This window comes from Roseateles sp. P5_E4 (assembly GCF_054049255.1).
In genome coordinates, this window is record NZ_JBFUMS010000001.1 from 1 (window position 1) to 55,720 (window position 55,720).

Annotated in this window: 48 protein-coding genes, 1 tRNA gene and 1 pseudogene (1 of these 50 cut by a window edge); 23 read left to right on the top strand and 27 right to left on the bottom strand. The window is 67.7% G+C overall.

Going from position 1 to position 55,720, the window contains the following annotated elements:
- The 4 genes from ACXJLH_RS00005 to ACXJLH_RS00020 form a co-directional block, all read right to left on the bottom strand.
- Positions 1-1,014 (bottom strand): methyl-accepting chemotaxis protein (locus ACXJLH_RS00005; protein WP_457442088.1); only part of this gene is annotated, 1,014 nt, incomplete at its 3' end.
- Between the two features lie 144 nt (positions 1,015-1,158).
- The gene (gene mnmC, locus ACXJLH_RS00010; protein ID WP_457442089.1) at positions 1,159-3,021 is read right to left on the bottom strand and encodes an FAD-dependent 5-carboxymethylaminomethyl-2-thiouridine(34) oxidoreductase MnmC; all 1,863 of its coding nucleotides are present in this window, start codon (positions 3,019-3,021) and stop codon (positions 1,159-1,161) included.
- Positions 3,018-3,641 carry a hypothetical protein gene (locus tag ACXJLH_RS00015; RefSeq protein ID WP_457442090.1) on the bottom strand — a complete coding sequence of 208 codons (624 nt, stop codon included), beginning with the start codon at positions 3,639-3,641 and terminating at the stop codon, positions 3,018-3,020. The genes mnmC and ACXJLH_RS00015 overlap by 4 nt, the downstream gene beginning before the upstream one ends.
- Entirely contained in the window at positions 3,642-7,877 is a 4,236-nt protein-coding gene (locus ACXJLH_RS00020) for an SNF2-related protein (RefSeq protein ID WP_457442091.1), read from the bottom strand.
- Positions 7,878-8,078: 201 nt separating this feature from the next.
- On the opposite strand from ACXJLH_RS00020, the gene ACXJLH_RS00025 reads away from it, so the two are divergent.
- Complete coding sequence (locus tag ACXJLH_RS00025) at positions 8,079-8,690, top strand: hypothetical protein (protein WP_056196196.1); 612 nt, start codon at positions 8,079-8,081, stop codon at positions 8,688-8,690.
- A gap of 110 nt (positions 8,691-8,800) precedes the next feature.
- On the opposite strand, the gene ACXJLH_RS00030 is transcribed toward ACXJLH_RS00025, so the two are convergent.
- On the bottom strand, positions 8,801-10,327 hold the full coding sequence (locus tag ACXJLH_RS00030; RefSeq protein ID WP_457442092.1) for a DEAD/DEAH box helicase: 1,527 nt from the start codon (positions 10,325-10,327) through the stop codon (positions 8,801-8,803).
- Positions 10,328-10,481: 154 nt separating this feature from the next.
- On the bottom strand, positions 10,482-12,050 hold the full coding sequence (locus tag ACXJLH_RS00035) for an ABC transporter substrate-binding protein (RefSeq protein ID WP_457442093.1): 1,569 nt from the start codon (positions 12,048-12,050) through the stop codon (positions 10,482-10,484).
- Between the two features lie 94 nt (positions 12,051-12,144).
- On the opposite strand from ACXJLH_RS00035, the gene ettA reads away from it, so the two are divergent.
- The 4 genes from ettA (at position 12,145) to ACXJLH_RS00055 (ending at position 16,794) form a co-directional block, all read left to right on the top strand.
- Positions 12,145-13,809, top strand: coding sequence for an energy-dependent translational throttle protein EttA (gene ettA / locus ACXJLH_RS00040; RefSeq protein WP_457355162.1), 1,665 nt, complete (start codon positions 12,145-12,147; stop codon positions 13,807-13,809).
- A gap of 140 nt (positions 13,810-13,949) precedes the next feature.
- Complete coding sequence (locus ACXJLH_RS00045; RefSeq protein ID WP_457442094.1) at positions 13,950-14,438, top strand: Spy/CpxP family protein refolding chaperone; 489 nt, start codon at positions 13,950-13,952, stop codon at positions 14,436-14,438.
- Between the two features lie 91 nt (positions 14,439-14,529).
- Entirely contained in the window at positions 14,530-15,249 is a 720-nt protein-coding gene (locus ACXJLH_RS00050) for a response regulator (RefSeq protein WP_457355167.1), read from the top strand.
- Positions 15,250-15,414: 165 nt separating this feature from the next.
- Positions 15,415-16,794, top strand: coding sequence for an ATP-binding protein (locus ACXJLH_RS00055; protein ID WP_457355160.1), 1,380 nt, complete (start codon positions 15,415-15,417; stop codon positions 16,792-16,794).
- Here ACXJLH_RS00055 and ACXJLH_RS00060 read toward each other — a convergent pair whose 3' ends face one another.
- The 3 genes from ACXJLH_RS00060 to trpS all read right to left on the bottom strand — a co-directional run bounded on the left by ACXJLH_RS00060 (position 16,795) and on the right by trpS (position 19,624).
- Complete coding sequence (locus tag ACXJLH_RS00060) at positions 16,795-18,138, bottom strand: MATE family efflux transporter (protein ID WP_056196215.1); 1,344 nt, start codon at positions 18,136-18,138, stop codon at positions 16,795-16,797.
- On the bottom strand, positions 18,135-18,530 hold the full coding sequence (locus tag ACXJLH_RS00065; RefSeq protein WP_394326319.1) for a DUF3717 domain-containing protein: 396 nt from the start codon (positions 18,528-18,530) through the stop codon (positions 18,135-18,137). The genes ACXJLH_RS00060 and ACXJLH_RS00065 overlap by 4 nt, the downstream gene beginning before the upstream one ends.
- Before the next feature lie 92 nt (positions 18,531-18,622).
- Entirely contained in the window at positions 18,623-19,624 is a 1,002-nt protein-coding gene (trpS, locus tag ACXJLH_RS00070; RefSeq protein WP_457442095.1) for a tryptophan--tRNA ligase, read from the bottom strand.
- Between the two features lie 57 nt (positions 19,625-19,681).
- On the opposite strand from trpS, the gene purN reads away from it, so the two are divergent.
- Positions 19,682-20,314: a phosphoribosylglycinamide formyltransferase gene (gene purN / locus ACXJLH_RS00075; protein ID WP_457442096.1), complete on the top strand. Its 633-nt coding sequence runs from the start codon at positions 19,682-19,684 to the stop codon at positions 20,312-20,314.
- On the opposite strand, the gene ACXJLH_RS00080 is transcribed toward purN, so the two are convergent.
- A complete protein-coding gene (locus ACXJLH_RS00080; protein WP_457442097.1) occupies positions 20,307-20,960 on the bottom strand; it encodes a DUF1345 domain-containing protein in 654 nt (217 codons plus the stop codon). The genes purN and ACXJLH_RS00080 overlap by 8 nt on opposite strands.
- A gap of 35 nt (positions 20,961-20,995) precedes the next feature.
- Between ACXJLH_RS00080 and ACXJLH_RS00085 the strand changes: the two genes are divergently transcribed.
- The 3 genes from ACXJLH_RS00085 (at position 20,996) to ACXJLH_RS00095 (ending at position 24,188) form a co-directional block, all read left to right on the top strand.
- A complete protein-coding gene (locus tag ACXJLH_RS00085; RefSeq protein ID WP_457442098.1) occupies positions 20,996-22,258 on the top strand; it encodes an RsmB/NOP family class I SAM-dependent RNA methyltransferase in 1,263 nt (420 codons plus the stop codon).
- A gap of 130 nt (positions 22,259-22,388) precedes the next feature.
- Positions 22,389-23,600 carry a DesA family fatty acid desaturase gene (locus ACXJLH_RS00090; protein WP_457355157.1) on the top strand — a complete coding sequence of 404 codons (1,212 nt, stop codon included), beginning with the start codon at positions 22,389-22,391 and terminating at the stop codon, positions 23,598-23,600.
- Between the two features lie 102 nt (positions 23,601-23,702).
- Positions 23,703-24,188 (top strand): DUF3016 domain-containing protein, encoded by a 486-nt coding sequence (locus ACXJLH_RS00095; RefSeq protein ID WP_056196232.1) that lies wholly within the window; start codon positions 23,703-23,705, stop codon positions 24,186-24,188.
- A 93-nt stretch (positions 24,189-24,281) separates the two neighbouring features.
- Here the strand turns inward: ACXJLH_RS00095 and rpmG are convergent, their stop codons facing one another.
- The 3 genes from rpmG to trxB form a co-directional block, all read right to left on the bottom strand.
- Positions 24,282-24,452 carry a 50S ribosomal protein L33 gene (rpmG, locus tag ACXJLH_RS00100; protein ID WP_025564431.1) on the bottom strand — a complete coding sequence of 57 codons (171 nt, stop codon included), beginning with the start codon at positions 24,450-24,452 and terminating at the stop codon, positions 24,282-24,284.
- 34 nt (positions 24,453-24,486) lie between these two features.
- A complete protein-coding gene (rpmB, locus tag ACXJLH_RS00105; RefSeq protein WP_056196235.1) occupies positions 24,487-24,720 on the bottom strand; it encodes a 50S ribosomal protein L28 in 234 nt (77 codons plus the stop codon).
- A 322-nt stretch (positions 24,721-25,042) separates the two neighbouring features.
- Complete coding sequence (trxB, locus tag ACXJLH_RS00110) at positions 25,043-26,002, bottom strand: thioredoxin-disulfide reductase (RefSeq protein ID WP_056196236.1); 960 nt, start codon at positions 26,000-26,002, stop codon at positions 25,043-25,045.
- A 164-nt stretch (positions 26,003-26,166) separates the two neighbouring features.
- On the opposite strand from trxB, the gene ACXJLH_RS00115 reads away from it, so the two are divergent.
- From ACXJLH_RS00115 to ACXJLH_RS00135, 5 genes are read left to right on the top strand one after another with little or no spacing between them, the layout of a single operon-like run.
- A complete protein-coding gene (locus ACXJLH_RS00115; protein ID WP_056196243.1) occupies positions 26,167-26,835 on the top strand; it encodes a Crp/Fnr family transcriptional regulator in 669 nt (222 codons plus the stop codon).
- A gap of 16 nt (positions 26,836-26,851) precedes the next feature.
- Positions 26,852-29,239: a DNA translocase FtsK gene (locus tag ACXJLH_RS00120; RefSeq protein ID WP_457442099.1), complete on the top strand. Its 2,388-nt coding sequence runs from the start codon at positions 26,852-26,854 to the stop codon at positions 29,237-29,239.
- Positions 29,236-29,841, top strand: a complete 606-nt coding sequence (lolA, locus tag ACXJLH_RS00125) for an outer membrane lipoprotein chaperone LolA (protein WP_056196247.1) — start codon at positions 29,236-29,238, stop codon at positions 29,839-29,841. Before ACXJLH_RS00120 ends, lolA begins: the two co-directional genes overlap by 4 nt.
- Before the next feature lie 2 nt (positions 29,842-29,843).
- A complete protein-coding gene (locus ACXJLH_RS00130) occupies positions 29,844-31,133 on the top strand; it encodes a replication-associated recombination protein A (protein WP_457442418.1) in 1,290 nt (429 codons plus the stop codon).
- Entirely contained in the window at positions 31,117-32,016 is a 900-nt protein-coding gene (locus ACXJLH_RS00135; protein ID WP_457394713.1) for an amino acid ABC transporter substrate-binding protein, read from the top strand. Before ACXJLH_RS00130 ends, ACXJLH_RS00135 begins: the two co-directional genes overlap by 17 nt.
- Here ACXJLH_RS00135 and ACXJLH_RS00140 read toward each other — a convergent pair.
- Positions 32,013-33,353 carry a sigma-54-dependent transcriptional regulator gene (locus ACXJLH_RS00140; RefSeq protein ID WP_457355155.1) on the bottom strand — a complete coding sequence of 447 codons (1,341 nt, stop codon included), beginning with the start codon at positions 33,351-33,353 and terminating at the stop codon, positions 32,013-32,015. The two genes, ACXJLH_RS00135 and ACXJLH_RS00140, sit on opposite strands and share 4 nt — an antisense overlap.
- A complete protein-coding gene (locus tag ACXJLH_RS00145) occupies positions 33,346-35,232 on the bottom strand; it encodes a sensor histidine kinase (RefSeq protein ID WP_457442100.1) in 1,887 nt (628 codons plus the stop codon). Before ACXJLH_RS00145 ends, ACXJLH_RS00140 begins: the two co-directional genes overlap by 8 nt.
- A gap of 297 nt (positions 35,233-35,529) precedes the next feature.
- Between ACXJLH_RS00145 and ACXJLH_RS00150 the strand changes: the two genes are divergently transcribed.
- The 4 genes from ACXJLH_RS00150 (at position 35,530) to ACXJLH_RS00165 (ending at position 39,178) form a co-directional block, all read left to right on the top strand.
- On the top strand, positions 35,530-36,453 hold the full coding sequence (locus ACXJLH_RS00150; protein ID WP_056196256.1) for a branched-chain amino acid ABC transporter permease: 924 nt from the start codon (positions 35,530-35,532) through the stop codon (positions 36,451-36,453).
- Between the two features lie 13 nt (positions 36,454-36,466).
- Positions 36,467-37,549 (top strand): branched-chain amino acid ABC transporter permease, encoded by a 1,083-nt coding sequence (locus tag ACXJLH_RS00155; protein ID WP_056196259.1) that lies wholly within the window; start codon positions 36,467-36,469, stop codon positions 37,547-37,549.
- Positions 37,550-37,563: 14 nt separating this feature from the next.
- Positions 37,564-38,349, top strand: coding sequence for an ABC transporter ATP-binding protein (locus ACXJLH_RS00160; protein WP_056196261.1), 786 nt, complete (start codon positions 37,564-37,566; stop codon positions 38,347-38,349).
- Positions 38,350-38,464: 115 nt separating this feature from the next.
- Positions 38,465-39,178, top strand: coding sequence for an ABC transporter ATP-binding protein (locus ACXJLH_RS00165; protein ID WP_457323587.1), 714 nt, complete (start codon positions 38,465-38,467; stop codon positions 39,176-39,178).
- Between the two features lie 50 nt (positions 39,179-39,228).
- On the opposite strand, the gene ACXJLH_RS00170 is transcribed toward ACXJLH_RS00165, so the two are convergent.
- The 8 genes and pseudogenes from ACXJLH_RS00170 to ACXJLH_RS00205 form a co-directional block, all read right to left on the bottom strand.
- Positions 39,229-39,618, bottom strand: a complete 390-nt coding sequence (locus ACXJLH_RS00170) for a thiol-disulfide oxidoreductase DCC family protein (protein ID WP_457442101.1) — start codon at positions 39,616-39,618, stop codon at positions 39,229-39,231.
- Complete coding sequence (locus ACXJLH_RS00175; protein WP_457442419.1) at positions 39,615-40,181, bottom strand: DUF4166 domain-containing protein; 567 nt, start codon at positions 40,179-40,181, stop codon at positions 39,615-39,617. Before ACXJLH_RS00175 ends, ACXJLH_RS00170 begins: the two co-directional genes overlap by 4 nt.
- Positions 40,170-41,276, bottom strand: a pseudogene (locus ACXJLH_RS00180) (saccharopine dehydrogenase NADP-binding domain-containing protein); the annotation flags it as partial. The pseudogene ACXJLH_RS00180 and the gene ACXJLH_RS00175, both read right to left, overlap by 12 nt.
- Positions 41,277-41,375: 99 nt before the next feature.
- Positions 41,376-43,712 (bottom strand): alkaline phosphatase D family protein, encoded by a 2,337-nt coding sequence (locus ACXJLH_RS00185; RefSeq protein WP_457442102.1) that lies wholly within the window; start codon positions 43,710-43,712, stop codon positions 41,376-41,378.
- A 14-nt stretch (positions 43,713-43,726) separates the two neighbouring features.
- Positions 43,727-45,202 (bottom strand): OmpP1/FadL family transporter, encoded by a 1,476-nt coding sequence (locus tag ACXJLH_RS00190; protein WP_457442103.1) that lies wholly within the window; start codon positions 45,200-45,202, stop codon positions 43,727-43,729.
- 153 nt (positions 45,203-45,355) lie between these two features.
- Positions 45,356-46,411 (bottom strand): Leu/Phe/Val dehydrogenase, encoded by a 1,056-nt coding sequence (locus tag ACXJLH_RS00195; protein WP_457355148.1) that lies wholly within the window; start codon positions 46,409-46,411, stop codon positions 45,356-45,358.
- A 70-nt stretch (positions 46,412-46,481) separates the two neighbouring features.
- On the bottom strand, positions 46,482-47,210 hold the full coding sequence (locus tag ACXJLH_RS00200) for a 2OG-Fe dioxygenase family protein (protein WP_457392294.1): 729 nt from the start codon (positions 47,208-47,210) through the stop codon (positions 46,482-46,484).
- A gap of 1 nt (position 47,211) precedes the next feature.
- On the bottom strand, positions 47,212-48,231 hold the full coding sequence (locus ACXJLH_RS00205; protein WP_457442104.1) for a CDP-6-deoxy-delta-3,4-glucoseen reductase: 1,020 nt from the start codon (positions 48,229-48,231) through the stop codon (positions 47,212-47,214).
- On the opposite strand from ACXJLH_RS00205, the gene ACXJLH_RS00210 reads away from it, so the two are divergent.
- On the top strand, positions 48,230-49,165 hold the full coding sequence (locus tag ACXJLH_RS00210; protein ID WP_457442105.1) for an NAD-dependent epimerase/dehydratase family protein: 936 nt from the start codon (positions 48,230-48,232) through the stop codon (positions 49,163-49,165). The two genes, ACXJLH_RS00205 and ACXJLH_RS00210, sit on opposite strands and share 2 nt — an antisense overlap.
- On the opposite strand, the gene ACXJLH_RS00215 is transcribed toward ACXJLH_RS00210, so the two are convergent.
- Positions 49,162-49,743: a rhomboid family intramembrane serine protease gene (locus ACXJLH_RS00215; RefSeq protein WP_457355146.1), complete on the bottom strand. Its 582-nt coding sequence runs from the start codon at positions 49,741-49,743 to the stop codon at positions 49,162-49,164. The two genes, ACXJLH_RS00210 and ACXJLH_RS00215, sit on opposite strands and share 4 nt — an antisense overlap.
- Before the next feature lie 96 nt (positions 49,744-49,839).
- Positions 49,840-49,924: transfer RNA gene (locus tag ACXJLH_RS00220), tRNA-Leu, on the bottom strand.
- A gap of 91 nt (positions 49,925-50,015) precedes the next feature.
- Between ACXJLH_RS00220 and cysM the strand changes: the two genes are divergently transcribed.
- The 3 genes from cysM to ACXJLH_RS00235 are packed head-to-tail and all read left to right on the top strand — an operon-like array spanning position 50,016 to position 51,674.
- The gene (cysM, locus tag ACXJLH_RS00225; RefSeq protein WP_056196288.1) at positions 50,016-50,912 is read left to right on the top strand and encodes a cysteine synthase CysM; all 897 of its coding nucleotides are present in this window, start codon (positions 50,016-50,018) and stop codon (positions 50,910-50,912) included.
- Complete coding sequence (locus tag ACXJLH_RS00230; protein WP_457355144.1) at positions 50,909-51,442, top strand: NUDIX domain-containing protein; 534 nt, start codon at positions 50,909-50,911, stop codon at positions 51,440-51,442. Before cysM ends, ACXJLH_RS00230 begins: the two co-directional genes overlap by 4 nt.
- Positions 51,443-51,446: 4 nt before the next feature.
- Positions 51,447-51,674 (top strand): sulfurtransferase TusA family protein, encoded by a 228-nt coding sequence (locus tag ACXJLH_RS00235; RefSeq protein WP_056196293.1) that lies wholly within the window; start codon positions 51,447-51,449, stop codon positions 51,672-51,674.
- Between the two features lie 126 nt (positions 51,675-51,800).
- Here ACXJLH_RS00235 and galU read toward each other — a convergent pair whose 3' ends face one another.
- Positions 51,801-52,691 (bottom strand): UTP--glucose-1-phosphate uridylyltransferase GalU, encoded by an 891-nt coding sequence (gene galU / locus ACXJLH_RS00240; protein ID WP_457355142.1) that lies wholly within the window; start codon positions 52,689-52,691, stop codon positions 51,801-51,803.
- A gap of 79 nt (positions 52,692-52,770) precedes the next feature.
- Between galU and ACXJLH_RS00245 the strand changes: the two genes are divergently transcribed.
- On the top strand, positions 52,771-53,721 hold the full coding sequence (locus tag ACXJLH_RS00245) for an NAD(P)-dependent oxidoreductase (RefSeq protein WP_082532597.1): 951 nt from the start codon (positions 52,771-52,773) through the stop codon (positions 53,719-53,721).
- Here the strand turns inward: ACXJLH_RS00245 and ACXJLH_RS00250 are convergent.
- A protein-coding gene (locus tag ACXJLH_RS00250) for a valine--tRNA ligase (protein WP_457442106.1) crosses the window boundary here: on the bottom strand, positions 53,715-55,720 show its 3' portion. 811 nt of this gene lie beyond the right edge of the window; the window shows 2,006 of its 2,817 coding nt (coding positions 812-2,817); the start codon falls outside the window, past its right edge; it ends in the stop codon at positions 53,715-53,717. The genes ACXJLH_RS00245 and ACXJLH_RS00250 overlap by 7 nt on opposite strands.

The window sequence follows — 55,720 nt, forward strand, 5'->3', positions numbered from 1 at the left end:
TCCACCAGGGTCCACCAGGGCGGCGTTCTGCTGCGTCATCTGGTCGAGCTGCACGACGGAGCCGTTGACGACGCCGATGCCCTCGCTCTGCTCACGCGCCGCGGCGCTGATCTCGCCAATGATGTCGGTCACGCGCTGCACGCTGGCGACGATCTCGGTCATCGTCGCGCCGGCGTCCTGCACCTGCTGGGTACCGGAGTCCACACGCTCGACGCTGGCACTGATGAGGCTCTTGATCTCCTTCGCGGCCTCGGCGCTGCGCTGGGCCAGCAGCCGCACCTCGCCGGCCACGACGGCGAAGCCACGGCCCTGCTCGCCGGCGCGGGCCGCTTCCACGGCGGCGTTCAGCGCCAGGATGTTGGTCTGGAAGGCGATGCCGTCGATGGTGCCGATGATCTCGTTGATCTTGCGCGAGCTGTGGCTGATCTGATCCATGGTCGCGACGACCTGCGACACGGCCTCGCCGCCGCGCCGGGCGACGCTGGCGGCGGAGCTGGCAAGCTGGTTGGCCGTCATGGCTGCGTCGGCCGTCTGCTTGACGGTGCCGGTCAACTCGGACATGGACGACGCGGTGTTCTGCAGATTGCTCGCCGTCTGCTCGGTGCGCTGGCTGAGGTCCAGGTTGCCGGTGGCGATTTCGGCGCTGGCCGTGCCAATGCTGTCGGCGGCTTCGCGCACCTTGGCGATGAGTTTTTGGAGCCCTTGCTGGGTGTCGTCCAGCGCGCCGAGCAGGCGTCCGACGTCACCACTGCCGCCGCGCGGAATGGGGTGGGTCAGGTCAAAGCGAGCCAGCGCCTCGGCGGCCTCGGTGGCCGCATGCAGGCTGCCGCCCGAGCCGCCACTGGTCAGCAGGCCGAACAGGCCGGCCACCCAGGTGAGCGCCAGAACGGCATACAACCAACCCTTGGCGGCGCCGGCGGTGTCGCCCAGGCCGGACAGCGCCATGCCGGCGCCCACGGTGACCACGCCGAGCACAACGCCCAGAGCCAACTTCAACCGCTGCGAACCGCTCATGCCGTCGTCTCCATCAGATAAGGAAAAGGACACTGGCCAGGCCGGTGTCAACAGCGCAGTGTGCCGCCGGCTCTGGTGGGGCGGAAGAGCGATATGGGGGAGGAAGCGGCAATAGTTGCCCGAACCAGGGCCAAACAGGCCGGCTCAGCCGCCCGGCCTGCGTCGCTGGCGCAACGCGAAGCGCAGCGGGTCGACAGCGTCCAGCAGCTCGGCCTCGAGCGGCCGTGGCGAGCCCAGGGCCAGCGCCGCGACCAGGCGCCCGGCCAGGGCCGCCCAGGTGATGCCTCGCGAGGCAAAACCGGTGCAGGCGATGAGCCCCGGCTGGCGTGGCTGCAGGCGCAGTTGCTCGGCCGCCTCACCGGGAGCCGCCAGACCGCCGATCAGCGGCAGGCGGTCCGGCGCGATGAGGCGCCAGGCCACGCGGCCGGAGAGCGGCGCCTGCGGCGGGGTGGCCAGGCCGGCCAAGCGCGCGTAGCGGGCGAGGTTGTCGGCCTGATCAACCTCGCGCAGCGCCGGGTCGAGATCACCGTCCTGGGTCGTCGCACCGCACCACAGGCCGCCGCGGCCATCGGCGATGGCGTAGCCGTCGCCGGCGATGGGGACGGTGGGGCACCAGGGTGCTTCCGGCAAGTGGGTCAACTGGCCGCGCTGCACGGTCAAGCCGGCAGCCAGTTCGCCGAGCAGCGACAGTTGGCCATGGCCGCCGGCCAACACGACAAGGGGCGCCTCGGCGATGCGATGACCCTGGGCATCCCGCAGGCGCCAGCCGTCGGTGGCTGCTTCCAGGGCGGCGACGGGGCTGCCCAGTTTCAGGGCGACCCCACTGGCGGCCAGCATGGCGCGGATGTAGGCGGCCGGGTCCAGCGCGCCACCACCGGGATAGAACCAGGCCGGGTGGGCGAGGGCGGTGCCGGCCAGGATCGAGGCGCCTTCGGCGGACAGGGCCTCGACATAGCCCGGCGCGCCGCGCATGGCGGCCAGCGGCAGTCGCGTCTCCATCCTCAGCAGGCCGCGCTGATGAGGCAGGGCGAGCTCCGTCAGCAAAGCCTGCGTGGCCAGCGCCGCGGCGCGGTTGAAGCGCGCGTGCGGGCCGTCGTCCGGGTTGAGGGTGCCGTGGAAGAGGCCGGCCGGGTTGCCCGAGCTGGCCTGGGCCGGGCCTGGCAACGCATCGACGACGGTGCAGGCCACGCCCGCCCGCGAGAGCGCCAGCGCGCAGGCCGCACCCGCAAGGCCGGCGCCGACGATGACGGCCTGCTTCGCGCCGGGCGCCAGCGGCTCGCGGCCGGCCGGCCGCTGCGTGTGCCGAGGCGCGAACCGGGCGACGGTCATCTCGGGCTTGTTGGCAAAACCTGGCGCCAGGCGCACCTCGAAGCCCAGTGCGGTGAGCGCCCTGCGCATGGGCCGCGAGATGCTCCACGTGGCCGCCGTCGTGCCGGGCACGGCGTGCCGGGACAGGCTCTTCAGCAGCCATTCGTCCCACAGCTCCGGGTTGCGCTGTGGCGCGAAGCCGTCGAGGTAGAGAGCATCGGCGTTCAGCACCAGTTCGCGCAGCAACTCGCGCGCATCGCCCAGGCCCAGCAGCAGTTCGACGCGACCGTCCTCGAAGCTCAGCGTGTGCAGGCCGGTGGTCAGTGGTGGCCAGCGTTCGACCAGTTGGGCCGCCAGGTCGGGCAAGGGGCTGGCCGCATGGACGCGGGCCAGATCGTCGCGCTTCAGCGGGTGCTTCTCCACGCTGACGAAGATGAGGCGCTCGCAGCGTGCCGGGTCTTGCTGCCAGGCGTTCCAGGTGGCGAGGAAGTTGTTGCCCAGACCAAAGCCGGTCTCCAGCACGACGAAGCGCTCGCGGCCCTGCCAGCGGCCGGGCAGGCCGTTGCCGGCGACGAACACGTGGCGGGCCTGGGGCAGGGCGCCGGCGCGCGAGTGATAGACGTCTCCGAAGGTGGGGGAGGCCGGTGCGTCGGGGTCGGAAAAGTCGACCTCGGCCGGCTCGATCGCCGGGGACTTCATTGGCCCATGCGTTGCATTTCGCCGGACTCGATGATGCGCACGGCCGGGCCGGGGGCTTCGAGGGCCAGGCGCATGGCCCGTGCAATGCGCTGCGGCGAGATGGGGCGCCAAGTGCCGGGAATCAGCCCGGCCAGCGGCCGTACCAGCCTCAGCGTCCAGGCCTCCGCCGTGCGGCGCGGTTGGTCGAGCTGCTCACGCTCGCCGTCCAGCAGGGAAGGCCGAGCGATGACGAGGCGCTCGAAGCCGAGTGCGATCAGCGCGTCCTCGGCCTCGCCCTTGACCTGGTTGTAGAAGACCGGCGAACGCGCGTTCGCACCGAGCGCCGACACCAGGCCGCAATGCGTGGCGCCCGCCTCGCGCGCCGCGCGGGCGACGGTGACGGCGGCATCGAAGTCCGCCGCGCGAAAGGCCTCGCGCGAGCCAGCCTGGGCCATCGTCGTGCCGAGCGCAATCAGCACGCAGCCGGGGACGGGCAATGCGGCGAACGAGCCGGGCTGGGTGTAGCCCACCGCCGTCATGCCCGGCCGCGGCTTGCGCGCCAGCGCGATGGCGTCGGGCCATTCGGCGCACAGTGCGCGGCCGACGAGACCGGTCGCGCCGGCAATCCAGGTGCTTGTCATCTAGTCCTCGAGCAGAGCGGCCAGCGCCTGCGCGTCCAGCGGCGAAGCCTGTTCATGGCCCTCGAGCATGCCCTCGGCCAGGCCGCGCTTGTCGCGGTGCAGCTCGATGATGCGCTCCTCCACCGAGCCGGCCGTCACCAGCCGGTAGACGGTGACCGGGCGCTGCTGGCCCATGCGGTGGGCACGGCCGCTGGCCTGATCTTCGGCGGCGGGGTTCCACCAGGGGTCGACGATGAGGACGTAGTCGGCCATCGTCAGGTTCAAACCGAACCCGCCGGCCTTCAGGCTGATGAGGAACACATCGCCCTCGCCACGCTGGAAGGCCGCCACGCGCTTGGTGCGCTCGGCTTGCGGCGTGCTGCCGTCCAGGCGCTGGAAGGGCAGGCCCATCTGCGTGAGGCGCTCGCCCAGCAGGTCGAGGTAGTCGGTGAACTGGCTGAAGACGAGGGCCTTGTGGCCGCCCGCCACCAGCTCGCGCACGATGTGCTCGAACTCGGCCATCTTGGCTCCCACCAGGCCCAGCTCGGGTGACACGAGGCGCGGGTCGCAGGCGGCGCGGCGCAGGCGCATCAGCTCGGCCAGCACCTGCATGGGTGCGGCGCGCTCGCCGCTGGCCGCTGCCGCGGCCACCGCCGCTTGCGCGTCGCGGCGCAGGGCTTCGAGGAAGTGGCGTTCCTGCTCGCTGGGCTCCACGCGGTGGACGATCTCGGTGCGCGGGGGCAGGTCTTGCAGCACTTGCGCCTTGGTCCGGCGCAGCAGGAAGGGCGCGACGATGCGGCGCAGCCGGGCGCGGGCCGGCGCGTCCTGCTGGCGCTCGATGGGGCCGGCAAAGCGCTCATTGAACTGCTGCGGTGTGCCCAGCAGGCCGGGGTTGATGAGGTTCATGATGGACCACAGGTCCGCCAGCCGGTTCTCGACCGGCGTGCCGGACAGGGCCAGGCGGAAGTCGGCATCGAACTCGGCGACCGACTTGGCGCGCTTGGTGGCGGCGTTCTTCAGCGCCTGGGCTTCGTCCAGCACCAGCGTGGCCCAGCGGCGCGCGGCAAAGCCTTCGGCGTCGATCTGCGCCAGCGCGTAGCTGGCGACGATGACGTCACCCGGGCCGGCGGCTTGCAGCAGCGCGTTGCGGTCGGCGGCTTCGGCGTAGACCTGCACATTCAGCCCCGGCGAAAACGCGGCGCACTCGGCCGCCCAATTGCCGCAGACCGACGTGGGCGCCAGCACCAGGGCCGGGCCCAGCGCGCTGCGCTCGATCAGCAGCGCCAGCGTCTGCACGGTCTTGCCCAGGCCCATGTCGTCGGCCAGGCAGGCGCCAAAGCCGGCGGCGGCCAGGCGGCTCATCCACGCAAAGCCCTCGACCTGGTAGGCACGCAGCTCGGCGCGCAGGGATTTGGGCGGCTGGGGCTGCAGCGCGGCGGCGGCCGTGAGTTGCTCCACCCGCGCCCGCCAGGCTTTGTCGCCGCCCAAGCGCACGCCGGCCAGGCCCTGGTCCAGCCAGGCGGCGCTGGCATTGGGCAGTTGCAGCTCGCCCTTCTTGGTCTGGGCCAGTGAATCGAGGTCGCGCAGCTGCTGGCGCAGTTGCTCGGACAGCGCCAGGTAGTGCCCCTCGGCCATGCGCACGAAGCGGCTCTTGCTGGCGCGGCTCAGGGACAGCAGCTCCTGCAGGCCGACGACGCGGCCTTCCTCGACCTGCACCTCGCCGGTCACGCCCAGCCAATCGCGCCCGCTGCTGACCTCGATCTGCACCGCGGCGCCGTCCACCGGCAGCACGCGCACCGGCTTGCCCTTGGGCCAGGCCAGCGCGGCGATTGCCGCCAGGCCGGGCAGGCGTTCCACGGCGGCCAGCGCCTCCTCGGCATCGGCCAGCAGCCAGGGCTGGTCGGGCGGCTGCTCGGGGTCGAGAAAGGGCAGGGCTTCGATGACGGCGGCGCGGTGGCCGGCCTCGGCACCCAGGTCACGCTCGGTGGCCAGGCTCAGGCCCTCGTGCAGGCACATCAGTCGCGCGCGGCCCAGGCCCGGCGTGACGGCGGGGCCGAAGTCGCCAAAGGGTTGGGCCACGAGCAGCAGCGACAGGCCCTCGCCCTGTGGCGTGAGGCGGGCATGCAGGCGGCTGTCGCCGGCCACCCGCTGGCCGGCGTCGGCGTCGGAATGGAGCTGGAAATGGCCGGTCAACACCTGCAGCGCAGCGCCGAGTTCGGCCGTGGCATTGGCCGGTACCTTCCAGCCCTGGGCGACCAGCTCAGCCACGCGGCGCTGGGTGGGCGTGATGCGAATCAGCCGCGCCCGGCTCGGGCCCTCGCGCAGCACGCGCTGGGTGTTGCGGCGCTCGCGTTCGGCCTCGGCCTGGGCGCCGTGCAGCATGCCGGCATGCGGCGACTCGGCGGCGACCAACGGCGGATGGAGGTGGAACTCGAAGGCGGCATTGGCGTCCTGGCCAACCCGCCGAATCTCCAGCTCCGGCAGCCCCTCGCTGAGCTCCACCCACTGCCCCGGCGCGTCGGCAAACATCAGGTGCGGATGGCCGATCAGTGCGACCAGGGCTTGGCTCACGTCCAGACGCAGATCATGCACACCGGCCCAGGCGTCGCGCTCGATGTGGCGCAGCACCAGGTTGTCGCGGCTGCGCTGGGCGCCTTGCTTCTTGAGCTTGGCCAGCGTCACGGCCTTGAACTTGAGGCCGCCGCGTGCGCCGTGGTTCATCTCCAGCGGCTCCAGCGTGTGCACGCGGCCGGCGTTGTCGAGCTTGAGCTGCCAGGCCAGCTCAGGCTTGGTGGCGCTGCCGGCGGGCTTGCCATCGTCACTGAGGGCGGCGATGGCCGCGAGGGCGTCCTGCCAGGCCTGGCGCGGCTGGCCGAGGAAGTTGGCAACGCGGGCCGGCCCGGCGCCGCCCAGTTCCAGGCGCTGCAGGGCTGCGCTCAGATAGTCGGCCAGCAAGGCTTCTTCTGGGCCGAGGCCGGCGAGCACGGCCTGTGCGAGCTGGGGCGTCCAGCCGGGTGCTGGCTTGCCCAGCCAGGCGGTGAGCAGCAGGCGGTCCACCGGCGCGGCATCGCCCGGCGTGCGGGGCGTGAAGGCGGCTTCCAGAAAACTGTCCTCGCCCAGCCGCACGCCGATGCCGTGGGCCCACAGGCCCCAGGCCTCGTAGGCGGTGGGGCTGCGGCTGCCGGATTCGGCGATGGCGTATTTGCGCGCCTGCGCCCAGGCCTTGGGGTCGTCCTGGGCCAGCAGGCTGAGCAGGTACAGGCGCGCGGTGTCCAGCGACAGCGCGTTGCGACGGCTGCGGCTGGCGGTGTGGATGGCCTTGATGGCGGCCTCGAAGCCGGCGCTGGCCTCGGCCCAGCGGCCATCGACGAGGGCCCGGGTGGCGGCCAGCAGCGTGACGCCCGGGCCGGCCAGGCCGCGCAGATGCTGCTCGGCGCTGTCCAGTTGCAGGGCCAGCATGTCGGCCTCGGCCAGGCGGGCGTGCATGGGAATGCTGAGCGTGCCGGTACCGGCCTGCAGCCAGGTGCGCAGCTCGGCACGCACCGGGTGGCCGGCGGGCAGGACGTCCAGCAACTGGCCCAGCAAGGTATCTCGAAGATCCGGGTCGATCTGCGCCAGCAGCCCGGGGCACCAGGGCTCGATCAGGGCCTGTAGGGCCAGCATCGGCGGGCTCAGTTCCGGCAATCGGGTGGCGAGCAGTTCATGGAACTCGGCGGCGGGCATGCCCGAGAAGATCATTAGCCGCAGCACCGTGCGCATGTCCTCGGGGCTGCGGAAGTTGACCCAGGCGATGGGGTCCTGCCAGTCGCCCCGGCCCGAGCCCAGCAGCCACAGGCGCTGGCGCCAGTAGCGCTCGTGGCCGGGGGCGGCAAGCAAGGTCTGCAGACGCTCGACGTGATCGATCAATGAGACGCGCGTGCCCTTGCCGTACAGCCCCTCGGCACGGCGCTGGGCGACCAGGGCCTGCAGGCCATCGCGCGTGGCGTAGTGGTCGAAGGTCTCGCCGTTGGCGCGCTCGCGGCCGGTCAGCGACAGCCATTGCATGACGGCGTTGATGCTGGCGGTGCCGCCCAGCAGCAGCAGGGCGTCGAGCAAGGTCTGCAGGTCGGCCTCGGGCAGGGCGCCGGGGGCGGCGAGTTGCTCGGTCCGCTGGGCCGCTTTGGCTTCCTGGATCTTGCGCAGCATCTCCTGGGCGGTGACGACCGTGCCATCGGGCAGGTTGAACTTGAGCGAGTTGTCGAGCGGGGGGCGTGCCATGGGTGGAATTAGATCAGCCCCTCATGGGAATCCGGGGTCGGCGGCGCCTGTGTTTCAACGGGTTCGGCAAGCGGCACCCGCCTGTAGCAATTGAAACCATTGCACGCCTGCGGGAAGCGGCATTGATACCGCCGATCCAGACACTGATTTGCATCGCGACACGTCGTCGTGAACCTTTTCAAACCCCACAGGGAGATCACCATGTCTTTGCGTCACATCCTCATCGGCGCGGTCGCGCTGGCCTGCAGCGCCGCGGCTCAGGCGGGCCTCGTCAACTACAGCTTCGTGGCCAAAGGCCTGGACGCGGCGACCGGCGGAACGCTGTCGGGCAGCTTGGTGGTGGACATGGATGCCGTCGACTCGGATGCGGGGCCCACGCGCGGCCTCTATGACAGCGGCGCCAAGATGTCGGGCGGTGTTTCAGGTGGCGTGCAGGACGGCATGGCATACACGAATGAGAGCAAGCGGATCTTCGTCGACGCGGATATGGACAGCTTCTTCAGCTTCATTGACCTGAACGATCCGTGGCCCGTCTTCCAGCTGTTCTTGGAGGGGACAACGGGCGTGGATGCGCTGACGACCGGCGCCATGCCCTACCTGTATCTGGAGGACTTCCAGTCCCGTCATGAAATCCGCTTCCAGATGCCCAACGAGAAGCAGTACCGCTACGAGATCACCGCGTTGACCAGTACGGACGTGCCACCCCGCGATGGCGCGCATGAGCTGCCGCTGCCCGGTACGGCGCCGCTGGTCCTGGCGGCTCTACTGGGCCTCGGCTGGGCCAGGCGCCGGGCCGCCACGCAGCTGCCTTGAGGGGCCAGCTGCCGATGCACGAGCCGTGAGCCGCAGAGGTTGCAGCAGCGGTCGCCCAGCAAAAACGGCCTGCCCCGTGAGGGACAGGCCGCGCAGGCGATGCCTTGGACTCAGCGCTTGGACTGCGTCAGGCGCGGGCCGTTGTTGTGGCGCGGGGCGCCGCCGGCGTTGCCGCGGGCTGGTTGGGCGCCGGCTGCGCGAGGGGCGTGCTCGGCATGGGGCTTAGGCGCGGTCTTGGCGCCGCCCACGCCGGTGTGGCCGGCGGGCTTGCCGCCACGACCACCACCGCCACCGCCGCCTGCGCTGGGCCGGCCGCCGTCACGCGAGCCGCCGCGGCTGTCGCCGCCACGGCCACCGCCGCCGCCACCAGGTCGGCCACCGCGGCCATTGGCGCCAGCCGGCGGGTTGGGGTTGCGGCCCCGGCTGCCGTTGGGGTTCAGCACGGTGCGGCCCAGCACGATGGGCTCGGCGCGCTCGTTGGGGTCGGGCGCGAAGCCCGGCACGATTTCGCGGGGGATCTCGCGCTTGATGAGGCGCTCGATTTCCTTCAGGAAACCGTTCTCGTCGACACAGACCAGGCTGACCGCCTCGCCCGTGGCGCCGGCGCGGCCGGTGCGGCCGATGCGGTGCACATAGTCTTCGGCCACGTTGGGCAGCTCGAAGTTGACGACGTGGGGCAACTGGTCGATGTCGATGCCGCGGGCGGCGATGTCGGTCGCCACCAGGCAGGTCAGGTCGCCAGTCTTGAAGTCAGCCAGCGCCTTGGTGCGCGCACCCTGGCTCTTGTTGCCGTGAATGGCCATGGCGCTGATGCCCTGGTCGTTCAGGTAGTCGGTCAGGCGGTTGGCGCCGTGCTTCATGCGCGTGAAGATCAGCACCTGCTGCCAGGGCTCACCGCTCACGCCGCCCTTGATCAGGTGAACCAGCAGCTCCTTCTTGCGCTCGCGGCCGACCGGATGGACCTTCTGCACGATGGCTTCGGCGGTCTGGTTGCGGCGGGCCACCTCGATCAGCGCCGGGGCGTTGAGCAGGCGGTCGGCGAGGTTCTTGATCTCGTCGCTGAAGGTCGCGCTGAACAGCAGCGACTGCTTCTTGGCCGGCAGCAGGGCCAGCACCTTCTTGATGTCGTGCACGAAGCCCATGTCGAGCATGCGGTCGGCTTCGTCCAGCACCAGGATCTGCACCTGCGACAGGTCCAGCGTGCCTTGCTGCGCGTGGTCGAGCAGGCGGCCGGGCGTGGCGACAAGGATGTCGACGCCGTCGCGCAGCTTGTTGATCTGCGGTTGCATGCCGACGCCGCCGAACATGACCATGCTCTTCAGCGGCAGGTATTTGCCGTAGGTCTGAACGCTTTCCTCGACCTGGGCGGCGAGTTCGCGGGTGGGGGTCAGCACCAGGGCGCGGATGGCGATCTTGCCGCGCTTGTTGAGCAGCTTCTCGCCGGTGGACAGGCGGTGCAGCAACGGCAGCGTGAAGCCGGCGGTCTTGCCGGTGCCGGTCTGGGCGCCTGCCAGCAGGTCGCCACCGTTCAAGACGGCGGGAATGGCCTGGGCCTGGATGGGGGTGGGGGTGGTGTAGCCAGCGTCAGCAATGGCCTTGAGCAGCGGCGCTGCCAGGCCGAGAGAATCGAAACTCATTCGGTAGGGGAGTGAGCACGCCTGGTCGCATCGCCTGCCGCGCCGCGGAGAGCGGCGCCAGTCTTCGGGCAGGGCGGGCGGCGTGCAGGGGCTGAAAAGAGAACGCCGCGCAAGACTGAGAAGCGCGGCGGTTGGGGCCATTCTAGCGGCTGAACTATTTACGGACCGTGACCCAATCCATGCTGGCCCAGTTATTCGGCGAATGCGGGATGCTGACCTCCTTGCGCATGGCCCAGGGGATGACCTGGCGGTGCAGCGGAATGATGTTGACCTGGTCGCGGTAGGACTGCAGCGCGGACTTCACCAACGCTTCGCGCTTCTTCGGGTCGGTCTCGATGGTGGACGAGGCGGCCAGCGCGTCGGCCTCGTTGTTGACGATGCCGCCGTAGTTGGCCACACCGACGCCCTGCTCGCCCCGGTTGCGCAGCACCGGGGTCAGCATGATGTCGGCATCGGTCGAGCCCCCGCCCCAGCCGGTCAGGAAGAGGCTGGTGTTGAATTTCTCGACCTTGGGAAAGTACATCGTGCGCGGCATGGCGTTGACCTTGACCCTGACCTTGACCTGGGCCCACATGCTGGCCAGCGCGACACAGATGCGCTCGTCGTTGACGTAGCGGTTGTTGGGACAGTCCAGCGTGATGTCGAAGCCGTCCGGATAACCGGCCTCGGCCAGCAGCTTCTTTGCGGTCGCGACGTCATAGGGCAGGCGGGTTTCCAGCCTGGCGTCGCCATAGGCGCCGCGCGGCGATGAGGTCAGGCCACCGGTGGGCGTCGAATAGCCGCTCATCAGCTTGGTCTTGATGGCCTCGATGTCGATGGCGTRATACAGGGCCCTTCTCACGCGCAAATCCTTCAACGGGTTCTTGTCGCCAGGGGCCTGACCGTAGAGCAGCTTGTCGCGAGTCTGGTCCATGCCGACATAGACGATGCGGTTCTCCTGGCCGTCCACGACCTTGAGTTCGGGCACGGTGCGCAGCCGGGCGACGTCGCGCGGCGGCGGATCGAGCACGAAATCGATCTCGCCGGTGATCAGGGCCGCCGTGCGTGTCGCGTCGTTGCTGATGGGCACATAGATGAATTCCTGCAGATTGCCCTCGAACCTGTTCCACCAGTTGGGGTTGCGCTTGAAGACCGTCTTTACGCCTGGCTGTCGGCTGACCAGCATGAAGGGGCCGGTGCCGTTGGCGTTCTGGCTGGCATAGGACTCCTCCTGCTGCTTGAAGTTCAGCGGTTTCGTCACGCGGTGCTGCTCGCACCAGCGCTGGCTCATGATGAACAGGTTGGCTATCAGCTCCGGCACGATGGGATTGGGCTTGTCCAGCGCGAAGACGACGGTCAGCGGGTCCACCGCCTTCGGGATGCCGACGGCATTCGCATAGACGCGCTGCGGCGCATTCGGGTCGCGCAGGCGCTGCATCGAGAACACGACGTCGTCGGCGGTGAAGGGCGTGCCATCATGGAACTTGACGCCCGGGCGCAGCTTGAAGCGCCAGATCAGCGGCGTGACCTGGGTCCACTCGGTCGCCAGCGCCGGGCCGATGCTCATGTCCTTGCCGCGCCGGGTCAGGCCCTCGTAGACCTGGTTGTTCAGGCTGTTGGTCATGACCTCGTTCTGCGAATGCGGATCGGTGGTCTGCATGTCGCCCTGGCTGGACCAGCGCAGGGTCTGGGCTTGGACGAGGCCGGTTGCGAGAACGATCAGGGCGGCGGCAAGACGGAGCATCTGACTTCCTGGAAACGCGGGCTCGGCGACAATACCAGGCAATGCAGGCCCTCTTCCGGGGCCTGCCGCTGTTTCAGCCTCACAGGATTTGCCCATGGCCCAGTACGTCTTTTCCATGAACCGCGTCAACAAGACGGTTCCTCCCAAGCGCCACATCCTGAAGGACATCTCGCTGTCCTTCTTCCCCGGCGCCAAGATCGGCGTGCTGGGCGTGAACGGTTCGGGCAAGTCGACCATCCTGAAGATCATGGCGGGCGTCGACAAGGAGTACGAGGGCGAAGCCACGCCGATGCCTGGCATCAAGATCGGCTACCTGGAGCAGGAGCCGCGCCTGAACCCCGACCAGACCGTGCGTGAGGCCGTGGAAGAGGGCATCGGCGGCGTGCTTGCCGCGAAGAAGCGTCTGGACGAGGTCTATGCCGCCTATGCCGAGGAAGATGCCGACTTCGACGCGCTGGCTGCAGAGCAGGGCGAGCTGGAATCCATCATTGCCGCCGCCGGCTCCGAGAACACCGACCTGCAGCTGGAACTGGCCGCCGACGCGCTGAACCTGCCGCCGTGGGACGCCGTCATCGGTGTGCTGTCCGGCGGCGAAAAGCGCCGCGTGGCGCTGTGCCGCCTGCTGCTGAGCAAGCCCGACATGCTGCTGCTGGACGAACCCACCAACCACTTGGACGCCGAGTCGGTCGAGTGGCTGGAGCAGTTCCTGCAGCGTTTCCCCGGCACCGTCGTGGCCATTACCCATGATCGCTACTTCCTGGACAACGCGGCCGAGTGGATCCTGGAACTCGACCGCGGCCATGGCATTCCATGGAAGGGCAACTACTCCGACTGGCTGGACCAGAAGGAAAAGCGCCTGGAGACCGAGCAGAAGTCCGAAGACGCACGCATGAAGGCGATGAAGGAGGAACTGAAGTGGGTTCGCTCCAACGCCAAGGGCCGCCAGGCCAAGAGCAAGGCGCGCCTGGCCCGTTTCGAGGAGCTGTCGGACGTCGAATACCAGCAGCGCAACGTCACGAACGAAATCTTCATCCCCGTGGCCGAGCGCCTGGGCAATGAAGTCATCGAGTTCGAGAACGTCAGCAAGAGCTTCGGCGACCGCGTGCTGATCGACAACCTGAGCTTCAAGGTGCCGGCGGGCGCCATCGTTGGCATCATCGGCCCCAACGGTGCCGGCAAGTCGACGCTGTTCCGCATGCTGCAGGGCGTGGAGCAGCCGGACTCGGGCACGGTCAAGATCGGCAAGACGGCCAAGATGGCGTTTGTGGACCAGAGCCGCGAGAGCATGGAAGCCGACAAGACCGTCTGGCAGGACGTCTCCGGCGGCCTGGACAACATCATCGTCGGCAAGTTCGTCATGCCCAGCCGTGCCTATCTGGGCCGCTTCAACTTCAAGGGCAACGACCAGCAGAAGCTCGTCGGCGCCCTCTCCGGCGGTGAGCGCGGCCGCCTGCACCTGGCCAAGACCTTGGCCCAGGGCGGCAACGTGCTGATGCTGGACGAACCGTCCAACGACCTGGACGTCGAAACCCTGCGCGCGCTGGAAGAAGCGCTGCTGGAGTTCGCCGGCTCGGCCATGGTCATCAGCCATGATCGCTGGTTCCTGGACCGCATCTGCACCCACATCCTGGCTTGCGAAGGCAATTCGCAGTGGTTCTTCTACGACGGCAACTTCCACGAGTACGAAGCCGACAAGAAGAAGCGCCTGGGCGAAGAAGGCGCGCGCCCGAAGCGCATGCGCTTCAAGCCGATCAAGTAAGCCTTGATCGAAGGGGAGGCTGGTTCACCGCAGGTAAAACTGGCCCTGTTTGTCGACACAGTTCTTTACCCCACCCCCAAAGATCCCACACAGGCCGCCTGGAAGATGACCTCACTCACTCTTCTTCCAGGAGACCTTTGATGAAGTCCTTCCCGATCCAGAACCTGTTGCGCGTCGGTGCGGTGGCTGCGGCCTTGGCCTTCGGCGGTGTTGCTGCCCAAGCCCAGCCTGCCCACGGGGGTCACCACGGCGGCCCGGCCATGATGGCGCCCGGCGGTCTGTTCGGTGGTCACATCGAGCACATGCTCGACGTGGTCAGCGCGACCGAATCCCAACGCAGCCAGATCGAAGCCATCTTCAAGGCGGCCCGACAGGACCTGTCGGGCCAGCGCGAAGCCGGCATGAAGCTGCACCAGCAGATGGCCACGCTCTACACGGCCACCAACATCGACGCCGCCGCAATCGAGGCCGTGCGCGTGCAGATGAGCGCCCAGCACGAGGCCGCCTCCAAGCGCCTGAGCCAGGCCAGCATCGACGCCGCCCGCGTGCTGACGCCCGAACAGCGCGCCAAGATTACCGAGGTGATGAAGAAGCGCCAGGCCCGCATGGCTTCCCGTCACGCCGGCTGATTGGCCCTTGACCAGGAGTTCTGCGATGCTTGAGCCCCGTTCCACCGGCGCCGAAGTGCGCCGGATTCCTTTTTCTTCCCTGGCCCCGGTGATGAGTAGCGCCCGACTGCTGTTGATCGATGACGATGCCCGCCTGACCGGCATGGTGGGCGACTATCTCCGCTCCGCCGGCTTCGAGGTCAACACGGCCGGCAGCCTGGCCCAGGCCCGTGAGGCCTTGGCCCACAGCCGCTTCGAGTTGCTGGTGCTGGACTTGATGCTGCCCGACGGCGACGGCCTGGACTTCTGCCGCTGGCTGCGCGGCGACCCGCGTTGGCGCCACCAGCCAGTGCTGATGCTGTCGGCCCGCGGCGAGCCCATGGACCGCATCCTGGGCCTCGAACTGGGCGCCGACGACTACCTCGCCAAGCCCTTCGAGCCGCGCGAACTGCAAGCCCGTATCAAGGCCCTGCTGCGCCGACTGGAGCCCAAGCTGGATGGCGACGAGGTGCTGCGCTTCGGCCGCCTGGAGATCGACCTGGCCGCCCGCGTGGCTCGCCTGGACGGCAAGATCTGCGACCTGACCAGCCACCAGTTCGACCTGCTCGTCGTGCTGGCGCAGAGCCCCGGCCGGGTGCTGAGCCGCGACCAGATCATGGATGCGCTGAAGGGCCACCCGCTGGAAGCCTTCGACCGCTCCATCGACGTGCACATCTCGCGCATCCGGGCCGTCATCGAAGACGATCCCAAGAACCCGCGCCGCGTGCTGACCGTGCGTGGAGCCGGCTATGTCTTTGCCCGCAAGCAGGACGCCGACGCCGACGCTGCTTGAGTGTGAGCCCCTCGTCCAGTCTCGCCACGCTGAACGCGGGTGCGCCCAGCCGGTCCCCCGAGGGGACGGCGATGCTTGCGGCATTGAGCCACAAGCACATCGCCCTACGCGGGCCGGCTAGGGGCGGCCCGGCGCTCGGCCCGCAAAACTCCACGCGCCCCTGATTTGAAAAGCCTCTACGTCCGCATCTACCTGACGCTGGTGGCGCTTCTGCTGGCGTTTGCCTTCGGCTCGGCATGGCTGTTCCAGCGTCACATCGAGCAGGAGCGCGGCAACGTCGAACTGGCGGCTGGAGAGCGACTGAACGCGATGGCCGGGCTGCTCAAGCTCGCGCTGCCGCCGGCCGACGCGCCGCGTGCCGAGCAGGCTGCCGTCTTTGCCGACTGGGGTTTGCGCCTGCGCATGCCGATCGCGTTGGAGGATGCCGACGGCAAGCGCATCGCCACGACGCAGATGTTCCAGCGCCGTGCCGACGACCCCGGCGCCATCATCGTCAGCGCCAACCTGGGCGATGGCCGCAGTCTGGAGATGGTGCGTACCGTGCGTCCGCCAGGCCCTCAGGGCGCCGCTTCAGGCGCCTCGGGTCCTGGAGGCCCCGGCGCGCGGCCGCCCCGGCTGGATGAAGGCCCCTGGACCGGCCCCTGGCTGCATCGCCCCGTGTCGCCAGGCGCGCCGGCGGTGTCGACCTTGGCCGTCGTGCTGGTGCTGCTCTTCATCGGTGTGGCGGTCGGCGCCTATCCCGTCGTGCGCCGGCTGACGCGGCGGCTCGAAGCGCTCAAGCGTGGCGTCGAGAAGTTCGGCTCCGGCCAACTGGGCCATCGCGTCGACGACAGTGGTCGCGATGAGGTGGCCGCCCTGGCCACCAGCTTCAATCAGGCGGCCGACCGCATCGAGACACTGTTGCGTTCTCACCAGACCCTGCTGGCCAATGCCAGCCACGAGCTGCGTTCGCCCCTGGCACGGCTGAAGATGGCTTTCGCGATGCTGGACGACGCTGCGCCCGCACAGCGCCAGCGCCTGGCGAAGGAGATCGACGTCAACATCGCCGAGTTGGACGCGCTCGTCGAGGAAGTGCTGCTGGCCAGCCGGCTGGAGGCCGGCAGCGCGGTTGGCGAAACCCATGCCGTCGAATTGCTCGCGCTAGGCGCCGAGGAGGCGGCTCACGCGGAAGCCGCCTTTGAGCCCGAGACCGATTCCGCTCGCATCGACGGTCAGGAGCGCCTCCTGCGCCGCGCGCTGCGCAATCTGCTCGACAACGCGCGCCGCTACGGCGGCCCCGACGTGGAACTGGCGCTGCGGCCGGTCGCCGGAGGCTATGAATTCATCGTTGCCGACCGAGGCCCGGGCGTGCCCGTCGATCTGCGCGAGCGCATCTTCGAACCCTTCTACCGGCTGCCCGGCCATGCCGAGATGGCGGGCGGCGTCGGGCTGGGCCTGAGCCTCGTCAAGCAGATCGCCGAGCGCCACGGCGGCAGCGTGCGCTGCCTGGCACGCGACGGTGGCGGCAGCCGCTTCGTGATCTTCCTGCCCACGGCGGGACGCTGATCAGCGGTTCTCGTTGAAGACCCGCCTGAGCAGCAGGCTGAGAAGCAAGGCGGCGGTGATCAGGCCGGCGGTGGCCGCTTGCCAGAAGCCGACCGCGCCGACGCCGTTCTGGCCAAAGGCGAGGAAGTAGCCGCCACCGATGCCCAGGCCCCAGAGCGCCAGGACGTAGATGATCATCGGCAGCGTGGCGACCTGGTAGGCGCGCAGCACATAGGCCGCCACCGTCTGCAGGGCGTCGCCGAGGTGGAAGAACCAGACCCAGACCAGCAGCGGCAGTGCGGCGGCGGCTGTCGCCGCATTCGAGGTGTAGAGGGCGACGATGGGCTCGCGCGCGAAGGCGACAACGGCGCCGACGCCCGCGGCGGTCAGCGTGGCCAGCGTCATCGCATGCCTGCCGACGGTGCGCGCTTCGTGCTTTTCGTCGGCCCCCAGATGCTGTGCGACCAGCGTGCCGGCGGCGGTGGCCATTGCGAGCGCGATCATGAACATCATCGCGACGAGGTTGACGGCGATCTGGTGGCCGGCGACCGGTGTTGCGCCAAGACGGGCGATGAAAAAGGCCATGAAGGTGAAGCCCGTCACCTCGACGAGGATGGAGCCGCCCATCGGCAGGCCCAGCTTCACCAGCGCTGCGAGTTCGCCCCAATGCGGTCGGGTCTGCCACAGGTGCGGGATCCTGAACGGCCGGTAGAAGGCGTCGCGCCTGAGCAGTAGCATCGCAACGGCGGCTTGGCCGATCAGCGCGATGGCCGTCGCGACGCCGCATCCAGCGACGCCCATCGCAGGAATCGGACCCCAGCCGAAGACGAGCACGGCGTTCAAAGGCACCTTGGCCGCCAGGCCGGTGAGCTGCATCGCCATGACGGCCTTGGGGCGGCTGACGGCGGTCGAGAAACCACGGAAGGCAGTGAAGAGCAGGGCGGCGGGCAGTGCAAAAGCCTCGGGCCGCGTGTAGGCGCGCACCTTGTCGGCCTGGGCTGCGTCGAGGTGGGCCAGTGCCGTGAAAGGATCCGGAAACCACAGCGCCAGGCAGCCCGGAATGCAGAGCAGCACCGACAGCCACTGCGCCTGCACGAAGCTGCTGCCGGCACCGGGTAGATCCTGGGCACCGAACTGCCGGCCAGCGATGGGCCCGACCGCGAGGATGACGCCCATCAGGCCGACAAAGATGGTCACGTAGGCGGCCGAACCGACAGCGAACGCAGCGAGGTCCTCGGGGCTGACGCGGCCCATCATCAGCGTGTCGATGGTGCTGAACATCATCACGGCGATCTGGCCGACAAGGACGGGCCAGGCCAGCGGCACGAGGCGGCGAACGCTGTCGATGAAGCGGATGCGGGTCATCGGGTCACGCGCTCCGCGTAGCGGTTGAAACGCCAGGCCGTGCCTTCGTGGGTGATGCGGTGCCAGACGACACGCTTCTCGAAGGGGTCGAGCGCCGGCCAATGCTGCACTTCGTCGAAGGTGCGGCCGCAGCCTTTGCAGATGGCGTCGCCCTGGGCCGTGGAGCAGATCGCAATGCAGGGTGAGTCAGGCGTCGTCGCGTACCAGGCCAGCCAGGCATCCAGGGCCATGGGCTTCAGCGTGGCAGGGTCAAGTTCGGTCGCGCGGCTCAGCGCGAGCAGCGCATAGGCCTCGGCCAGCGCACGCACCTCGGGTGCGGCGCTGATGCCGTCAGGCGAGGGTGAACGTTCGCGCCACCAGTTGATGGCGGCCTCGAGGTCAGTCACGTGGATCGCAGAATGAGGCCCCTCGACAGGCGGGTACGCCGGTCGATCCCCCGAGGGAGTGTCGGGCCGGCTTGGGGCGGCCCTACGCTCGTCCCCGCTCAAGCCACCAACCCCATGGCGCCGCGCACCTCGCGCAGCGTCTTGCGCGCGACGGCGCGGGCGCGCTCGGTGCCAACCTCCAGCGTCCACTGCACCTGCTGCGGGTCCAGGGCCGCAGCGCGTTCGCGCCAGGGCGCCTGCTCGCGCTGGATGGACTCGATCAACGGCTGCTTGCAGTCCAGGCAGCCGATGCTGGCCGTGCGGCAGCCGCTGTCGCAGGCGGCGCGGGTCGCGTCGTCGCTGTAGATCTGGTGCAAAGGCCAGACCGGGCAGCGCGCCGGGTCGCCGGCGTCGGTGCGGCGCACGCGCTGCGGGTCGGTCGGCATGGTGCGGATCTTGGCGGCGACGGCCTCGGGCTCGTCGCGCATCGCAATCGCGTTGTCCAGGCTCTTGCTCATCTTCTGTCCGTCCAGGCCCGGCACGCGGGCGGTCTCGGTCAGCAGTGCCTGGGGCTCGACAAAGATGGGTGCGGCCTCGGCATAGAGCCGGTTGAAGCGGCGCGCGACCTCACGGGTCACTTCGACGTGGGCGGCCTGGTCTTCGCCCACCGGCACACCGGCAGGCTTGTAGAGCAGGATGTCGGCCGCCTGCAGCAGCGGGTAGCCCAGAAAGCCGTACGTCGCCAGTTCGGGGTCGGCGGCGACCTGGTCCTTGTAGCTGGGCATGCGCGCCAGCCACGAGGACGGCGTGCACATCGCCAGCAACGTGAACAGCTCGGCGTGTTCGGGCATGCGGCTTTGCAGGAACAGCGTGCAGCGCTCGGGGTCCAGTCCGGCGGCCAGCCAGTCGGTGACCATCTCGTAGACATGGCGGGTCAGCGTCTCACCGCTCGGGCGCTGAGTGGTGAGCGCATGCCAGTCGGCGACGAAGAAGAAGCAGTCATGCGTGTCCTGCAACCGCACCCAGTTCTTGATGGCGCCGTGGTAATGGCCGAGGTGCAGGGCGCCGGTCGGACGCATGCCGGAAAGCACGCGTGGGCGGATAGGGGTGGGGTTCGACATGGGGCGCGGATTGTCGTTCAAGGGGTGGTGGGTCGGCCGCCCCCTAAACTGCCGGCCATGAAGAGGTTGGTGATTCTGATTTCGGGGCGGGGCTCCAACATGGAGGCCATCGTGAAGGCCGGCAAGGCCGAAGGCTGGCCGGCCGAGGTGGCCGCCGTCATCAGCAACCGGCCTGATGCGGCTGGCCTGCAGTTCGCAGCAGAGCATGGCATCGCGACCGCCGTCGTGGACCACAAGGCATATGCCGGCCGCGAGGATTTCGATGCCGAGCTGGCCCGCGTCATCGACAGCTTCGCGCCTGACCTCGTCGTCCTCGCCGGCTTCATGCGTATCCTGACGCCCGGCTTCACGGCGCGCTACGCCCGCCGCATGCTCAACATCCACCCGTCGCTGCTGCCGGCCTTCACCGGGCTGCACACGCATGAGCGGGCGCTGGAGATGGGCTGCAAGGTCGCCGGCGTGACGGTGCATTTCGTCACCGCCGAGCTGGACCATGGCGCCATCGTCATGCAGGCGGTCGTGCCGGTGCTGCCTGGCGACGACGCGAAGACGCTGTCGGCCCGCGTGCTGACGGCCGAGCACCGCATCTATCCGCAGTCGGTGCGCTGGTTTGTCGAAGGTGCGTTGGTGTGGGACGGCGAGCGCGTCACTCACCGCGACGGTGCGGCTCAGCAGTTGCTGCTCAGCTGATCAGCCCGGCGAGGATATTGACGGTCAACGCCAGCACGCCGGTGTTGAAGACGAAGGCCAGCAGGCCTTGAACCAGCACGAGGCGGCGCATGGCGCGCGAGCTGACGCTGACGTCCGAGGTCTGCGACGTGGCCGCCACGGTGATCGAGAAGTACAGGAAGTCGCCGTAGTCGGGCGGTCCTTCGTCGTCGCCTGGAAACTCCAACCCATGTGACGCCTTGCCGCCGCCGTGATAGAGGCTGGCGTAGGCGATGCCGAACTCCACCGGCAGCAGCAACCAGGAGCTGCAGACGGTGGCAATGGCGAAGGCGAGCGTCAAACCGTTGGCGGTATGGGCTTGCTTGGCCGAACCCAGTTCCAGCGCAATGGCGCCAAAGCTGGCCAGCGCCCCGCCAACGGCCAGCAGCAGCATGACGGGCAGGCCTTCGGTCAGCTGGCTGGCGCGCTGCTGCACATTCACCGAGCCCGCGCGGCCCAGCATCATCCAAAGCGCCAGCGGCAGATAGATCCACAGCGTGAAGTCCCAGCCCAGCAGCAGGCGCGTGGTCAGCGGCACAGTGCCTGGCCACAACGCAGCCAGCGTGCTGCCGATGAGGATGGACAACAGCAGCCGGGGGCGCAGGCGCAACTGGGTCCAGAGATTCATGCGGCAAGGAGCAGGGCGCTTGGGATAATGGGGCGATGCATCCTAATGCCCTCCTGGAGCTGAGCGCCGAGCTGATCGCCGTCGTCAACCAGCTCGAAGCCCCGGCCGACTCCACCGTCTCCGCCTTCTTCCGTCAACACAAGAACCTCGGCCAACGCGAGCGCGCCAGCCTCGCCGAGACCGTCTACGCGCTGCTGCGCGAGCGCATCAAGTTCCAGAACCTGGCCCAGAGCGGTAGCGGCCCCATGTCGCGCCGCCTGGCTATGCTGGCTTGGCGCGGCAATGCGGCCTTTCTCCGTGGGGCGCTCAGCCTCCAGGAGCAGCAATGGCTGGAACAGGTCCAGGCCATCGACCCGATGAGCCTGGCGTCCAAGATGCGGCACAACATGCCGGAATGGCTGGCCGAGCCGCTGCTCGCCCGGCTGGGCGAGGAAGAGTTCTGGAAGCTCGCCACCGCGCTGAACGAAGCAGCGCCGCTGGACCTGCGTGTCAACACGCTCAAGCTCAAGCGTGAAGAGGCGCAGGCGCAACTCAAGGCGGCTGGCATTGAGGCCACGCCGACGCCGTATTCACCCCTGGGCTTGCGCATCGACGGCAAGCCTGCGCTGAACAAGCTGGAGCTGTTCACCAATGGCAGCATCGAGGTGCAGGACGAGGGCAGCCAGCTGCTGGCCCTGCTGCTGGCGCCCAAGCGTGGCGAGATGGTGGTGGACTTCTGCGCCGGCGCCGGCGGCAAGACCCTGGCCCTGGGCGCAACCATGCGCAACACAGGTCGGCTCTATGCCTTCGACACCTCCGGCCACCGGTTGACGGCGATGAAGCCGCGCCTGGCGCGCAGCGGCCTGTCCAACGTCTATCCGGCCCAGATTGCCCATGAGCGCGACGACCGCATCAAGCGCCTGGCCGGCAAGATCGACCGCGTGCTGGTCGACGCGCCCTGTTCCGGCCTGGGCACGCTGCGCCGCAACCCCGACCTGAAATGGCGCCAGTCGCCCCAGGGGGTGGCTGAACTGCAGGCCAAGCAGCGCGCCATCCTGGCCAGCGCCGCCCGCCTGGTGAAGCCGGGAGGCCGGCTGGTTTATGCGACCTGCAGCCTGCTGGATGCCGAGAACGAGGTCATCGCGGCCGAGTTTGCCGCCGCCCATCCCGACTTCAAACCGCTCGCCGCGGGAGAGGCGCTTGCCAAGGCCCAGGTTGAACGCTCCGATGAGGTCGTGGAAAACGGCGCACTCCGGTTGTGGCCTCACCGACACGCCACAGACGGGTTTTTTGCTGTCGCATGGGAAAGATCGGCCTGACGCAGGTCAAAGAACGCGTCGATTCGCACGTCACCGCCTGAATACGGTGCGCCAAACCCCTTGAATTTGGGGGCTCTCCTCTACAATTGACATTCCTTTGCATGGCCGCTGTGGCCGAGGTCTTGGACGCATGAACGACATCCTGAACGCGCTGATGAACTGGCTGGCCGATGGCCTGTTGGGTTTCAGCGCCTGGCAATTAGTGATCTTTACGCTGGTTGTGACCCACATCACGATCGCTTCGGTCACGATCTTCCTGCATCGCGCCCAGGCTCACCGCTCGCTGGATCTCGGTCCCATCCCCTCGCATTTCTTCCGCTTCTGGCTCTGGCTGACGACGGGCATGGTCACCCGCGAATGGGTTGCCATCCACCGCAAGCACCACGCCAAGTGCGAAACCGAGGAAGACCCGCACAGCCCGCAGACCCGCGGCCTGAAGAAGGTGCTGGCCGAAGGCGCTGAGCTGTACCGCACCGAGGCCAAGAATGCCGAGACGATTGCCAAGTACAGCCGCGGCACGCCCGAGGACTGGATCGAGCGCAACCTGTACACCAAGTACAGCTGGCAGGGCGTCGCGCTGCTGCTGATCGTCAACATGGCGCTGTTCGGTGCCATTGGCGCCACCATCTGGGCCATCCAGATGATCTGGATTCCAATCTGGGCTGCCGGCGTCATCAATGGCATCGGCCACTACTGGGGTTATCGCAATTTCGAAGCACCCGACGCGTCGACCAATCTGACGCCTTGGACGCTGATCGTTGGCGGCGAAGAACTGCACAACAATCACCACACCTACCCGACRTCCGCCAAGTTCTCGGTCAAGCCCTACGAGTTCGACATTGGCTGGATGTATATCCGTGGCCTGGAAATGCTGGGCATGGCCAAGGTCCGCAAGACGGCACCCAAGTTGAGCCTGGGTGAAATCAAGCCGGCCGACGCGCGCACGCTCGAGGCACTGATCGCCAATCGCTACGAAGTCATGGCTAGCTATGCCCGTGACCTGAAAGCGGCCTGCGCCGCCGAGTTGGCCAAGATCAAGGCCGAGGGCGGCAAGCACAGCGCGCGGTTTGAGGAGTTCAAGCAGGCCCAACGCTGGCTGCACCGCGACGAGGAGCGCATCCCGGTCGCCGTGCACGGCGACCTCGCGAATGCCCGCGCTGCCAGCCCGGTCATCGACAAGCTGGTGACCATGCGCGAGGAACTGCGCCAGATGTGGACGCGCACGAATGTGTCGGCCGAGCAACTGGTTGCCGACTTGCAGGCCTGGTGCCGCCGCGCCGAGGAGAGCGGTATTGCCGAACTGCAGGCCTTCTCGATGCGCTTGCGCGCTGCTCACGCCTGAGCTTTGGTTTCCTGAAGTAAAGGGCGCCCCGTCGGGCGCCCTTTTTCTTGGGCTGGCCTAGACTTGCCGTATGCAGTCGCTGATTTGCTTAGGAGGCTTGCCATGAAATACCGCTGGATTGCCGTTGCCCTGTTCGCCCTGGCCGCCACCGCGCGCGCCGATGTGCAGGTGAATTTCATCGGTTCCGAGAAGTTCTCGGACATCAAGGACAACAACGGCTTCCGCCAGCCCGAGGTGCTGAAGGACATCGAAGCCTATCTTGTCGAGCAGGTCGGCAAGCGCCTTCCGGGCCGGGATGTGCGGATCAACGTGACCGACGTGGATCTGGCCGGCGAGGTCGAGCCGTTCGGCCGCCGCATGCAATGGCTGCGCGTCATGCGTACCGTCACACTGCCGTCCATCGCCTTCAACTACGAAGTACGAGAGGGCGAAAAGGTCGTCCGGCAGGGCGAAGTCAAGCTGCGTGACATGAACTACCAGGACGGCTTCAATGGCTATTCAAGTGGGGACACGCTGCGCTATGAGAAGCGCATGCTTGATCGCTGGTTCAAGCAAGAGTTTGGCGCCACAGTGACCGCGGCGCGCTGAAGCAGTCTCGTCAGGAACGCAAAAACCCGCCAGCGTTGCCGCTTGGCGGGTTTTGTTTTGCTTGCGTGCGTTGGCGGCTCGCGCCGCCATTCATCACTTCAGCTTGATTTCCTTGTACAGGACGTGCTTGCGCGCCTTGGGGTCGAATTTCATGAATTCGAGCTTTTCGGGCGTGGTCTTCTTGTTCTTGTTCGTCGTGTAAAAGTGGCCGGTGCCCGCAGTGGACTCCAGCTTGATCTTTTCGCGGCCGCCTTTGGATGCCATGGTCGTATTCCTTCAGTAGGTCAGTGAGCGACGATCAGAGCGCGCCCTTGGCGCGCAGATCGGCGACGACTTGGTCAATGCCGACCTTGTCGATCAAACGCAGAGCGGCATTCGTGATGCGCAGGCGAATCCAGCGATTTTCCGATTCCACCCAGAAACGGCGGTATTGCAGGTTCGGCAGGAACCGACGCTTGGTTTTGTTGTTGGCGTGGGAAACGTTGTTCCCGACCATGGGCTTCTTGCCCGTGACTTGACAGACGCGTGCCATGACGCTTCTCCGGTTTGACTTCTTTGACCAGCCGCCCGAACTTTTCGAGCGGCCCTTTGACCGCATATGCCTGCTAATCCTCAGGCGAAATTCTTTCGAATCAACGCTTTGGATGCGGTCCATCCAGCAGGCAAGCCCGCGAGTGTAGCGGAAAACCCGCGGGCCAGGAAGGCCGTGCTACGCCTTCCGGGCCGAGCGCTGGGCCGCTCCCGAGCCGGCCCGTCGGGCGATGTGCTCGCGGCTCGATGCCGAGAGCATCGCCGTCCCCTCGGGGGACCGGCTGGACTCGCCCACGTTCAGTGGGGCGTGGCCGGACGAGGGGTCAGCCGTTTTCCTGGTCCAGGAAGCGCTGGGCGTCCAAGGCCGCCATGCAACCCGTGCCGGCGCTGGTGATGGCCTGGCGGTAGATGTGGTCCTGCACGTCGCCGGCCGCGAAGACGCCCGGCACGCTGGTCATCGTCGCAAAGCCGTTCAGGCCGCTCTTGGTGATGATGTAGCCGTCTTTCATCTCCAGCTGGCCCTTGAAGATGTCGGTGTTGGGCTGGTGGCCGATGGCGATGAAGCAGCCGTGCAGCTTGATTTCCGATTTGCTGTCGTCCAGCGTGCTGCGGATGCGCACACCGGTCACGCCCGAGGCATCGCCCAGAACCTCGTCGAGCTGCTGGAAGAAATGCAGCACGATCTTGCCGGCGTCGGCCTTCTCCTTGAGCTTGTCGATGAGGATGGGTTCGGCGCGGAACTTGTCGCGGCGATGGATCAGGTGCACCGTGCTGGCGATGTTCGACAGATACAGCGCCTCTTCGACGGCCGTGTTGCCGCCGCCGACGACGCAGACTTCCTGGCCGCGGTAGAAAAAGCCGTCGCAGGTCGCGCAACCACTGACCCCGCGGCCCATGAAGGCCTGTTCGGAGTCCAAGCCGAGGTATTTTGCAGAGGCGCCGGTCGCGATGATCAGCGCGTCGCAGGTGTAGGTGCCGCTGTCGCCAGTCAGCGTGAAGGGGCGCTTGGAGAAGTCGACCGCATTGATGTGGTCAAAGACGATCTGGGTCTGGAAGCGCTCGGCATGCTGCTGGAAGCGCTGCATCAGCTCGGGGCCCTGCACGCCCATCACGTCGGCCGGCCAGTTGTCGACCTCCGTCGTGGTCATGAGTTGACCCCCTTGGGCCATGCCCGTGATCAGCGTAGGCTTGAGATTAGCGCGTGCAGCGTAGATGGCGGCGGTGTAGCCGGCGGGGCCGGAACCGAGGATAAGCAGGCCGTGGTGTTGGGTCGTAGCGGTCATGGCAGGGAAGGTGAGGGCGGGTTAACGGCTCGCAAGGTAGTCTTAGGGGTGAAAACCCCGGCCTTACCCGATGCGGAGAAGCCTGCCGCGTGTGCACAATGCACGCCATTTTAGGCAGGCGCATTTCTTGCCGCTTGCCTGGGGCCCAAACCTGGAGACTGCATATGGCGATGATTTCCAACCTCGACCTGATCCGCCGTGTTCCGCTGTTCTCGATGCTGACCACCGATCAGGCCCAATCCATCGCCGACAGCGTCGTCAAGCGCCGCTTCAAGCGCGGCGAACTGATCGTCGAGCAGGGCACCAAGTCCAACGCCCTCTTCATCCTGCTCAACGGCCGTGCCCGCGTGCTGACGGCCGACCACCGCGGCCGCGAGGTCATTCTTGCCGTGCTGCAGTCGGGCGACTACGTGGGCGAGATGAGCCTCATCGACAACGAGCCCCATTCGGCCACGGTGCGCGCCGAGGTGCAGACCGACATGCTGGTGCTCGGCCGGCTCGAGTTCGCGCGCTGCCTGCCCGAGAGCAGCAGCCTCTCCTACGGCATCCTGCGCGGGCTGGTGGCGCGCTTGCGCAATGCCGACCGGCAGATCGAGTCCCTGGCGCTGCTTGACGTCTATGGCCGCGTGGCGCGCACGCTGCTGGACATGTCCGAGGACGAGAAGGGCATCAAGCTCATCCGCGGCAAGGTCTCGCGCCAGGACATGGCCAAGGTCGTCGGCGCCTCGCGCGAGATGGTCAGTCGGGTCATGAAGGACCTGGAAGAGCGCGGCGTCATTGAAACGCTTGAGAACGGTTCGGTGGTCATCAAGGAACGGCTGACCCACGATTGACGGCGACAATGCGGGGATGAGTTTTCCCCTCGGTTCCCTGCTGGGCGGTGACGATGCCGCCGGCGAGCCCGCCGCTCCCGCCAAACCCACCCGCCGCCAGGCGCCCAAGCGCGAAGTGGCCCCGCCGTCAGCCGCCTCGCGGCTGCTGCGCACGCCGCTGTGGCTGGCGTTGACGGCCCTGCTGCTCGCGCTGCTCGTGCTGGCGATGGCGACGCACGACCTGCGCGACGCTGCCTTCAGCACCAGCGGCCAGCGAGACCTCGTCGGCAACCGCGTTGGCAGCTTTGGCGCCTGGTTATCGGACGGCCTGCTGTTCCTGTTCGGCTTTTCCGCCTGGTGGTTGCCGCTGCTGGCCCTGCGCGGCTGGCTGCGCAGCCTGGCCGGGCTGTTGCGCCATGACGTGGACCCCGTGCTGCGCTGGAGCCAGCGCGCGCGGTTCTGGGCTGGCATCGTGCTGCTCATCGGCGCGAGTTGCGCGCTGGAGTGGAGCCGCCTCTATGCCCTCGAGGCGCGCCTGCCCGGCCATGCCGGCGGCCTGGTCGGCTATGCGCTCGGGCCCCTGGGTATGAGGGGCCTGGGCTTTGCCGGCTCCGGCGTTGTCTGGATCGTGCTGCTGCTGACCGGCATGGCCTGGGCATTCCGCTTCTCCTGGGGGCATCTGGCGGAGCGCATCGGTGAGCGTATCGAGCAGTTGCGCGAGAAGCGCATCGAGCAGCGCGAGATGAAGGCCGATCAGAAGGCCGGTGAGCAGGCGGTGAAGGAGCGCGAGCAGGAGGTCGAGGTCGAGCGCCAAGCCGAACGCCAGTGGGAACAAGGTGGAGCCGACCACGCGCCGCTCGTCATCGAGGCGCCGGTCGTCGAGGTGCCCCAGTCCACGCGGGTGGCCAAGGAGCGCCAGCAGACGTTGTTCGTCGACGCCGGCGACGCCAAGCTCCCGCAAGTTGACTTGCTGGACGCCGCACCCGGCCGCCAGGAGACGGTCACGCCTGAATCGCTGGAAATGACCAGCCGCCTCATCGAGAAGAAGCTGCGCGACTTCGGCGTCGAGGTGCATGTGGTCGCCGCATCCCCCGGCCCGGTCATCACGCGCTATGAGATCGAACCGGCCACCGGTGTGAAGGGCTCGCAGATCGTCGGCCTCGCCAAGGACCTGGCGCGCTCCTTGAGCCTCGTGTCCATCCGCGTCGTCGAGACCATCCCGGGCAAGAACTACATGGCGCTGGAGCTGCCCAACGCGCGCCGCCAGACCATCCGCCTGTCCGAAATCCTCGGCTCGCAGGTCTACGCGGACGCGTCGTCCCAGCTGACCATGGGCCTGGGCAAGGACATCGTCGGCCTGCCCATCGTCGCCGACCTTGCCAAGATGCCGCATTGCCTCGTGGCCGGCACGACCGGTTCGGGCAAGTCAGTGGGCATCAACGCGATGATCCTCAGCCTGCTCTACAAGGCCGAGGCCCGTGATGTGCGCCTCATCCTCATCGACCCCAAGATGCTGGAGATGAGCGTCTACGAAGGCATCCCGCATCTGCTGGCACCGGTCGTGACGGACATGAAGCAGGCCAGCAATGCGCTGAACTGGTGCGTTGGCGAGATGGAGCGGCGCTACAAGCTCATGTCCAAGATGGGCGTGCGCAACCTCGCCGGCTACAACAAGAAGATCGACGAGGCCAAGGCCAACGGCATCAGCATTCCGAATCCGTTCGCGCTGAACAACGAAGAACCCGAACCGCTGGAGCGCCTGCCGTTCATCGTCGTCGTCATCGACGAACTGGCCGACCTGATGATGGTCGTCGGCAAGAAGATCGAGGAACTGATCGCTCGCCTGGCGCAGAAGGCGCGCGCGGCCGGCATCCACCTGATCCTGGCCACGCAGCGGCCGTCGGTGGACGTCATCACCGGTCTCATCAAGGCCAACATCCCGACCCGCCTGTCCTTCCAGGTCAGCTCCAAGATCGACAGCCGCACCATCCTCGACCAGATGGGCGCCGAGGCGCTGCTTGGCATGGGCGACATGCTCTACATGCCCTCGGGCACCGGCCTGCCCATGCGCGTGCATGGCGCCTTTGTCAGCGACGACGAGGTGCACCGCGTTGTGGAGTACATCAAGTCCCAGGGTGAACCCAATTACATCGAAGGCATTCTCGAAGGTGGCGTGCTCGACGGCATCGACGGCGAGGCGCCGGCGCCGGGCGAGGCCGGCGGTGAGCAAGACCCCATGTACGACCAGGCCGTGGCTATCGTCCTACAACATCGCAAGGCTTCCATCTCGCTGGTGCAACGCCATCTGCGCATAGGCTACAACCGCGCCGCGCGGCTGCTGGAGCAGATGGAAAACTCCGGCCTCGTTGGCGCGCTGGCATCCAACGGCAGCCGTGAACTGATCATTCCTAAACGAGACGAATGAAGAAACTCCTGCTCTCCCTGACGCTGCTCATTGCTGGCATCGCCCACGCCGATGCGGTCGATGCGCTGCGCGACTTCGGCCGCGACGTGAAGAGCGGCAAGGCCAATTTCACGCAAACGGTGACGTCGCCCGACGGCAAGCGCAAGAAGGTCTCTTCAGGCAGCTTCGAGTTCGAGCGGCCCAACCGCTTTCGCTTTGCCTATGCCAAGCCCTTCGAGCAAGTCATCGTCGCCGATGGCCACAAGGTCTGGATCTATGACGCCGACCTCAACCAGGCCAGTTCGCGCAAGTTGGCGGACGCGTTGGGCGCCACGCCGGCGGCACTGCTCGCCGGCAGCAATCTTGAACGCGACTTCACGCTGAAGTCCCAAGCGAGCGACGGCGGTCTGGATTGGGTGCAGGCGGCGCCCAAGCAGGCCGAATCCACCATCCAATCGCTCAAGCTCGGCTTCAAGGGCAAGGAGCTGGCGGCGATGGAGATCGTCGACAGCTTCGGCCAGCGCTCGCGGCTGGACTTCAGCGCCGTGCAGGCCAATGTGCCGGTCGCGGCCGAGCGCTTCCAGTTCAAGCTGCCGGCCGGGGCCGATCTGATCGAGCAGTGAGCATCGGTTCGCTCTTCGACGCCGACCCGCCCGCGCCGCCGCTGGCCGAACGGCTGCGCCCGAAGACGCTGGACGAGGTCATCGGCCAGCGCCATCTGCTAGGCCCAGGCATGCCGCTGCGTGCGGCCTTCGAGGCGGGGCGGCTGCAGAGCATGATCCTGTGGGGCCCGCCCGGTGTCGGCAAGACGACGCTGGCGCGCCTGGTAGCTGGCGCCTTCGACGCGCAGTTCATCGCCATCTCGGCCGTGCTGGGTGGCGTGAAGGACATCCGCGAAGCGGTGGACCGTGCCCAGATTGCAGCCCAGCAGGGCCGGCGTACGGTGGTCTTCGTTGACGAGGTGCACCGCTTCAACAAGGCCCAGCAGGACGCCTTCCTGCCGCATGTCGAGTCCGGCCTGTTCACCTTCATCGGCGCGACGACCGAGAACCCCAGCTTCGAAGTCAACTCGGCGCTGCTGTCGCGCGCCCAGGTGCAGGTGCTGAAGAGCCTGGACGCGAGCGAGCTGCAGGAGCTGATCGAACGTGGCGCCAGGGAGCTCGGTGTCGAGGCGCCGACGAAGGAAGCCGCCGACCGACTGATTGGCTACGCTGACGGCGATGCGCGCCGGCTGCTGAACGCCCTGGAGTCCGCCGCGTCGCTCGCCAATGGCGCCCGCATCGACGAAGCACTGCTGGAGCGGACCCTCGGCGAACAGCTGCGCCGCTACGACAAGGGTGGCGACCAGTTCTACGACGTCATCAGCGCCCTGCACAAGTCGGTTCGTGGCAGCAATCCCGATGCGGCGCTGTACTGGTTCGTGCGCATGGTGGATGGCGGCGTCGACGCCCGCTACATCGCGCGCAGGCTGATCCGCATGGCCAGCGAGGACATCGGCCTGGCCGACCCGCGCGCGCTGCGCATCACGCTGGATGCGGCTGACACTTACGAGCGCCTGGGCACGCCCGAGGGCGAGCTGGCCTTGGCCGAGGCGGTCGTCTACCTCGCCATCGCGCCCAAATCCAATGCCGTCTACAAGGCCTTCAACGCGGTCAAAGCTTTCATCAAGCAGGACCAGACGCGGCCGGTGCCCGAGCATCTGCGCAATGCGCCGACGCGGCTGATGAAGGAATTGGGCTATGGCAAGGCCTATCGCTATGCCCACGACGAGCCCAATGGCTATGCGGCCGGCGAGCAATACCTGCCAGACGGGCTGGAAGGCCAGCGCTGGTACGAACCCGTGCCGCGCGGGCTGGAACTGCGCATTGCCGACAAGCTGGCCGAGCTGCGCCGCCTGGATGATGAAGCGACTTAGCGCGGCCCTGCTCGCGCTGTGCGCCTTGGCTGCACACGCGGCCGACGGGCCGACGCTCACGCGGGTGCGCGACACCGGCGTCATCGTCATCGGCTACCGGCCGGCATCCCTGCCTTTCTCCTATCTCGACGCCCAGTTGCGCCCCACCGGCTACACGGTCGAGCTCTGCGACCGCATCGTCGCTGCGGTGCGGACCAAGCTGCAGTTGCCCGACCTCGAAGTACGTCGCGTCGAAGTCGCTTCGGCCACCCGCATGCCGCTGGTCATCAACGGCACGCTGGACCTGGAATGCGGCATCACGACGCACACCGCCGAGCGGGCGCGCCAGCAGGCCTTCTCGCTGACCATCTTCATCGCCGAGACTCGGCTGATGACGCGTGCCGCCGAGCGCGTGCAGGGCCTGACCGACCTGCGCGGCTTGGCCGTAGCGTCCACCATCGGCACGACCAGCATCCAGCATCTGGCCAAGGCCAACGACCAGCAGGGCTTGGGCATCCGCATCCTCGGCGGACTGGACGACCCTGAAGGCTTCCAGCTGCTGCGCAGCGGCCGCGCCTCGGCCTTCCTGATGGACGACGTGCTGCTGCGCGCGCTGCTGGCCCAGCAGGGCCCTGGCGCGGACGACTACCGCATCTCCGACCAGGCCCTGACCGTGGAGCCTTATGCCATCGGCCTGCGCAAGAATGATCCGCAGTTCAAGGCGTTGGTGGATGAGGTGCTGGCCGGCCTCTACCGCAGCGGCGAGATCCACGCGATCTACCGCCGCTGGTTCGAGTCGCCGCTGCCGTCGCAGGGGCTGAACCTGAAGCTGCCGATGAGTGCGGCCTTCCGCCGCGTCATTGCGAACCCGACCGACTCGCCGGATCCCGAGAAGTATCGCTAGCGGAAGTCGTCCAGCACGATGCCGTGCCGGTTCAGCTTGTCGTACAGCGTCTTGCGCGGCGTGCCCAGCAGCTCCATGGCGGCGGGCACCTTGCCGTGGCAGCGGCGCAGGGCCTGCTCGATCAGCGTCTTCTCGACCAGGTCCATCTGGCGCGCCAGGTTGAGCGCCGGCACGGCCTGCAGCGCGGCCTGGGGGTCAAGGTCGTCAAGCGCAAGCACGAAGCGGTCGGCCGCGTTGCGGATCTCGCGCACATTGCCCGGCCAGTCGTGGGCCATCAGCTCGCGCAGCTTCTCGGGCGTCAACTCGGGCGCGGCACGCTCGTAGCGCGCACAGGCTTGCACGACAAAGTGCTGGAACAGCAGCGGGACGTCCTCGCGGCGCTCGCGCAGCGGCGGCAGCGTCAACGTGGCGATGTTGAGTCGGTAATAAAGGTCGCTGCGGAACTCGTTCTTGGCGGCCTGCTCGCGCAGGTCCGACTTGCTGGCGGCGATGAAGCGCACGTTGATCGGCAGCTCCTCGTTGGAGCCCAGGCGCTCGATGCGTCGCTCCTGCAGCACGCGCAGCAGCTTGATCTGCAGCGCGATCGGCATGGTCTCGATCTCGTCCAGCAGCAGTGTGCCGCCGTTGGCATGCTCGATCTTGCCAATGCGGCGCTTGGCGGCTGACGTGAACGAGCCCGGCTCGTGGCCGAACAATTCGCTCTCGAACAGCGCCTCGGGCAGGCCGCCGCAGTTGATGGCGACGAAATGGCGGTCGCGGCGCGCGCTCTGGTCGTGCAGGCAGCGCGCCACCAGCTCCTTGCCGGTGCCGGTCTCGCCGACGATCAGCACATCTGCCGAGGTGCCGGCCAGATTCAGCACCTGGCGGCGCAGCTGCTGCATGGCCGGAGACTGTCCCAGCAGCGCGGCCTCGATGCCGCTGGCGCGCTGCAGCTGCGTGCGCAGCTCGTCGGCCGAGTGGCGCAGCGTGCGCAGGTCCAGGGCGCGGCGGGCCACGTCCAGCAGGCGCTCGGGCGCGAAGGGCTTTTCGATGAAGTCGTAGGCGCCGGCACGCATGGACTGCACGGCCATCGTCACGTCGCCGTGGGCCGTGATGAGGATGGTGGGAATGCTCGCGTCGGTGGCCTGCACATGGGCCAGCAGCGCGCGGCCATCCATGCCGGGCAGGCGCACGTCGGTGATGACGATGATGGGTGCGCCGGGCTGGATGTGGGGCAGGGCTTCCTCGGCCGTGCGGCAAGGTTGCACGGCAAAGCCCTCCAGCTCCAGCGTCTGCGTGAGGCTGACCCGCACCGGCAGGTCGTCCTCGACGAACACGACCTTGTAGCCTTCAAACATCTTTCGTCTCCGGTACTGCCGCCCAGGTTTCGACGGCAAGGTCGAACTCGAAACTCATGCCGTGCTCCAGGCGTTGGGCGCGCAGCGTGCCGCCGAACTCATGCACGATCTTGGCTGAAATCACCAGGCCCAGTCCCAGGCCTTCGCCAGCGGGCTTGGTGGTGAAGAAGGGCTCGAACAGGCGCTGCAGGTCTGCCTCGCCGACACCGGCACCGCTGTCCTGCACGCGCATCAGGGCGCGGCGCCCGCCATCCTGTGCGATGACCTGCACGCGGAGTTGGCGCTCGGCCTCGTTCTGCATCGCGTCAATGGCGTTGCCGAACAGGTTGACCAGCACCTGCTCCAGCCGGTTGGCCTCTGCCCGCACGCGCAGGCCGGCGGGCACCTCGATCTCGGCCTGCACATCCAGCGCGCGGCTGCGGTGCTCCAGCAGCAGCAGGGCGTTGCGCACGCAGTCCAGCAACGATACGGCGCCCGTGACCTGCTCGTCGGCCTTGCGGGCAAAACTCTTCAGCTGGCGCGTGATCTGGCTCATGCGTTCGACCATGTCGTCCATCAGCTGCAGATTGGTCGCTACCGCGTCCTGGCGGCCGGCTTCCAACAGCCGAATCGAGTTGCGCGCCAGCGCGCGCAGTGCGGTCAGCGGCTGGTTGACCTCGTGCGACAGCCCGGCAGACATCTGGCCCAGCACGGCGAGCTTGCTGGCCTGCAGCAGTTCGCCCTCGGTCTGCAGGCGCTGGGCGATCTGGGTCTTCAGCGCGTCGTTGGTCTGGCGCAGCTCGGCGGTGCGGCTGTCCACCAGTTGTTCGAGCAGGGCGTGGGCCTGCTGCAGCTCCGTTTGCGCTTTGGTGAGCTGGCGCAGCGCGCGCCGGCGCGACGACAGATAGAGCACGAGCAGGCCGATGCTGGCGCCAAACGCTGCACCGCCCCAGGCCGCGAGCTGGGCGCGCTGGCGCACCTCGGTCAGGTCCGACAGAGCCACCAGGCGCAGGCCCAGCGGCACGATCTGGCGCTGCTGCGCCAGCATGGGCTTGGCACCGGGCAAAGGCAGGCTGACTTGCTGGCCCTGGTGCACCTCCAGCGAAGCCGGCAGGTCCAGGTTGGGGCCGATGGCCTGCGGGTAGCGCGCACTGGCCTGCAGGGCCTGGCGGCGCGACGGGTCGGCGTGGCCCAGCACGGCGTACTTCCAGGCCTGCACGGAGCTCATGATGACGACGTCCTGATCGTCAGCGATGAGGATGCGTTCGTTCTGCGAGCGCAGGCCGAGGTCGATCCACGTCGCTTCCAGTGGCGCGAGGTTGAAGCGCACGACGATGACGCCCCGGAGCGGGATCTCTCCCGCTCCCGCCGATGACACCTGGCTGGCCCCGCGCAGCGGGTGCAGCAGGTAGAAGTCGGTGCTGCCCGTCGTCGGGTCGGCGGCGAAGAAGTGGGTGCGACCCTGCGCCAGCGCTTCGGTGAGTCGAGCGGGCGGCGCCAACGCCTCGCTGGCTGACAAGACCTGGCCCCTGGCGTCGGCGACGAAGATCTGGTGAGTGCCGGCGCGCACATTGACGCGGGCCAGCATCTGGCTGGCGGCGCGGCGGGCGTTCGCATCTTCGGGCGCCTGCATCAGCGCCTGCAGCGTGGGCGCGATGGCCAGCAGGCTGGGCAGGGAAGCGTGTCGGCCCAGCTCGGCAGCGAGGTTGGAGGCGTAGAGCTCCAGCCGCTCGGTGCTGAGTGCCGACAACTGCTCGCGGCCGCTGCGTTCACTGATGCGGTGCGCGAGCACGAAGCCGAGCACCATCAGCAAGCCTGTCAGGAAGAGATGGAAGCCCGGCCGGCTCAGCAGGCGGAGGAGGCGCAGCGCGCGCGGGCGAAGAGAGGCAGTCACAACCATGGCGGGGCCGTGTAGTTTGCCCATGCGATGGCGCGCACGACAGCGCCTGCAGCAGTTTTTTCGATGCTGGCGGAGAACCGCTCGCAGTCGCTGCGGTTTGTGCGGATTTCCGCCCAGTTTTTGCTGGTCGACACTCGTGAAATCTGACCAGGGTCACCCTCTGGGGACGGATCAAACGGTCGAGGGTTTCATACCGTCGGTGAATACCCTTGAAACGTCTTGATTGGCACGAGGGTTGCGATTTATCCCGGGTCGCTTGGCGCATGCTGCGCCCCAACAATTATTCCTGGAGCCCTCATGGAGACTCTGATTCAACAGATCATCAACGGCCTGGTGCTGGGGAGCATGTATGCCCTCGTCGCCCTGGGCTACACGATGGTCTACGGCATCATCAACCTCATCAATTTCGCCCACGGCGAGATCCTGATGGTGGGCGCCATGGTCAGCTGGACGCTGGTCACGCTGCTGGCGGATTCCGGCATTCCCGGCTGGCTGCTGATGCTGATCGGCCTGGCCGCCGCCATCGTCGTCTGCGCGACGTTGAACTACGCAGTCGAGAAGATCGCCTACCGGCCGCTGCGCAACGCGCCGCGCCTGGCGCCGCTGATCACCGCCATGGGCATGTCGCTGCTGCTGCAGGTGCTGGCGATGATCATCTGGAAGCCGAATCCCAAGCCCTTCCCGCTGCTGCTGCCCACCACGCCGTTCGACCTGGGCGGCCCCGTCATCACCGTCACGCAATGCCTGATCCTGGGCCTGACGGTCTGCATCCTGGCCGGCCTGATGTACCTGGTGAACTACACCAAGCTGGGCCGCGCGATGCGCGCCACCGCCGAGAACCCGCGCGTGGCCGGCTTGATGGGCGTGAAGCCCGACTTCATCATCTCCACCACCTTCGTCATCGGCGCTGCGCTCGCCGCAGTGGCCGGCCTGATGTGGGCGGCCAACTACGGCACCGTGCAGCACACCATGGGCTTCATGCCCGGGCTGAAGGCCTTCACGGCCGCGGTGCTGGGCGGCATCGGCAACCTGGCCGGCGCGGTGGTGGGCGGCGTGCTGCTCGGCCTCATCGAGGCCATCGGCGCGGGCTACCTGGGCGACCTGACCGGTGGCGTGCTGGGCAGCCACTACGCCGACATCTTCGCCTTCGTCGCCCTCATCCTCGTGCTGACGCTGCGCCCCTCGGGCCTGCTCGGCGAGCGTGTGGCCGATCGCGCCTGAAGGGAGACAAGACATGGACACCAAGAAAATCTTCACCTTCCTCGCGGCCGCCATCGGCCTGCTCGTTGTGCCGTTGTTCGCACAGCAGCTCGGCAATGGTCCGGTCCGCATCATCGACCTGGCGCTGCTCTACGTGCTGCTGGCGCTGGGGCTGAACATCGTCGTTGGCTATGCCGGCCTGCTGGACCTGGGCTACGTCGCTTTCTACGCGGTCGGCGCCTACATGTTCGCGCTGATGTCCAGCCCGCACCTGAGCGAGAACTTCGAGGCCATCCAGGCCGCGTTCCCGACGGGCCTGCATTCGCCGCTGTGGCTGGTCATCCCGGCCGGAGCGGCGCTGGCAGCCTTCTTCGGCGTGATGCTGGGGGCGCCAACGCTGAAGCTGCGCGGCGACTATCTCGCCATCGTCACGCTGGGCTTCGGCGAAATCATCCGCGTCTTCCTGAACAACCTGGAGTACCCGGTCAACATCACCAACGGCCCGCGCGGCATCGGCCAGATCGACTCCTTCCACGTCTTCGGCGTGGACCTGGGCAAGTCCTGGGAGGTGTTCGGCTTCACGCTGCCGTCGGTGACGCTGTACTACTACCTCTTCCTGGCCCTCGTGGTGGGGGGCGTGGTGGTCTGCTATCGGCTGGAGAACTCCCGCATCGGCCGCGCCTGGATGGCCATCCGCGAGGACGAGATCGCCGCCAAGGCCATGGGCATCAACACCCGCAACCTGAAGCTGCTGGCCTTCGGCATGGGCGCCACCTTCGGCGGCGTGTCGGGCGCGATGTTCGCGAGCTTCCAGGGCTTCGTGTCGCCCGAGTCCTTCAGCCTGCAGGAGTCGGTCATGATCGTCGCGATGGTTGTGCTCGGCGGCATAGGCCACATCCCCGGCGTCATCCTCGGCGCGCTGATGCTGTCGGCCCTGCCCGAGGTGCTGCGCTACGTCGCCGGCCCGCTGCAGCAGATGACTGACGGTCGCCTCGACGCCTCCATCCTGCGGCAGCTGCTGGTGGCCCTGGCCATGATCGGCATCATGCTGGCCCGCCCGCGCGGCCTGTGGCCGGCGCCCGAGCACGGCAAGGTCGCCCCGCCTGCCGCGAAGTGAGGGAGGACACCAACATGAGCAAACACGACAACATCGTTCTCAACGTCAGCGGCGCATCCAAGCGCTTCGGCGGCGTGCAGGCCCTGTCCGACGTCGGCATCCAGATCCAGCGCGGCCAGGTGTACGGCCTCATCGGCCCCAACGGCGCCGGCAAGACGACCTTCTTCAACGTCATCACGGGCCTGTACGTGCCGGACGGCGGCAGCTTCTCGCTCGGCGGCACGCCCTACACGCCGCAGGCCGTGCACCAGGTCGCCAAGGCCGGCATCGCGCGCACCTTCCAGAACATCCGCCTCTTCGCCGACATGACGGCGATCGAGAACGTGATGGTTGGCCGCCACATCCGCACCAAGTCCGGCCTGATCGGCGCGGTGTTCCGCACGCCCAAGTTCAAGGCCGAGGAGGCCGCCATCAAGGCGCGCGCCCAGGAGCTGCTGGACTATGTCGGCATCGGCAAGTACGCAGACTACAAGGCCCGCACGCTGAGCTATGGCGACCAGCGCCGCCTGGAGATCGCCCGGGCCCTGGCCACCGACCCGCAGCTGATCGCGCTGGACGAACCCGCCGCGGGCATGAACGCGACCGAGAAGGTCGTGCTGCGCGAGCTGATCGACCGCATCCGCAACGACGGCCGCACCATCCTGCTCATCGAGCACGACGTGAAGCTGGTCATGGGCCTGTGCGACCGCGTGACGGTGCTGGACTACGGCAAGCAGATCGCCGAAGGCACGCCCTACGACGTGCAGCGCAACGAAAAGGTGATCGAGGCCTACCTCGGCGCCGGCCACAAGAACCACTAAGGATGACCCACCCCCGTAGCGCTTCGCGCTCCCCCTCAAGGGGGCGCACCCAGTGGCCTGGCAAAGCCAGTTCCACGGGTGCCGCTTGGTCAACGCACGATTTGGAGTGATAGGTATGGCAGCAACCCTGCTCAAGGTTTCTGGCTTGAAGGTCGCCTACGGCGGCATCCAGGCCGTCAAGGGCGTCAGCTTCGAGGTGCGCGAGGGCGAACTGGTGTCGCTGATCGGCGCCAACGGCGCCGGCAAGACGACGACGCTGAAGGCCATCACCGGCCTGCAGCCGGTGGCCGCTGGCAGCGTCGAATACCTCGGCAAGCCCATCAAGGGTCAGGGCGCCTGGGACCTGGCCAAGCAGGGCCTGGTCATGGTGCCGGAAGGCCGTGGCACCTTCACGCGCATGACCATCACCGAGAACCTGCAGATGGGCGCCTACAACCGCAAGGATGGCGAGATTCAGGCGGACATGGACAAGGTCTTCGGCCTGTTCCCGCGCCTGAAGGAGCGCGCCAAGCAGCTGGCCGGCACGATGTCCGGCGGCGAGCAGCAGATGCTGGCCATGGGCCGCGCGCTGATGGCCCGCCCCAAGGTGCTGCTGCTGGACGAGCCGTCCATGGGCCTGTCGCCCATCATGGTGGACAAGATCTTCGAGGTCGTGAACGACATCCACCAGCAGGGCGTCACCATCCTGCTCGTCGAGCAGAACGCCAGCCGCGCGCTGCAACTGGCCAACCGCGGCTATGTGATGGAGTCGGGCGAGGTGACGATGGAGGGCGAGGGCCAAGCGTTGCTGAACGATCCGAAGGTGCGCGCCGCCTACCTGGGCGAATAAGCGGTTCCGAACCGCTCTAGAAAAAACGCCCAGCACTGCCGGGCGTTTTTTTAGTCGAGGAATCTGGCCGCATGCTCAGGCTGCGGGCGGATGCAGAGGGCCGAGCGCCCGAACAGCCGGTAGCGGTTCCTGGCGACCAGGCGGTACAACGGATCTCGGACGATGGACGGGATCAGCCATGCGATCCAGGCCAGGCGCCAGGGCCAGCCCAGCGCATGCAGCACGCGAAATATGGCTGCCGTGTGCTGCCACGCGCGAGGGCCATCGACGAGCAGCAATGTCTGCAGGCCTTCGGGCACCAGCCCCTCTGCGGCCAGCAGACGCCGCCCCGCGGCGCCCTGGATGGAAGCAAAGCGCAAGCGGGCCTTGCTGTCATGCCGCAGGATGAACTGCACCCAGCCGTTGCAGAGCAGGCACTGGGCATCGAACACGATGATCATGAAGTGGCCTGCGCCGGACCGAGTTCGAGATGGCCGTCATAGGCCGCGACGGTGCCCAGCAGCGGCAGGCCGGCGGCGACGCGGAAGTGCAGCTGATCGTCCTTGCCGGTTTCCTCGGCCACCACCTGCGGCATCAGCCATCGCGGGCACGGTAGGCCCATGAAACGCAGGCCTTCAAGCTCCATCCTCAGTCGGCCATCGGCAACGCTCAAGCCAAAAGTCAGCCGGGCAGCCCCGAGCTTCTCCTGGATCTTGCCGGCCACCAGCCGCATTCGTGATGTCATGGTCCGCGTCGGGAAGTGGCGCGTCCAACGTTCGGCCTCCGCGCTGGCGTCGAGCTCGAAGCTGAGCGGGCCGCTGCTGGCACGGCGTGGCGTCCCAAGGCAGAAGGCCAGCAGCCGGGCCGGCAGCGAACTCGGCGCCTGTGTCCGCACCCAGCCGTTCAAGACGGTGTGCCCCGCGAGCCGATGGAAGCGCTGCACCGCCATTGGCAGTTGTGAATAGCTGGCGCCCAGCACGCGTTCGTAGAGGCTCAGGGCGTCGATGCTGGACGATTCGTTCATGTCGATGTGCAGGCCTTCGGATTCTCGTGCGAAGTCCTGCAGGGACAGCAGGCCCACACAGGGCTGGGCGCCTGCGAGCGATGCGTCGCCGTGCTGCAGTTTGCGGATCAGCGCCGCAGCGGCCAGCGTGGGGACGAAGGGGCCATCGCCGTGAGTAGCAACCAAATGCCAGGTGCGACTGCGCCTGATGCCTTCAGCAGTTTCCCCGCTGACACAGACATGCATGGCGCCCGCGTTCGACCCCAGGCCGCTGAACCGGTCGCCGAGCCACTTCAGGGCCACCGCATGAGCCGACCAGTCCTTGACGATGCCGACCCGGGCCAGCAGCGCCAGGGCGTTCATGCCTCGGTGCAGGAGCGGTAATTCGAGGCCGGCGCCGAAGCTGATCGTCGGGCAGCCGGCATGGCGCTTGGGCAGCAGCGCGAGGTCAGGCACGTCACAAGGCGACAGCAGCCGGTTCCCGACCGGCACGGGATAAAGGTGACGCCGGCTCCCACTCCAGCCAAAGCTGGGACGGTGGTCCACGGCCGGCAGGGCCTTGCCGCAGTAGCTCAGGATGGCGCGCACCGTGGCCAGGCCTCGTTCGGTACGGTTGCCCGGGCTGATGCCGATGTCGATGTGGTCGACGCGGGTGAGTCCCTGCGCCAGATGGCGAGCTGCTGCATCGGACAGGGCAGGCACGGAACTCGCGCCGCTGATGATGCTCAGTCCACGGTCCAGCGCGGCCTGGTTCAGACTGCTGATGCCGACCACGAAATCCCGGCCGTCAGCCAGATCGATGTAGTGCGCGCCAGCGGCCATGCAGGCTTGAGCGACGTGATACCGCTGGCCCTGGAACGGGCCCGAGGTGTGCACGGTGATGTCAGGCGCCAGCGCTTTGAGGTCGTCGGCGAAAGCCGGTGCATCCGCATCGAGCGTGGCGCAGCTCAGTTGCGCGCGCGCCGCCCCGCGCAGCGCATCCACCAGGGCCAGGCCTTGTGCGGCGGACCGACCCGCCACGATGAGGTGCAGGCCGGGGCTGCGGGCCAGCCGTTCAACGAGACGGCGCCCGAAGAAGCCGTAGCCGCCGATGACCAGAACGCGGTAGAGAGGCATGCGGGAGTCTAAGCACGCCTCACAGGTGCCCAGCTGCGTGGCGCGGCAAAAGAAAACGCCCGGCATTGCCGGGCGTTCTGATTCGTGCGGACGGCCGCGTCAGAGTCCGGCCATCACGCTCACATCCGTCACGCCAGCGGCGACGCGAACCGTCCTGACGGCGGCCACCGGCGACGCCGGCGCCGTGCCGCCGACCTGGCGTGCCATCTTCTTGAACGTGCAGATCAACTCGGTCTTGCTGAGTGACACGACGGCATAGCCCTGGGCGTCGCTGTCGACATGCTTGATCCAGGGGTTGTTGACGGGCGGCGCAACGGCCGTCGTCGGGTCTGCAAACGGATTCAGGCGCTTGACGATCTCGGACGCCGGCACGAAGTTGGCCGGGATGCCCAGGGCCGCCGCCAGCTTCTGCTGGATCAGCCCATACAGCGTCATTGCGGCCACCGACTTGCCGGCCACGGCCATGCTCGTGATCAGGCCCGAGATCAGCGTGCCCATCGTGCCCACCTGGGTTTCGTCAAAGGTGTTGACGATGGCTCGCGACAGCGAGGCCGTCGGCGCGAAGGCCGCCGCCGGCACCAGGCCCGCCAGGATGGCACCTTGCACGGCGGCCTGGATGGCCGCGGTGTTGCTCAGGTCCGTCACCCCGGCGCCGATCGCGATGGCCACGCTCAGCATCTGGATGGCGATGGCCTCGGCCTCGAACTCGCTCGTCGCCACCAGCGGCTTCAGTGCCGCAAACGACGGCTGCAGGGCCGCGGTGTAGAAATAGCTGAAGTTGGAATTGCTGGACACGCCTGCCGTGACGAGGTCGACCATCGCCGGCACCTGCGTGGCGGCGTCGTAGTCGGCCATGACGACGCCGGCGTAGAAGGCGTGGATGTCGCCGGTGACGGCCACGACGTTCTTCACGCCCTTGCTCAGCAGTTGGCCCATCAGGTATTTGCGCTCGGCGTTGAAGCCGTCCCACTGGTCGGCATTCAGCACGAACTTGGCCTTGAAGGCTGCCGGCGCACTGGGGATCTTGTTGCCGTCCATGCCCATGCGCAGCAGCGAAACCTCGTTGCCCCAGATCTTCCACAGCGCGGTGGACGCCGCCATCGTCTGCACCCACCACTGGCGCTGCGCGCCGCCCAGCACACTGACGAGGGCCAGCGGGTCGGGCAGCGACGCGCCGGCGGCCAGCTTGGCGGCCTCGACGCCGGCGAGCGTCGCCTGCGGCACCATGTAGCGCGCGCCGATGCTGCCGACGGCCTGGCCGGTCAGCGGGCTGGGCGCGGCCTCGGGGATCAGGTGGTCGGCGCGGTACAGGCGCTGGTCGGTCATGACCAGGTGCATCAGCTTGCCGAACTTCAGGTCGCGATAGATGCGGATGCCGGTGATGCCCTGGCCCGGGTCCAGCGTGAAGCTGATGTCGGCCGGCATGTTCTCGAACCAGGCTTGGTTGGCCGCGAGGCGGCGCGAGGTCTGGGCCGCGTTGTCGCCGACTTGCGTCGTCGCGTTGAACGTGCCGTTGTCGTAGGTCTCGCGGTCCTGCCAGCAGTCGTCGCTGAACTCGTGGTCATCCCAGACGGCCACGAAGGCGAAGCGCTCGTGCAGGTTCTGCAGGCGGCGGTCGGTGCGGTAGCGCTTGTAGAGGTAGCGGTAGTCGCCCAGCGTCGTCGCGTACTTGCCTCCGGTGGGCAGGGCTGTGCCGTTGGGCAGGGTCAGCGCGGCGTGCGCGCTCTCGACGCCACCGGCCTGGTAGTCGGCGCCGACGGCCTCGTAGATGTAGTCGCCCAGGTGGACGATGAAATCGATGTTTTCCGTGGCCAGCATGTCCATGCCGGCCCAGTGGTTCACGTTCCAGTCCTGGCAGGAAACGAAGGCAAAGTTCAGCGCGCTGATATCGGTGTCAGCCGCGGGCGCCGTCTTGAAGCGGCCGATGCGCGACACGCTGCTGCCGGCAGTGAACTGGTAGTAGTAGACGGTGGCCGGCTGCAGGCCGCTGATGCGGTGGCGCAGCGTGTGGTCGTAGAACTCGTAGACCGGCACGTCGGCGGTAGCGTCGGCCGTGCCCGCCAGTGTCGAGGTCGTGCCGAGCAGGGCGGCATTGCCGGCGGCGCTGCTGATCTTCAGTGTCACGTTGTAGCTGCCGCCACCCGTGGCGCTGGTTACGTCATCGGCGCTGCTGGGCACGACGCGGGCCCACAGCACGGCGCCGTCGGGCTTGGGGTCGCCCGAGGCCACCGATTGCGGGAACTTGAACGTGCCACTCGCGGCGGCCGTCGTCGGCAGCGGTGTGCTGCTGCCTGGGAAGGTGGCGGGCAAGGGCTCGATGGGCGCGCCCGCATCGCCACCGCCGCCGCAGCCGACGAGGCTGGACAGGGCGGTGGAGGCGGTGATCAGGGCGCCGGCTTGCGCGGCGCTGCGGCGGAGAAAACTGCGGCGATCCATGATGTGTCGCCTCCTCAGAACTTGTAGTTGAACTGGACACCGAAGATGGTGGCCTTGGAGGCGTAGTTGCCGCGTGCGGTCGAGTAGGCGCAGTTGCAGGGCTGCTCGCCGTCGCCGTCGTCGGTCGCGTTCATCGCCGCGTCCTTGAGCTTCACCTTGCCGATGGAGAAATCGATGCTGGCGTTGTCCATCAGGGCAAGGTTGGCGCCGAGGGCGAGCCAGGTGCGGTGGGCATCGGGCAGGGCCGGGCTGCGCGTCGCCGAGGGCACGGGCGACATGTCCTTGCTGTAGCCAGCCCGCAGCAGCAGCGCAGGCAGGGCCTGCCATTGGGCGCCGACCGAGACCTTGGTGCTGTCCTTCCAGTGCTCGGCGGTGGTGGAGTCGGCCGTGCTGTTCGCGAAATCGATGCGCAGCTGTTTCAGGCGGGAGTCGCGCGTGAAAGTGAAGTCGCCCATCACGGCGATGGTCGGCGTCAGCTGCTGGAAGCCGTGGATGGACAGCGACTCGGGCGTGCGCACCGAGAGGCTGACGTCGGAGTCGTTGTGGTCCAGGGCCGAGACGCCGTTGTAGGGTTTGGCGGTGATGGCGGCCAGCACTTCGGCGGGCAGGTTGGTGGGCTGGGTCCAGTCGGCGCTGCCCTTGAGCTTGTGGCTGACGCTGCTGCGGTAGCTCAGGCCCATGCGCGTGCCGGCAGCGGGCTCCCACAGCAGGGCGAGGTTGAAGCCCAGGCCCCAGTCCTTGCCCTCGACGGCGATGGAGCCGTCATAGGCCGGGTTGCCGAAGACCGTGGCGGCCTGCTGCTGCAGTTGCAGCGCGAGGCCCGGCGCGCCAGCGGCGGCCGCTTGGTGGGCGGCGTTGAGCAGGCCGGCGGCGTAGACGGAGGCGTAGGGCACAGCGCGGCGCAGCTTGCCTTCCATGTACTGGATGTTCAGGCCGGCCGCGAGCGACAGCTCGGGCGAGGTCTTCCAGGCGACGTTGGGGTTGATCGAGATGGACTTCAGCTCGACCTTTTGCAGGTTGTAGCGGCCACCCCAGTCAGCTCGGTAGTCGAGCTTGGTGCCCCAGGGCACGAAGACGCCGAGGCCGTAGGCCAGCGTGTCGGAGGCCTTGTAGGCGGCATAGAGATGGGGCACGACCGCGGCCTTGGCAAAGCTCATCGTGTCGCCGACGGTGCCCGTCGAGCGCGGCGCCAGACCGGAGCCGGGCAGGGAGATATAGGAGCCCTGGTCGGTGAAGCGGGTCTTGGGGTCGACGTAGTCCACGACGCCGGACAAGTTCCAGCCCGTCAGGCGTGTGAGGCCGGCGGGGTTGGCGAACAGCGTGCTGGCGTCGGTGGCCTCAGCCGCGTTCGCGTTGGCGGTGCCTTCGGCGGCGGCGCTCTGGGTGCCGAAGCGGTAGCCGGCTGAATGGGCCGTCAGGGCCAGGGGCAGCAGGGCGATACCTGCCAGCAAGGGGCGCAGCGCGCGGGTTGGACGTGTAGTGCGTCGCATAGGGTTTGCCTCCGGTAATCGTACGTAACCGGCGCAGATTGTGCGCAGCCGCCGTGTCGCCATGAGGACAAACCGGTCGAGACAAACCCTGGACTTGAGAGGGCTCTCTAAATGTTGGCCGGGCGCCACCGCCCGGCCATTGCAGGGATGGACTTAGGGCAGGCGGACGAGCTTGGAACGGGCCCAGTCATCGGCGACGCGAGCGGGCGTCGAGTCGGCCGTCTGCACGCGCTGCAGCAGCTCTTCGACACGCTCGGCGATCTTGCTCACCTCGGCCATCACGGCCGTCTCTTCGCCCTCACCGCGGTACTCGCGAGCCACGCTGATGATGCCGCCGGCATTCACCAGGTAATCGGGCAGGTAGCAGATGCCGTGGCGCTGCAGTGCGTCACCGTCATCGGGCGTGGCGAGCTGGTTGTTGGCCGCGCCGGCGATCAGCTTGGCACGCAGCGTCGGCACCGTCTTCTCGTTCAGGGAAGCGCCGAGCGCACAGGGCGCCAGCACGTCGACGTCGGCGGCCAGGATGTCCGCCACGCTGGCGGCCGTGGCGCCGAATTGCGCGACGGCGCGCTCGACCTTGGCGGCGTCCACGTCAGCCACGACCAGCTTGGCGCCAGCCTTGTGCAGGAACTCGGCCAGGTGCCAGCCGACAGCGCCCAGGCCCTGCAGCGCGACGCGTACGCCTTCCAGCGAGTTGCGGCCCAGCACGAGGCGGGCGCCAGCCTGGATGGAAACGAACACGCCCCAGGCCGTCTTGGGGCTGGGGTCGCCACCGAAGGCGCCTTCGCGCGGGATGCCGCTGACAAAGGACGTTTGGGCTTGCATGCCGCGCATGTCGGCGGTCGTCGTGCCGACGTCCTCGGCGGTGATGTAGGCACCGGCCAGCGACTGCACGGCGCGGCCGAAGGCGGCGAACAGGGCAGGGCGGTCGAAGGCGCCCTCGGGCTTCAGGATGACGGCCTTGCCGCCGCCGAAAGGCAGGTCGGCCAGCGCGTTCTTCAGGCTCATGCCCTGGGACAGGCGCAGCGCGTCGTTCAGCGCGGCGGCTTCGGATTCGTAGTGCCACAGGCGGCAGCCCCCGAAGGCGGGCCCGCGGGCGGTGCTGTGCACGGCCAGGATGGCCTTGAGGCCGGTGGCCGGGTCGGTGGCGAGCAGCACGCGCTCGTGCGGGGACTGCTCGGGCAGGCCGAAGAGGGAGGTCGGGTTCATGACGGTCGGCGCTTTTGGCGCGGCAGTAGGTAGAAGAACGGCCACGCTTTTGGCGTGGCCGTTCGGGATTCTACGGACCCTGGAATCCGCCGCCTCTTAATGTGATGACGAGGGTGTCGCGCCAGCCGCGTTCGCCCGCCACAACGGGCTGGATGGGGGTGGTTTCGTGGATCACGCGGGCGTCGTCCAGCAGCAGCGTCGTCCAGGGCTGGGTCATCGTGAAGCGCTGGCCCGCCGGGCCGGCGGCGTCGAAGACGCGTGATTCGCCGCCCTTGACGCCTTGGCGGCCGACGAAGAGCACGGCTACGAGGTCGACGCCGTCGCGGTGGGCGCCCTCGGGCGTCGGGCGGCCGATGCCATCGCTGGTGTCGATGCGGAAAGGGTGGGCCTCGATGAACCAGGCCTGCTCGCCCTTCAGTGCCGACGCCGTTTTCGCCAACCCCAGCAGCAGCGCCGTCCAGGCAGGTGAATTGACCATCTCCTGCGCCAGCGGCACGAACCAGCGCTGGATGCCGCCGTGCAGCGCGTTGTAGTCCAGCGGCTGCCAGTGGGCGCGGTGGGGCTGAAGAGTCAGCGTGTCGCCGTCGGCGACGAAGCAGCCGTGGCGTCGGAAGCGGTAGCGGCCGCCGTCGCGCAGGTAGCCATCGGGCGGCAGGTCGTCCCAGCAGGGCTTGAGGGTGTCGAGGTCGTCGGCAGAGGCGCCCAGCACGCCAAGCGAACTTGGCGCCAGCACGGCCTCGCCATCGCGCTTCAGCGCGTCGACCAGTTCAGCAGCGGGTGTCCACGGCGGCTCGAACATCTCAGTGCTTGTCCGCTTCGGACGTGAACGCGTCCGCGTAGAACTCTTCCGCCGGCAGGTTGCACTGCGCGACGAAGTCCCGCTGCGCCGACTCGACCACGATGGGCGCGCCGCAGGCGTAGACCTGATGGCCCGTCATGTCGGCCAAGTCTTCCATGACGGCACGGTGGACGAACCCCGTGCGGCCTGTCCAGCCCTCGTCGGGCTCGGACAGCACGGGCACATAGGTCAGTTGCGGCCACTCGGCGGCGATCTGCGTGACCCAGTCGTGCAGGTAGAGGTCGGCCTGCTTGCGCGCACCCCAGTACAGCACCATGGGCCGGGTCGACGCGATGTGGCGGGCCCGTTCGATGATGGCCTTGATGGGTGCAAAGCCGGTGCCGCTGGCCAGCAGCACGATGGGCTTGTCGCTGTCCTCGCGCAGGAAGAAGCTGCCGAATGGGCCTTCCATGCGCAGGATGTCCTTCTCCTTGAGCGCACCGAAGACGTGATCGGTGAACTTGCCGCCGGGCATGTGGCGGATGTGCAGCTCGATCTGCCCAGGCAGGCTATGCGGCGCATTGGCCATCGAGTAGCTGCGGCGCGAGCCGTCACGCAGGATGAACTCGACGTACTGGCCGGCGCGGAACTGGAAGTTCTGGTTGGCCGCCAGCTGCATCGTCAGCACCGCCACGTCGGGCGCCGGGCGCAGTATGGCGGTGATGCGGCTGGGCAGCTTCAGCACCGGGAACTCGCCGGCGCCGGGCACCGTGCGGGCTTCGACGGTGCAGTCGGTCTGCGGCCGGGCGCAGCAGGTCAGCACATAACCGGCGGCCTCTTCCTCGGCGGTCAGCGCCTTGGGCTGGTGGTTGCCGTGGATGACGGCACCTTCAAGCAGCTTGCTCTTGCAGGAGCCGCAGGCGCCGTCCTTGCAGCCATAAGGCAGGCCTACGCCATTGCGGATGGCGGCGGCAAGCAGGGTGTCATCGCCCTCGGTCTGATAGACGCGGCCGGCGGGCTGGATGGTGATCTGATGGGACATGGCTTCCAAAAAGCAGCGGCCCCGCAGACATTTCCGGGGCCGTAGACTGCCCGCCATTTTGCCCGAGGCCGGTTTGACCCCACGACTCCTCATCATTGGCTGCGGTGACGTCGGCCTGCGCGTCCTGAAGCTGCTCGCGGGCCGCTGGCGGGTTCTTGCACTGACGTCCAGCGCAAGCCGTGCAGCGGAGCTCAGGGCCGCAGGAGCCGTCCCGCTGGTTGGCAATCTCGATGACGCGGCGACGCTGGCGCGCCTGGCTGGACTGGCCAATCTCGTGCTGCATCTCGCGCCACCGGCTCGCGACGGCGAGGCGGATCTGCGCACCCGCCATCTGCTCGCTGCCCTCGCGTGCAAGCCGCCCGCGGCGCTGGTTTACGCGAGCACGACCGGCGTCTATGGCGACTGCGGTGGTGCCTTCATCGACGAGACGCGGGCACTGAACCCGGCGACCGACCGTGCCCGCCGACGTGTCGATGCAGAGGCCCAGCTGCGCGCCTTTGGTCGCCGTCACGGCACGCGTGTCAGCCTGCTGCGCATTCCCGGCATCTATGCACGCGACCGCGAAGGGGGCCACCCGCGCGAGCGCCTGGCGCGGGGCACGCCGGTGTTGAGACGGGAGGAGGACGTCTACACCAACCACATCCATGCCGATGATCTGGCGCAGGCCTGCCTGCTGGCGCTGTTGCGCGGCCTGCCGCAGCGCGCCGTCAATGTCTGCGACGACAGCCAGCTGCTGATGGGCGACTACTTCGACCTGGCCGCCGACCTCGGTGGTCTGCCGCGGCCTGTGCGCATCACGCGCGCCGAAGCCGGCGAACGGATGAGCGCCATGCAGCTGAGCTTCTGGAGCGAATCGCGCCGGTTGGGCAATGCGCGCCTCAAGCGCGAACTGCGACTCGCCTTGCGCTACCCGACCCCGAAAGAAGGCCTCTAGCCGCGCCGCCGCGGCGAGCGCCAGTGGCGGATCAACAGCCACGCGCCCAGCATGCCGCCCAGGTGGGCGAAGTGGGCAATGCCGCTGCTGCCGCTGAACCCCAGGATCAGTTCCAGGCCGCCGAAGATGGCGACGAAGTATTTCGCCTTCATCGGGATCGGCGGGATCAGCGGCACGATGATGCGGTTGGGGAACAGCATGCCAAAGGACAGCAGCAGGCCGAAGATCGCGCCGGAGGCCCCGACGGTGGGGGACTGGGCACCGATGACCCAGGTGAATATCAGTTGCACGATGGCGGCGCTCAGCGCGCTGGCCACCAGCATCTGCGTGTAGCGCCGTGCGCCCCAGACGCGCTCCAGCTCGCCGCCGAACATCCACAGGCCCAGCATGTTGAACAGCAGATGTTCGAAGCTGCCATGCAGGAAGGCATAGCTCAGCAGCTGCCAAGGCATGAAGAAGCCCGAGTTCAGCGGCCACAGCTGGAACCAATAGGCCAATCCCGGGAAGAGGTAGAAAAAGCAGAAGGCACCGACACAGGCCAGGATGAAGGCCTTGGTGACTGAAGGCAGTGGGGGCATGGATCGCGCGGCTTGCGCCCGGGGAGGGCGCCTGCACCGGGAGGGCCGGTGCTTGTCGTTTTGAGTATGCCAGCACAAGCCGGCTGCTGTTTCGCCTGGTGCCCGGGGCCGGACTCGAACCGGCACACCTTGCGGCGGGGGATTTTGAGTCCCCTGCGTCTACCGATTTCGCCACCCGGGCCCGTCGGAAACAGCATCGCGCTTTGCACGCGAGGGGCGGATTATGCACTCGACAAGGCTCGACTTTGTTCCCGCTGCCACAATCGTCGCCCATGAGCTACCCGACCCTCGAAGACGTCATCGGCGCAACCCCCCTCGTGCGCCTGCAGCGACTGCTCGGCGACGATGCGCGCGGCAATGTGATCCTGGCCAAGCTGGAGGGCAACAACCCGGCCGGCTCCGTGAAGGACCGGCCCGCCATCAGCATGATCAAGCGCGCCGAGGAGCGGGGTGAGATCAAGCCAGGCGACACGCTGATCGAGGCGACCTCGGGCAACACCGGCATCGCGCTGGCGATGGCCGCGGCCATCCGCGGCTACCGCATGGTGCTGATCATGCCGGAGGACCTGTCCATCGAGCGCGCCCAGACGATGAAGGCCTTCGGCGCCGAGCTGATCCTGACGCCCAAGACCGGTGGCATGGAGTACGCCCGTGACCTGGCCGAGCAGATGGCCGGCGAAGGCAAGGGCCGCGTGCTGGACCAGTTCGCCAATGCCGACAACCCGCGCGCCCATTACGAGACCACCGGCCCCGAGCTGTGGAAGGACACCGGCGGGCGCATCACCCATTTCGTCAGCGCCATGGGCACGACGGGCACCATCACCGGCGTGTCGCGCTTTCTGAAGGAAAAGAACCCCGCCGTGCGCATCGTCGGCGCCCAGCCGGCCGAAGGGTCGCGCATCCCCGGCATCCGCAAGTGGCCCGAGGCCTACATGCCCAGGATCTATGACCCGAGCGGCGTGGACGAACTGGTGCTGGTCAGCCAGAGCGACGCCGAGGACATGGCGCGCCGCCTGGCCCGTGAGGAGGGCCTGTTCGCCGGCATTTCGTCCGCTGGCGCCTGCTGGGTGGCACTGCAGATCGCGCGCCGCGTCGAGAACGCGACCATCGCCTTCATCGTCTGCGACCGCGGCGACCGTTATCTGTCGACGGGCGTGTTTCCTGCATGACGGACTACAAGTTCTGTCCCGTCTGCGCGACGCAGCTGGGTTGGATCACGCAGGCCGAGGACGGTGGCGACAAGGAACGCCTGCGCTGCCCGGCCTGTGGCTTCACGCACTGGAACAATCCGACGCCGGTGCTGGCCGCCGTCATCGAATGCACGGACCGCGACGGCCAGGTGCTGCTCGCCCGCAACGCGGCCTGGCCGGGGCGCTTCTTCGGCCTGATCACGGGCTTCATGGAGTCTGGCGAGACGCCGGAGGAGGGCATCCGTCGCGAGATCGCCGAGGAGACCTCACTGGAGGTTGATTCCCTGCGTCTGCTGGGCGTCTGGGATTTCCAGCGCATGAACCAGATCATCATTGCCTACCATGCGGCGGCGCGCGGCGAGATCCGCCTGTCGCCTGAGTTGGCGGAGTACAAGCTGATTGCACCCGAGAACGTGCGCTGCTGGCCGCAGGGCACCGGCCAGGCGCTGGCGACCTGGCTGCGCAGCAAAGGCATCGAACCCCAATGGCTCGACCTGAAGCGAGAATGAGGCCATGGACGTCCAACGCGAGATCGACACGCGGGGCCTGAACTGCCCCTTGCCCATCCTGAAAGCCAAGAAGGCCTTGGCCGAAATGCTCAGCGGCGAGTTGCTGCGCGTCGTGGCGACCGACCCGGGTTCGATGCGCGACTTCCAGGCCTTTGCGCGCCAGACGGGCAACGAACTGGTCGAACAGAACTCGTCGGGCGACGAGTTCATCCACGTGCTGCGCAGACGCTGAGCAGGCCCCAAGTCAGTTGGGGGCAGAGGCACTCGCTACGCTCGGGCGGTCTGTCCCGCAAAGCCAATCCTGAGTCAGTTGGGGACAGAGCTACTCGCTACGCTCGGGCGGTCTGTCCCGCAAAGCTTAGAGATTCAGGCCCTGCAGGAATTCCTTGAAGCCCGGGCCGAGCTGCGGGTGGGCCAGGGCCAGTTCCACATTGGCCTGCAGGAAACCTTCCTTGCTGCCGCAGTCATAGCGCTTGCCGTCATAGCGGTAGGCAAACACCTTCTCGCGACGCAGCAGGCCGGCAATGCCGTCGGTCAGCTGGATCTCGCCGCCCACGCCGCGCGGCTGGTTGGCAATCTCGTGGAAGACGCCCGGCGTCAGGATGTAGCGGCCGGCCACGCCCAGGCGTGAGGGTGCGTCTTCGGGCGCGGGCTTCTCGACGATGCGGTTCACGTCCATCAGGTGGTCATTGACCTGGGTGCCGGCGACGATGCCATAGCGGCGGGTGTGTTCGGGCGGCACTTCCTGCACGGCGAGGATGGAGGCGCGCCAGTCGGCGAACTGCTCGACCATCTGCTTGAGGATGGGGGTCTCGCCCACCATCAGGTCGTCGGCCAGCAGCACGGCGAAGGGCTCGTTGCCCACCAGGCGCTGACCGCACAGCACGGCGTGGCCGAGGCCGAGGGCCTGGGCCTGGCGCACATAGATGCACTCCATGTCGTCGGGCTTGACCGAGCGCACCACGTCCAGCAGGTCCTGCTTGCCGGAGTTTTCCAGCGCCACCTCGAGCTCGAAGGTCATGTCGAAGTGATCTTCGATGGGGCGCTTGTGGCGGCCCGTCACGAAGATCATCTCGCGCACGCCGGCGGCATAGGCCTCTTCCACCGCGTACTGGATCAGCGGCTTGTCGACAACCGGCAGCATCTCCTTGGGTTGGGCCTTGGTGGCCGGCAGGAAGCGGGTGCCGAGGCCGGCCACCGGGAAGATGGCCTTGGTGATCGGCGATTTGGACGAAGAAGCCATGGGCATACACTGGGTTGACAGGGTCGCAACGATTGTGTCACGGGGGTTGTGACGGTCTGACCCCTGAGTCGGGCACATACAAACAATGACAGTCCTGATCCTTGAACCGTTGGAAGCCGAGGTGGTGCAATGGCTGGCCGAGCGCCACGATGCCCGCTTTGCGCCTGAACTCGTGGGTGACCCGGAGGGCCTGGTAGAGGCACTGCAGAACTCCCGTGCCCTGGTGGCGCCCCCCGAAGTGCGCATCGATGCCGAACTGCTGCGCGGCGCGCCGGGACTGCGTGCCATCGGCCGTGCCAGCGGCGGCGCGGAGAACATCGACATCGAGGCCTGTCGCAAAGCGGGCGTGGAGGTCGTGCGCTCCCAGGCTTCCACGGCCAGCGCCGAGGCGGAATTCGCTGTCGGTGCCCTGCTCAGCCTGCTCAGGCGGGTGCCCATCGAGGGCAGCGACGGCCTCAAGGTGGGGCGGGAGCTGGGCTGTTCGACGATTGGCGTGCTGGGCCTGACACCGACGGCGCAGGTGTTGACCCAGCTGCTGCATGCCTTCGGTACACGGGTCATCGGCTATGACCCGGCCCTGCATCCGAGCGACGCGACCTGGGCACGCTGGGGCATCGATTCGGTTTCCTTGAGCGAACTCGTCGAGCACAGCGACGGCCTGGTGCTGCTGCTGCCTTATTTCCCGCGCTTTCGCGGCCTCCTCGGCGACCGTCAGCTGGAGAACGTGCGCGCAGGCCAGGTCCTGGTCGGCCTGAGCCAGTCCGGCGTCGTCGACGAGGCGGCCCTGGGCCGGGCTCTGCGCAACGGCAAGCTGCGAGCCGCGTGGTTCGACAGCCTGGAACCGGGTTGGCTGGAGGCAGGGCGACCCCTGCACGGCATCGCCACGCTGCAGGTGACGCCGCGGCTGGCGGGCACGACGCGGGAGTCGCGCGTGCGCGCCGCCTGGGCGGTGGCGCGCGGCCTGGACGAACTGCTGGGTGCCCCAGCCAAGGGCAAGAAGAAGGCCACATCCAAGGTGGCCATCGACTATTACTGAGGCGGCAGGCGCTTGAGCTGTTCGTGCAGGCGCGCCACCGTCTCCTTGAAGCCCGCCACGCGGGCACGCTCCTGCTCGACGACGGCAGCCGGCGCGCGGGCGACGAAGCCCTCATTGCCCAGCTTGGCCTCGGCCTTGACGATTTCGCCTTCCAGGCGAGTCGCTTCCTTGGTCAAGCGGGCGCGCTCGGCGGCCACGTCGATCTCGACCTTCAGGGCCAGCTTCGCGGCGCCATGCAGCAGCACCGGTGACGTCGCGCTCTGCTTGGCGAACTCGGCCTCGTCGGCGATCAGTTCCACGGCGGCCAGCTTGGCCAGCACCTTGAGCACGGCAGCGGCTTCGCTGAGGAAGCTGAGATCGCCGCCCACCAGCAGCGGCACGCGGTCGCTGGGGCTGAGGTTCATCTCGCTGCGCAGGCTGCGGGTCGTGCCGACCACTTCCTTGAGCTGGGCCATCCAGGCGTCGGCGGCAGCGTCGATGCGCTCGGGCTGGCTGACGGGGTAGGGCGCTTGGCCGATGTAGTCGGTTGCCTTGCGGCCGGCGACAGGGGCGACGGTCTGCCACAGCTCCTCGGTGATGAAAGGCGCGACGGGGTGCAGCAGGCGCAGCGTCGTCTCCAGCACGCGGATCAGTGTGCGGCGCGTGGCGCGCTGCTGGGCCTCGTCACCCGTCTGGATCTGCACCTTGGCGATTTCCAGATACCAGTCGCAGTACTCGTCCCAGACGAAGCTGTAGACGGCGTTGGCGACGTTGTCGAGGCGGTACTCGGCAAAGCCCTGGGCCACGGCCGCTTCGACGCGCTGCAGTTCGCTCGTGATCCAGCGGTCGGCCTGGCTGAACTTGTTGTAGCCGGGCGGGCAGGCGCCTTGGTCGTGCGCGAGGCCGCAGTCCTGGCCTTCGGTGTTCATCAACACGAAGCGGGTTGCGTTCCAGAGCTTGTTGCAGAAGTTGCGATAGCCCTCGCAGCGCTTGGTGTCGAAGTTGATGTTGCGGCCCAGGCTGGCGTACGACGCCATCGTGAAGCGCAACGCATCGGCGCCGTACGCCGGCATGCCTTCGGGGAACTCCTTCTTCACGCGGGCTGCGACCTTGGGCGCCGTCTCGGGCTTGCGCAGGCCGGTGGTGGACTTCTGGATCAGCGTGTCGAGGTCGACACCCTGGATCAGGTCCACCGGGTCCAGCACATTGCCCTCGCTCTTGCTCATCTTCTGGCCCTGCGAGTCGCGCACCAGGCCGTGGATGTAGACGTCCTTGAAGGGCACCTGGCCGGTGAAGTGCGTCGTCATCATGATCATCCGGGCGACCCAGAAGAAGATGATGTCGTAGCCGGTGACGAGCACGGAGGAGGGCAGGAAGAGTTCCTGCTCCAGCGTCTTCTGCGGCCAGCCCAGCGTCGAGAAGGGCACCAGGGCCGACGAGTACCAGGTGTCCAGCACGTCGGGGTCGCGGGTCAGCTCGCCCAGGTAGCCGGCGGCCTTGGCGCGGGCCTGCGCCTCATCCTCGCTGCGCGCGACGAAGAGCTCGCCGCCCGTGCCGTACCAAGCCGGGATCTGGTGGCCCCACCACAGCTGGCGCGAGATGCACCAGTCCTGCAGATTGCCCATCCAGTGGTTGTAGGTGTTGACCCACTGCTCGGGGTAGAACTTGACCGCGCCGGTCTCGACGGCGGCAATCGCCTTGTCGGCAATGCTCTTGCCGTCGGCGCTGGGCTTGGTGACCGCAACGAACCACTGGTCGGTCAGCATCGGCTCGATGACCTGGCCGGTGCGCTCGCAGCGCGGCACCTGCAGCTTGTGCTTCTTGACCTCGACGAGCAGGCCTTGCGCCTCCAGGTCGGCGACGACGCGCTTGCGGGCGACGAAGCGGTCCAGCCCGCGGTAGGTCTCGGGGGCGTTGTCGTTGATCCTGGCCTGCAGGTCCAGCACCGCGATCATGGGCAGGTTGTGACGCTGGCCCACCGCGTAGTCGTTGGTGTCGTGCGCCGGCGTGACCTTGACGA

Excerpts from the sequence above, each read along its gene's own strand:
- mnmC (WP_457442089.1), bottom strand. The coding sequence starts at position 3,021 with ATGAAGTCCCCGGCGATCGAGCCGGCCGAGGTCGACTTTTCCGACCCC.
- ACXJLH_RS00015 (WP_457442090.1), bottom strand. The coding sequence starts at position 3,641 with ATGACAAGCACCTGGATTGCCGGCGCGACCGGTCTCGTCGGCCGCGCA.
- ACXJLH_RS00020 (WP_457442091.1), bottom strand. The coding sequence starts at position 7,877 with ATGGCACGCCCCCCGCTCGACAACTCGCTCAAGTTCAACCTGCCCGAT.
- ACXJLH_RS00025 (WP_056196196.1), top strand. The coding sequence starts at position 8,079 with ATGTCTTTGCGTCACATCCTCATCGGCGCGGTCGCGCTGGCCTGCAGC.
- ACXJLH_RS00030 (WP_457442092.1), bottom strand. The coding sequence starts at position 10,327 with ATGAGTTTCGATTCTCTCGGCCTGGCAGCGCCGCTGCTCAAGGCCATT.
- ettA (WP_457355162.1), top strand. The coding sequence starts at position 12,145 with ATGGCCCAGTACGTCTTTTCCATGAACCGCGTCAACAAGACGGTTCCT.
- ACXJLH_RS00045 (WP_457442094.1), top strand. The coding sequence starts at position 13,950 with ATGAAGTCCTTCCCGATCCAGAACCTGTTGCGCGTCGGTGCGGTGGCT.
- ACXJLH_RS00050 (WP_457355167.1), top strand. The coding sequence starts at position 14,530 with ATGAGTAGCGCCCGACTGCTGTTGATCGATGACGATGCCCGCCTGACC.
- ACXJLH_RS00060 (WP_056196215.1), bottom strand. The coding sequence starts at position 18,138 with ATGACCCGCATCCGCTTCATCGACAGCGTTCGCCGCCTCGTGCCGCTG.
- trpS (WP_457442095.1), bottom strand. The coding sequence starts at position 19,624 with ATGTCGAACCCCACCCCTATCCGCCCACGCGTGCTTTCCGGCATGCGT.
- purN (WP_457442096.1), top strand. The coding sequence starts at position 19,682 with ATGAAGAGGTTGGTGATTCTGATTTCGGGGCGGGGCTCCAACATGGAG.
- ACXJLH_RS00080 (WP_457442097.1), bottom strand. The coding sequence starts at position 20,960 with ATGAATCTCTGGACCCAGTTGCGCCTGCGCCCCCGGCTGCTGTTGTCC.
- ACXJLH_RS00085 (WP_457442098.1), top strand. The coding sequence starts at position 20,996 with ATGCATCCTAATGCCCTCCTGGAGCTGAGCGCCGAGCTGATCGCCGTC.
- ACXJLH_RS00095 (WP_056196232.1), top strand. The coding sequence starts at position 23,703 with ATGAAATACCGCTGGATTGCCGTTGCCCTGTTCGCCCTGGCCGCCACC.
- rpmG (WP_025564431.1), bottom strand. The coding sequence starts at position 24,452 with ATGGCATCCAAAGGCGGCCGCGAAAAGATCAAGCTGGAGTCCACTGCG.
- rpmB (WP_056196235.1), bottom strand. The coding sequence starts at position 24,720 with ATGGCACGCGTCTGTCAAGTCACGGGCAAGAAGCCCATGGTCGGGAAC.
- trxB (WP_056196236.1), bottom strand. The coding sequence starts at position 26,002 with ATGACCGCTACGACCCAACACCACGGCCTGCTTATCCTCGGTTCCGGC.
- ACXJLH_RS00115 (WP_056196243.1), top strand. The coding sequence starts at position 26,167 with ATGGCGATGATTTCCAACCTCGACCTGATCCGCCGTGTTCCGCTGTTC.
- ACXJLH_RS00120 (WP_457442099.1), top strand. The coding sequence starts at position 26,852 with ATGAGTTTTCCCCTCGGTTCCCTGCTGGGCGGTGACGATGCCGCCGGC.
- lolA (WP_056196247.1), top strand. The coding sequence starts at position 29,236 with ATGAAGAAACTCCTGCTCTCCCTGACGCTGCTCATTGCTGGCATCGCC.
- ACXJLH_RS00135 (WP_457394713.1), top strand. The coding sequence starts at position 31,117 with ATGATGAAGCGACTTAGCGCGGCCCTGCTCGCGCTGTGCGCCTTGGCT.
- ACXJLH_RS00140 (WP_457355155.1), bottom strand. The coding sequence starts at position 33,353 with ATGTTTGAAGGCTACAAGGTCGTGTTCGTCGAGGACGACCTGCCGGTG.
- ACXJLH_RS00145 (WP_457442100.1), bottom strand. The coding sequence starts at position 35,232 with ATGGTTGTGACTGCCTCTCTTCGCCCGCGCGCGCTGCGCCTCCTCCGC.
- ACXJLH_RS00150 (WP_056196256.1), top strand. The coding sequence starts at position 35,530 with ATGGAGACTCTGATTCAACAGATCATCAACGGCCTGGTGCTGGGGAGC.
- ACXJLH_RS00155 (WP_056196259.1), top strand. The coding sequence starts at position 36,467 with ATGGACACCAAGAAAATCTTCACCTTCCTCGCGGCCGCCATCGGCCTG.
- ACXJLH_RS00160 (WP_056196261.1), top strand. The coding sequence starts at position 37,564 with ATGAGCAAACACGACAACATCGTTCTCAACGTCAGCGGCGCATCCAAG.
- ACXJLH_RS00165 (WP_457323587.1), top strand. The coding sequence starts at position 38,465 with ATGGCAGCAACCCTGCTCAAGGTTTCTGGCTTGAAGGTCGCCTACGGC.
- ACXJLH_RS00170 (WP_457442101.1), bottom strand. The coding sequence starts at position 39,618 with ATGATCATCGTGTTCGATGCCCAGTGCCTGCTCTGCAACGGCTGGGTG.
- ACXJLH_RS00175 (WP_457442419.1), bottom strand. The coding sequence starts at position 40,181 with ATGAACGAATCGTCCAGCATCGACGCCCTGAGCCTCTACGAACGCGTG.
- ACXJLH_RS00185 (WP_457442102.1), bottom strand. The coding sequence starts at position 43,712 with ATGGATCGCCGCAGTTTTCTCCGCCGCAGCGCCGCGCAAGCCGGCGCC.
- ACXJLH_RS00190 (WP_457442103.1), bottom strand. The coding sequence starts at position 45,202 with ATGCGACGCACTACACGTCCAACCCGCGCGCTGCGCCCCTTGCTGGCA.
- ACXJLH_RS00195 (WP_457355148.1), bottom strand. The coding sequence starts at position 46,411 with ATGAACCCGACCTCCCTCTTCGGCCTGCCCGAGCAGTCCCCGCACGAG.
- ACXJLH_RS00200 (WP_457392294.1), bottom strand. The coding sequence starts at position 47,210 with ATGTTCGAGCCGCCGTGGACACCCGCTGCTGAACTGGTCGACGCGCTG.
- ACXJLH_RS00210 (WP_457442105.1), top strand. The coding sequence starts at position 48,230 with ATGGCTTCCAAAAAGCAGCGGCCCCGCAGACATTTCCGGGGCCGTAGA.
- ACXJLH_RS00205 (WP_457442104.1), bottom strand. The coding sequence starts at position 48,231 with ATGTCCCATCAGATCACCATCCAGCCCGCCGGCCGCGTCTATCAGACC.
- ACXJLH_RS00215 (WP_457355146.1), bottom strand. The coding sequence starts at position 49,743 with ATGCCCCCACTGCCTTCAGTCACCAAGGCCTTCATCCTGGCCTGTGTC.
- cysM (WP_056196288.1), top strand. The coding sequence starts at position 50,016 with ATGAGCTACCCGACCCTCGAAGACGTCATCGGCGCAACCCCCCTCGTG.
- ACXJLH_RS00230 (WP_457355144.1), top strand. The coding sequence starts at position 50,909 with ATGACGGACTACAAGTTCTGTCCCGTCTGCGCGACGCAGCTGGGTTGG.
- ACXJLH_RS00235 (WP_056196293.1), top strand. The coding sequence starts at position 51,447 with ATGGACGTCCAACGCGAGATCGACACGCGGGGCCTGAACTGCCCCTTG.
- galU (WP_457355142.1), bottom strand. The coding sequence starts at position 52,691 with ATGCCCATGGCTTCTTCGTCCAAATCGCCGATCACCAAGGCCATCTTC.
- ACXJLH_RS00245 (WP_082532597.1), top strand. The coding sequence starts at position 52,771 with ATGACAGTCCTGATCCTTGAACCGTTGGAAGCCGAGGTGGTGCAATGG.